The following is a 57,671-nucleotide window of genomic DNA, read 5'->3' as shown; positions in this document are numbered from 1 at the left end:
CAGCACTCGGGCCGATAAAGGTCAGGCCGGCCTCTGCGCAGGCGCGGGCGACGCCGGCATTCTCCGAGAGGAAGCCGTAGCCGGGGTGGATCGCGTCGGCACCGCTACGCCGGGCTGCGTCGAGGATTGCCGGGATGTTCAGGTAAGACTGCTGCACCGGAGCCGGGCCGATGTTCACCGCTTGATCGGCGATCTGCACGTGCAGGGCATCGGCGTCGGCATCGCTGAATACGGCGACGGTGCGATAGCCGAGGGCCTGGGCGGTGCGCTGGATGCGGCAGGCGATTTCACCGCGGTTGGCAATCAGGATTTTGTGGATGGCGGGCATGGCTGTTCCCTCGGAATTTGCGGTGTCGGTGCTGGCCTCTTCGCGAGCAAGCTCGCTCCCACATTTGGAACGCTTTCCGTCTGTGGGAGCCCGATCGCGAAGCTGTTAAGGCGCCCACTTCGGTTTACGCTTTTGCACGAAGGCCATGGTGCCCTCGATCCCTTCGGCACCGCTCACCGCTTCGCTGAACCGACGCGCAGCCTCATCCAGCAATTCATTCGAGGGCTGCCCGGCACTGGCGAGCAGCAGTTTTTTCGTCGCCGCGTTCGCTTCCGGTGCGCAGCACAGCACATGATCAAGCACTTCATCGAGGCGCTCGGCCAGTGCCTGCGGATCCTGCTCGACAAAATGCACCAGTCCCAGCCGCCGCGCCTGATGGCCATCGAAGCGCGCGGCGGTCAGTGCCAGTCGGCGGGTTTCGGTCAGGCCGATGCGTTGCACCACAAACGGGGCGATCTGTGCCGGCAGCAAGCCAAGGCTGGTTTCCGGCAGACCGAACTGCGCCTGATGATCGGCCATGGCGATATCGCTGACACACGCCAAACCGAATCCGCCGCCCAGCACTGCGCCCTGCAGCACGGTGATCAGCACTTGCGGTGCGTGCTGCGCTTCTTGCAGCAGCGCGCCGAAAGCGCGGTTCAACTCGCGATAGGCATCGGCGCCCTGGGCGCGGGCATTGGCCATGTCCTTGATGTCGCCACCGGCGCAGAAATGCCCGCCGGCACCGCTGAAGACCAGAGCGCGAACACCGCGGTCATCACGCACTGCCGCCAGCACCGCACGCAGTTCGCTGACCATCTGCAGGCTCATCGCATTGCGGCTGTCCGGGCGATTGAGGGTGATGTGCAGCACGCCGCCGTGCTGTTCCAGCAACAGCGTCTGGCAATCGGGCAGGGGGCTCATTTCTTTTTCCCCGGCAGGATGCCCATCAGTTTGCAGATGATCCCCAGCATGATTTCGTCGGCGCCGCCGCCAATCGATACCAGCCGCACGTCGCGATAGGCGCGGGCCACCGGGTTGTCCCACATGAAGCCCATGCCGCCCCAATATTGCAGGCAACTGTCGCTGACTTCACGGCCGAGACGGCCGGCCTTGAGTTTGGCCATCGACGCCAGGCGCGTGACGTCCTGACCTTTCACATATTGCTCGGTGGCCTGATAGACCAGCGCTCGCAGGCATTCGATTTCGGTCTGCAATTCGGCGAGACGGAAGTGGATCACCTGATTGTCGATCAGCGCATTGCCGAAAGTCTTGCGCTCCTTGCAGTACTCGATGGTGCTGTCGACGCAATATTCCAGGCCCTTGATCATGTTCGCCGCGCCGAACAGGCGTTCTTCCTGGAACTGCAGCATCTGCATCATGAACCCGGCGCCTTCGTGGCCGATGCGGTTGCGCTGCGGCACACGCACGTTGTCGAAAAACACCTGGGCGGTTTCCGAGCTGCGCATGCCGAGCTTGTCCAGGTGCGAGCTGAGGCTGATCCCCGGGGTGTTCATCGGCACCATGATCAGCGACTTGTTGATGTGTGGCTTGTCGTCCGAGGTATTGGCCAGCAGGCAGATGAAGTCGGCGCTGGGCGAGTTGGTGATCCACATCTTGCTGCCGTTGATCACGTAGTCATCGCCGTCCTTGCGCGCGGTGGTCTTGAGCCCGGCGACGTCGGAGCCGGCACCGACTTCCGAGACGCCGATGCAACCAACCTGCTCGCCGTTAATCGCGGGACGGAGGAACTCGTCGCGCAATTCATCGGAGCCGAAGCGCGCCAGCGCCGGGGTGCACATGTCGGTCTGCACGCCGATCGACATCGGAATGCCGCCGCAATGAATGGTGCCGAACTCCTCGGCGGCGACAACCGAATAGCTGTAGTCGAGGCCCATGCCGCCGAATTTTTCCGGTTTGGAAATCCCCAGCAGACCAAGGTCGCCGGCCTTGCGGAAAATCTCGTGGATCGGAAAGCGCCCGGCCTTTTCCCATTCCTCGACGTGCGGGTTGATTTCGTGCTCGACGAATTGGCGGACGGTGCGGCGCAGTGCTTCGTGTTCCGGGGTGAAGATCATTTTTATTGTTCTCCTGGGGATCCGTGGCAGTCAGAAGCGGCTGACGCCGAAGCTGTTGGGTTGCAGCGTGCGGATGTCGGCTTCGTGGCAGATATCCAGCAGATAACCGAGCAGGGTGCGCGTATCGCGTGGGTCGATCAGGCCGTCGTCCCACAGGTTGGCGCTGCCGTACAGCGCGGTGGACTGGCTGTCGAGTTTCTGCGCGGTGACCTGTTCGAGCATGTCGAGCATTTTCGGATCCGACACCAGGCCTTCCTTGAGCTGTTTGGCCTCGGTGACGATGCGCAGCACCTTGCCGGCCTGCGCGCCGCCCATCACCGCGGTGCGGCTGTTGGGCCAGGCAAAAATGAAGCGTGGATCAAGACCGCGCCCGCACATCGCATAGTTGCCGGCACCGTAGGAGCCACCGACGACAATCGTCAGTTTAGGCACTCGCGCATTGGCCACCGCTTGAATCAGTTTCGAGCCGTGTTTGATCACGCCTTGCTGCTCGGACTCGGTGCCGACCATGAACCCGGTGGTGTTGTGGAAGAACAGCAGCGGCGTCTGGCTCTGATCGCACAGTTGAATGAACTGCGCGGCCTTACTCGCACCGGCCGGGGTGATTGGGCCGTTGTTGCCGATCAAGCCGCAGGCGCGGCCCTGGATTTTCAACTGGCCGCAGATGGTCTGCTGATCGAACTCGCCCTTGAATTCGAGAAACTCCGATTCATCGGCAATCCGCGCAACGATTTCGCGCACATCGTAGGGCTTCTTCGGGTCGTCGGGAATAAGCCCGAGCAGCTCGTCGATCGGGTACAACGGCGCTTTGTATTGCGGCTCCGGCAGCCACGGCAGTTGCTCGTTCCACGGCAGCATGCGCAAGATCTCGCGCACCATGCGCACGCCGTCGGCATCGTTCTCGGCCAGATACTCGGCGGTGCCGGCGACCTGCGCGTGCATCTCGGCGCCGCCCAGTTGTTCATCGGTGGCGACCTCGCCCGTCGCGGCTTTGAGCAGCGGCGGCCCGGCGAGAAACAGCTTGGCCTTGCCGCGCACCACCACCACGTAATCCGACAGCCCCGGCTGATAGGCGCCGCCCGCCGTCGCCGAGCCGTGCACCACGGTAATTTGCGGCAAACCCATGGCCGACATCCGCGCCTGATTGGCAAAGCTGCGCGCACCTTCGACGAAAATTTCGGCAGCGTAGTTGAGGTTGGCGCCACCGCTTTCGGCGAGGGTGATCACCGGCAGTTTGTTTTCCAGGGCGATCTGTTGCAGGCGCAGGGATTTTTTCAGGCCGGTGGGGGAGATCGTGCCGCCCTTGATCGCGCTGTTGTTGGCCACCACCATCGCCCGTATGCCGGACACGTAACCGATGCCGGCGATCAGACCGCCACCGGCAGCGCTGCCGTCCTTGTCGTCGTGCAGCTTGTAGCCGGCCAGGCTTGCCAGTTCGAGGAATGGTGCGCCGGGGTCGAGCAGCAGATTCAGGCGTTCGCGGGGCAGCAGTTGGCCGCGCTTGTCGAATTTTGCCTTGGCTTCGGCAGCCTTGTTCAGCAGGTTCTGTTCCAGTTGCTGGACGTGCTCGATGGCCGTGAGCATCGCCGCGCGGTGGCGCGCGAAAGCTTCGCTGTGCGGATCGAGTTCGGACTGGATCTGCGGCATGGTTTACTCCTTGTCCTTGAGCACGTCGGGCAGGTACGCCCGATGGAAACCGTTGAACGACTCGCTGTGGCTTGCCTTGTGCAACGGCCATGCGCGGCTGCCGAGACTGGCCGCGCCATCGATTTTCAAGGTGCTGCCGCTGATGAACGCCGCCGCCGGACTGAGCAGGAAAACGATCGCTGCACTGACCTCCGATTCGGTGCCGATGCGCTTGAGCGGTACGTGTTCGCGCAGGGTCGGGATCACGGCTTTGAACGCGCCCTCATAAGTGTCCATGCCGCTGGACGCGATCCAGCCCGGCGCCACCGCATTGACCCGCACCCCGGCGTAACCCCATTCGAACGCGGCAGTCTTGGTGAAGTTGTCCATCCCCGAACGTGCTGCGCCGGAATGGCCCATGCCCGGCATGCCGCCCCACATGTCGGCGAGCATGTTGACGATGCTACCGCCGTGCTTGCTCATCGACTGGTTGAACACTTCCCGGGCCATCAGGAAGCCGCCGACCAGATTGGTGCGCAACACGGTTTCGAAACCTTTCTGATTGATCGAGGCCAGTGGCGACGGGTACTGGCCGCCGGCATTGTTGACCAGACCGTGGATCGGCCCGTGTTCGGCGATCAGTTCGGCAATCAGTGCCTTTACCGCGTCTTCGTCACGGATGTCGCAGGCTTGCCAGTGAGCGCTGCCACCGTCTTCGGCGATTTCGGCGGCGACCTTTTGCAGTTTTTCCGGCATGCGCCCGACCAGCAGCACAGTGGCGCCGAGCGCAGCCAGTTCATGCGCGGTGCAGCGGCCGATGCCGCTGCCGCCACCGGTGACGATGATGGTCTGGCCGCTGAACAGATCGGCTTTGAAAATCGATGCGTAAGCCATGAAGCCCAACCTCTAGTCGAGTTGTTCGGCGATGCTCTGCGGCACCGGGATCTGGATTTCCAGCAGTTGCTGGGCGAAGGCTTTGCCCTGTGGATCGATACGCAGACTTGCCACACCACCGCCACCGAGGGCGTTCTCCAGCAGAAAATTCAGGCTGTGGGTGCCGGGCAGATACCAGCGTTCGACCCGACCGTGAATCGGGTCCAGTACATGGCGCATCCAGTCGACGATCACTGCCGGAGTCAGCGCTTCGGCGATCCATGGCAGGTATTCCGGTCGACGCGGCAGGACGCCGATGTTGCTGTGGTTGCCCTTGTCACCGGAGCGCGCCACCGCCAGTTTCACCAACGGCACACTGGCGTCGGCGCGGCCCTGGGGTTTGGGTGGCTGGTCGGGGGTTGGCAGGTCATGGCTGTCAAGCGGCATCTGCGCGGGGAGGGCGCAGGGATGTTGTTCACCGGCCATGTCGATGTGCAGGGTGCAGGCCGTTTTTTCAATCAGGAACGAGAACAGGCGGATCAGCGGGTAAACCGTCGGCCGTCCGCCGACGATGCCGGTCAGTCCCGGTGCCATGCCGGTGGCGGCCTGGGCGATTTCCCGGGAGAACAGCAGCAGCGCCGGTTTCAGCGAATGGCGCACGGCGAGTTTGATCACCACCTCGCGGCTGTCGCGTCGCTGGCCGTGCGGGCCGTAAGTGGCTTCGCTGCCGAGCAGTTCGATGTCGACTTCGCTGTAGGGCGGCCAGCCGCGCTGGCTGAACATTTCGGCAGTCTTGTCGATGATTGCCTGACTGACACGCCGGGCTTTGTCCACCGCATCGATGCCGGCGATCAGGCAACTGGCGGTGCAGCGAAAACCGTCCGGGTACGTGGCACTGACCTTGTATTTATCGCTGGGTGGCAGGCCTTTGGCACCGTGGACGTGCACGGCGTTTTTACCTTGTTGCTGCAGTTTCACCTGAGTGAAATCGCAGACCACATCCGGCAACAGATAGGCCTGCGGATCACCGATTTCATAAAGCATCTGCTCGCCAACGGTCAGTGGCGTAACGAGACCGCCGGAGCCTTCGGGTTTGCTGACGATGAACTGGCCGTCGGCGCTGACTTCGACGATGGGAAAACCGATGTGTTCGTAATCCGGCACGTCGCGCCAGTCGGTGAAATTGCCCCCGGTGCATTGCGCGCCGCATTCGATGATGTGCCCGGCCAGCGCGGCCTGGGCCAGTTTGTCGTAGTCGTGCCAGGCCCAGCCGAACTCATGCACCAGCGCCGCGCTGACCACCGCGCTGTCGACCACCCGGCCGGTAATGACGATGTCGGCGCCCAGGCGCAGAGCCTCGACGATGCCCGGCGCGCCGAGGTAGGCGTTGGTGGAGGCGCACATCGGCGGCAGCGGCGCGCCGTTGAACATTTCGTGGATGCCCAGGGCGGTGAGTTGCTTGAATTGCGGTTGCAGGTCATCGCCGAGCAACACGGCGATTTTTAGGCTGACCCCGGCCTTGTCGCAGGCAGCCTGCAGGGCGGCGGCACAGGCTTTTGGATTGATCCCGCCGGCGTTGCTGATAACGTGAATCTTCTGTTCGGCCAGTTGCGGCAGCAGCGGCGCGAGCACCTCGACGAAGTCCCCGGCGAATCCGCCCTGCGGGTCTTTCATGCGCGCGCCGGCCATGATCGACAGGGTGATTTCGGCCAGATAATCGAACACCAGATAATCCAGCTGCCCGCCGGCCACAAGTTGTGCGGCGGCGGTCGAGGTGTCTCCCCAGAATGCGCTGGCGCATCCGATACGGACGGTGGTTGGCATTTTTATCTCCGACTCAGGGACCTGCGACAGAAGTGTCTGGAGGCTACCAAGCAAGCGCTTGGTTTGTAAACAGCTGAAATATCTTCTGCCCAAGCGCTTGCTTGGTTGCGGTCCCGGGCTTAAATTGCGCGCAACCCTGCGTGTTCAGGGGGCAACAGACTGATCGACTGTAGGAGAGAACGGGTGGACGAGCAAAAAGCCCTGAGGGTCATGCGCGAACTGGTTGACCAGGGCCAGTTGACCGACCCTGACAGCGCCCGCGGCAAACTGCTGCAAGTGGCGGCTCACCTGTTCCGCAACAAAGGCTACGAGCGCACCACGGTGCGTGACCTGGCGGGGGCGGTGGGGATCCAATCCGGGAGCATTTTTCATCACTTCAAAAGCAAGGATGAAATCCTTCGGGCGGTGATGGAAGAAACCATCCGTTACAACACCGCGTTGATGCGCGCCGCGTTGGCCGAAGCCAGTAACGTGCGCGAGCGGGTGCTGGCGCTGATCCGCTGCGAGTTGCAGTCGATCATGGGCGGCAGCGGCGAAGCCATGGCGGTGCTGGTCTATGAATGGCGTTCGCTGTCCGAAGAAGGTCAGGCCCGGGTGCTGGCCCTGCGCGATGTCTATGAAGACCTCTGGTTGCAGGTGCTGGGCGAAGCCAAGGAGGCCGGCTTCATCCGTGGCGATGTATTTGTAACCCGACGTTTTCTCACCGGCGCGTTGTCCTGGACCACCACCTGGTTCCGTGCCGGCGGCAGCCTGAGCCTTGATCAGTTGGCCGATGAAGCACTGATTCTGGTGCTCGAAGAGCGTTAACCCACGTTCCAACAGGTCAGGAAACTGGCTAACTGGGCGAAACCGCCTAGCTTGAATGCATTGATCGGTATTTTTTCGGGGAGTGGGGTGTTTTGAAGTCTTCGCCAATTCGGACGACCGCAGGGCTTTTGCTCGTAGCGCTGACGGTATTTTGGGTGTTGCCCGCGCAGGCAGCGCAACTGGTTCGAGTGGGCGCCGCGCACTTTCCGCCTTACACCATCCGCCCGGAAAGCGGTGCCGACACCGGTCTGCTGCCGGAATTGGTCGAAGCGCTGAATGCGTTGCAGACGGAGTATCAGTTTGTCCTGGTACCGACTTCGATTCCCCGGCGCTTCGGCGACCTGAAGGAAGGTCGCACCGACATGGCGATTTTCGAAAACCCGGAATGGGGCTGGAAGGATATTCCACACACCACGGTCGATATGGGGCTGGAAGATGCCGAGATTTTCGTCGCGCAACGCAAAGATGCTCGCCAGGAGAACTACTTCGCCGATCTGAAGGGCAAGCGCCTGGCGCTGTACAGTGGATATCACTATGAGTTCGCCAACTTCAATGCCGATCCCAAATACTTGGCTGATACGTTCAATGCCTCGCTGACCTATTCCCACGACAGCAACTTGCTGATGGTCCTGCGCGGGCGGGCCGACATAGCGCTGGTGACGCGCTCGTACCTGTTCGATTATCTGAAGCGCAACGAAAAGGTCAAAGACGAGCTGCTGGTGTCGCAGCGCATCGATCAGATCTACCACCATTACGCGATTCTGCGCCCGAACGCACCGATCACCGGCGAGGCGTTCAGCAAGTTGCTGCAGGGTTTGCGCGACAACGGCCAGATGCTGAAGATCTTCGATCCGTACAAAATAGCCGTGGTACCGGTGCCGCACCCCTGAGCAATTTTCGCCCCGGCGGCTAAATTTCCGCTCTCGGCTCACGTCCCATCGTTGAACTGTCGCCGATTATCGTGAGCCCGACCCATGTCCAATCTGAATGACCTGACTGCCCTGGCCTTGCCTTCGGGCAGTGAATTGGTAGCCGATGCTACTGAAAGCCGTCTGAGCCTGAGCCTGGACGGGCAACCGCTGGTTCGCTTGCGTCTGAATCGTGACGGCACCGGCCCGATTCAGCTCGATGAGCGTTTTGCCCTGCCGCCGGGCCTGGCGCTGTGGGCTGCCTGCTACTGGTTGTTCGCCCGTGAGCCGGAGCGTCAGCAATTGCTCTGGCAACTGGATCAGCCGCCCACCGAAGCCTTGCTCAGCGGCTTGCTGATCAGCACTGAAGTGGCCGGCGAATACCGGTGCGAGCGCACCCTGTTCTGGCAACTGCCGCAGCCATGGCTCGGAACATCGCTGAGCGGCAGTTATCCGCAACAAATGGTGATCAGCCAGGGCAAGCGCCATCCGCTGCGTCCGGTCAAGCCGCGCGGTGAAGTCTATCGACGCTTCGATGCGCGTCTAGGTGCGTGGATTTCCCTGCGTACACTGGAGATCGAGCAGGATCTGGCGCGATTCAATCGCTGGCAGAACAGTCCGCGAGTCGCCAGTTTCTGGCAGGAGGAGGGCAGTCTTGAGCAGCATCGCGAATACCTCAGCAAGCTCGACGCCGATCCGCATACGCTGACGCTGATCGGCTGTTTCGATGATCAACCGTTTGCCTATTTCGAAGCCTACTGGGCCAAGGAAGATCGGATTGCGCCGTTCTACGACGCCGACAGTTACGACCGTGGCATTCACATGCTGGTGGGGGAAGAGAATCACCGTGGCCCGCACAAGGTCGCGAGCTGGTTGTCGGCGCTGGTGCACTATCTGTTTCTGGATGATCCGCGCACGCAACGCGTGGTCGCCGAACCGCGTGCTGACAACGCGAAGATGATCGGCCATATGCAGAACCAGTGCTTCCACTGCGAGAAGGAATTCGACTTTCCGCACAAGCGTGCGGCGTTGATGATTTTGGGGCGTGAGCGGTTTTTTGATCGGTGCAAGCTGGCGTAAAAGCCAAAGATCGCAGCCTTCGGCAGCTCCTACACGAAATGTATTCCTCTGTAGGAGCTGCCGCAGGCTGCGATCTTTTTTTCTGCGATGAACCGGGCTTAACGACGCCCCATCGAGGCCGCATCCCCGCGACTGCCCGACACCTTGCGGCAATGCACCAGCGCATCACGAATCATGAAGTTGACCAGAGTCGGCGAGACGCCGAGTTCCTTGGCGATGTCCTTTTGCGGCACCCCGTGCAGGCGGTACATCTCGAAGGCGTAACGGGTGCGGCTGGGCAGTTCGGTCAGCGCGTCGGCGATGTGTTCCAGCGTCGAGAAATTGATGTGCGAGGTTTCCGGCGATGCGCCCTGAATGACCACGTTCAACCCTTCCTCTTCCGGGCCTGCGTATTTCTGCTCCAGCGCCTGTTTGCGGTAGTGATCGATGGCGAGGTTGCGCACGATCTGGAACAGGTAACTCAATTGCGCCTTGATCGACGAAGTGATCGGCGGGGCCGACTGCAAGCGGAAGAACGCATCTTGAACCACGTCTTCGGCGCGCGAACGGCAGCCGGTAATGCGCGCTGCAATCTTCACCAGAATCAGTCGATTGTCGACAAAAGCCTGAAGTAGCGGTGAATCGCACCTGCTTGTGGATACTTGTTCCGTCATGGAAATCACCTTGCTGCCAATAGGTTAGTGGGACGCCGGGGGACGAGGCCGTCCTACACATCGAGCGACAAATTATGTTGAATGATAATGATTGTCAATTGAGAAAGAGAACTAATGCTCCGTAAAGGTGCGAATCGAGAACTGCGACACACCGCCACACCCCAGCCCCGTTGGCGATCCAGCCTGTCGACTAATTATTTCAAGACGTCATCCGTTCTCATTGGTGAATGGTTCCGGGTATCGAGCCCCGGCCAGACAGCATTCCGCAGCCTTGCGCGGTCGGCACAGACCGCGCCCTGCACGCCCTCGACCGGCGTGACGCAGCAACCCGATTCCACTAGCAAGCCGAATTCAGGCAGGAAACCTCATGACCGACGCGTTCGAACTCCCCAGCACTCTGGTCCAAGCCCTCCAGCGCCGTGCGGCACAGACGCCGGATCGCCTGGCCCTGCGCTTTCTCGCCGAAACCGAGGAGCAGGGCGTGGTGCTCAGTTATCGCGAACTGGATCAACGCGCGCGCACCATTGCTGGCGCATTGCAGGCCCAGGCTGAGTTCGGTGATCGCGCGGTGCTGCTGTTTCCCAGCGGTCCGGATTACGTCGCGGCGTTCTTTGGTTGCCTGTATGCCGGGGTGATTGCGGTGCCGGCCTATCCGCCGGAGTCCGCCCGGCGCCATCATCAGGAGCGCCTGCTGTCGATCATTGCCGACGCCGAACCGCGTCTGCTGCTGACCAGTGCCGATCTGCGCGATGCCTTGCAGCAAATCGACGGCGCGCCACCGTTGCTGTGCGTCGATACTCTCGACAACGCCCTGGCCGAGCGCTGGGTCGAACCGACCTTGCCCGCAAACCACATCGCCTTCCTGCAATACACCTCCGGCTCCACTGCGCTGCCCAAGGGCGTGCAGGTCAGCCACGGCAATCTGGTGGCCAACGAGCTGCTGATCCGCCACGGTTTCGGCATCGACGTGAACCCCGACGACGTGATCGTCAGCTGGCTGCCGCTGTACCACGACATGGGCCTGATCGGCGGATTGCTGCAGCCGATTTTCAGCGGCGTGCCGTGCATTCTGATGTCGCCGGCGTACTTCCTCGGTCGCCCGTTGCGCTGGCTTGAAGCGATCAGCCAATACGGCGGCACCATCAGCGGCGGGCCGGATTTCGCCTACCGCTTGTGCAGCGAGCGGGTCAGCGAATCGGCGCTGGAGCGACTCGACCTGAGCCGCTGGCGCGTGGCCTATTCCGGCTCCGAACCGATCCGTCTCGATACCCTCGAACGCTTCGCCGAGAAATTCACCCCGTGCGGCTTCAGCGAAGACAGCTTCATGGCCTCCTATGGCCTGGCCGAGGCGACCCTGTTCGTCGCCGGCACACCGCGTGGCACCGGCATTCCTGCGCTGCGCGTCGTTGATCAGGCGCTGGCGCAAAACCGCGCCGAGCCGGGCGACGGCAGCCCGATCATGAGTTGCGGCATCAGCCAGCCGGAGCATGCGGTGCTGATCGTCGAGCCGAACAGCCTGCAAGAACTCAATGACAATGCGGTCGGCGAAGTCTGGGCCGCCGGCCCGAGCATCGCCCACGGCTACTGGCGCAACCCCGAGGCCAGCGCCAAGACCTTCGTCCAGCACGCCGGCCGCACCTGGCTGCGCACGGGTGACCTGGGCTTTATCCGCGACGGTGAACTGTTCATCACCGGGCGCCTGAAAGACATGCTCATCGTGCGCGGCCACAACCTGTATCCGCAGGACATCGAAAAGACGGTCGAGAACGAAGTGGAGGTGGTACGCAAAGGTCGCGTCGCGGCATTCGCGGTCAATCAGGACGGTGAAGAGGGCATCGGCATCGCCGCGGAAATCAGCCGCAGCGTGCAGAAAATCCTGCCACCCGAAGCGTTGATCAAAGCCATTCGCCAAGCGGTCGCCGAAGCGTACCAAGAGGCACCGAGCGTGGTGGTGCTGCTCAATCCGGGCGCGTTGCCGAAGACCTCCAGCGGCAAGCTGCAACGCTCGGCGTGCCGCAATCGTCTGGCCGATGGCAGCCTCGACAGCTACGCGGTGTTCCCCTCCGCCGAGCTGCAAAGTACCGAATCGACCCTGGCGGCTTCCGAACTGGAAGCGCTGATCGGCAAGATCTGGGCCGAGCAACTCAACCTCAAACAGGTCGGTGCCGACGACCACTTCTTCCTGCTCGGCGGCAACTCGATTGCCGCCACGCAAGTGATCGCCCGGGTGCGTGAAGAGCTGGCGCTGGAGCTGAACCTGCGTCTGTTGTTCGAAGCCCCGACCCTGTCGGCATTCGCCGCAGCCGTGGCACAGCAGCAACAGGACGGCGGCAGCGCCCAAGGCGCAATCAACACCTTGTCGCGCAGCGAAGCACTGCCGCAATCGCTGGCGCAAAACCGGCTGTGGATCACCTGGCAAATCGACCCGCACAGCAGCGCCTACAACATTCCCGGCGCCCTGCGTCTGCGCGGCGAGCTGGACGAAGAGGCGTTGCGCGCCAGCTTCCAGCAACTGATCGAGCGCCACGAATCGCTGCGCACGCGCTTTTTCGAGCGCGACGGTGTGGCGCTGCAACAAGTCGACGCCGCACCTCAATTCAATCTGCAACTGATCGACATCAGCGACCTGCCGGCGCACGAGCGTGAAGCCCGCGCGCAACAGATCCGCGAAGACGAGGCGCGCACTCAATTCGACCTGGAAAAAGGCCCGCTGCTGTGGGTGACGCTGGTGCGTCTCGACGACGAAGATCATCAGCTTCTGGTGACGCTGCACCACATCATCGCCGACGGCTGGTCGCTGAACGTGCTGATCGACGAATTCTCGCGCCTGTACGCTGCGGCATCCCAAGGCCAACGCGCCGAACTTGCGCCATTGCCGACCCAATATGCCGACTACGGCAGCTGGCAGCGTCAGTGGCTGGCGCAAGGCGAGGGCGAGCGGCAACTGGCCTACTGGAAAGCCCGACTGGGCGACGAACATCCGGTGCTGGAACTGGCCACCGATCATCCGCGTTCGGCCAAACAATTGCACAGCGCCGCGCGCCACAGTGTGCGCCTTGGTGTCAGCCTCAGCGACGCGATCAAGCAGACCGCGCAGGCGCATCAATCGACACCATTCATGCTGTTGCTTTCGGCTTTCCAAAGCCTGCTGCACCGCTACAGCGGTCAGCGCGATATCCGTATCGGCATCCCCAACGCCAACCGTCCACGCCTGGAAACCCAGGGCCTGATCGGCTTCTTCATCAACACTCAGGTGCTGCGTGCCGAGGTTGATTCGCGGCTGTCGTTTATCGAGTTGCTGGCGCAGACCCGCGAGGCTGCATTGGGTGCGCAGGCCCATCAGGATCTGCCGTTCGAACAACTGCTCGAAGCGTTCCCGCAGGCCCGCGAGCAGGGACTGTTCCAGGTCATGTTCAACCACCAGCAACGCGACTTGAGTGCGCTCAAACGCCTGCCGGGCCTTCTCGCCGAAGAGTTGCCGTGGCACAGCCGCGAGGCCAAGTTCGACCTGCAACTGCACAGCGAAGAAGATCGCAACGGACGCCTGACCTTGTCCTTCGACTACGCCGATGAACTGTTTGACGCGGCGACCATCGAGCGTCTGGCCGAACACTTCAGCAATCTGCTGCGCGCTGTCTGCGAACAACCGCAACAGGCGATCGGCGACCTGCCATTGCTGACTCCGTGCGAGCAGGAACAGCAACAAGCGTGGAGCGTCGCCCCGTGCACCCCGGCGCAGCAATGGCTGCCGGAGCTGCTCAACGAACAGGCGCGGCAGACGCCGGAACGCACCGCGCTGGTATGGGACGGAGGTAGCCTCGACTTCGCCGAATTGCACGCCCAGGCCAATCGCCTCGCGCATTATCTGCGCGACAAAGGCGTCGGTCCGGACGTGTGCGTGGCGATTGCCGCCGAGCGTTCGCCGCAACTGCTGATCGGTCTGCTGGCGATCATCAAGGCCGGTGGCGCGTATGTGCCGCTGGATCCGGATTATCCGGCCGAGCGCTTGGCTTACATGCTCAGCGACAGCGGCGTCGAATTGCTGCTGACCCAGACCGCATTGCTCGACCGCTTGCCGGCCAGCGATGGCGTCAGCGTGATCGCCATGGACGCGTTGCACCTGGAAAACTGGCCGAGCCAGGCACCGGGCCTGCACCTGCACGGCGACAACCTCGCCTACGTGATTTACACCTCTGGCTCCACCGGGCAACCGAAAGGCGTCGGCAACACCCACGCCGCCTTGGCCGAGCGCCTGCAGTGGATGCAGAACAGCTATCGCCTGAATGACAGCGACGTGCTGATGCAAAAGGCGCCGATCAGTTTCGACGTATCGGTGTGGGAATGCTTCTGGCCGCTGATCACTGGCGCGCGTCTGCTGATTGCCGGCCCCGGCGAACACCGTGATCCGCATCGCATCGCGCAACTGGTGCAGGAATACGGTGTGACCACGCTGCACTTTGTGCCGCCGCTGCTCGCGCTGTTCATCGACGAGCCGCTGAGCGCCGACTGCACCAGTCTGCGCCGGGTGTTCTCCGGCGGTGAGGCGCTGCCGGCGGAGCTGCGCAACCGCGTGCTGGCGCAACTGCCGGCGGTGCAATTGCACAACCGTTACGGCCCGACCGAAACCGCGATCAACGTCACCCACTGGCACTGCACCAGCGCCGATGGCGAGCGTTCGCCGATTGGCCGGCCGCTGGGCAACGTGATCTGCCGCATTCTCGACGCCGATCTCAATCCCGTGCCGGCCGGTGTGCCGGGTGAGCTGTGCATCAGTGGCATCGGTCTGGCCCGGGGTTACCTTGGTCGTCCGGCACTGACGGCCGAGCGCTTTGTGGTCGATCCAATGGGCGAGCAGGGTGCACGCCTGTACCGCACCGGTGACCGTGCACGCTGGACAGCCGACGGTGTGATCGAATACCTCGGACGTCTCGATCAGCAGGTCAAACTGCGTGGTTTCCGCGTCGAGCCGGAAGAAATCGAAGCGCGCCTGCTGGCGCAAAACGGCGTCGCCCAGGCCGTGGTGCTGGTGCGCGAAACCGCAGCCGGCGCGCAATTGATCGGCTACTTCAGCGCTGTCGATGCCAGCGAAGATCAGGACGTGCAGATCGCCCGCCTGAAAAACGCGCTGGCCGCCGAGCTGCCGGAATACATGGTCCCGGCGCAACTGATGCGTCTGGACGCAATGCCCATCAGCCCAAGCGGCAAGCTCGACCGTCGCGCCTTGCCCGAGCCGCAGTGGCAAGTGCGTGAGCACGTCGAACCGGCCACCGAGCTGGAACAACAGATCGCCGCGATCTGGCGCGAAGTGCTGGGTCTGCCACGGATCGGTCTGCGTGACGACTTCTTCGCCCTCGGCGGGCACTCGCTGCTGGCGACGCAAATCATCTCCCGCAGCCGTCAGGCCTGTGACGTCGAGCTGCCGTTGCGCGCCTTGTTCGAGCACAGCGAGCTCGGTGACTTCGCCGAACAGATCCGCCTGATCCAGGCCAGTGGCCAGACCAACCAACAGCCGCCGATTGCCAAAGTCGACCGCCGCCAGGCGGTGCCGCTGTCCTATTCGCAACAGCGCATGTGGTTCCTCTGGCAGATGGAACCGGACAGCCCGGCGTACAACGTCGGTGGCATGGCGCGCCTGCGCGGCGTGTTGCACGTCGAGCATTTCGAGGCGGCCTTGCAGGCGTTGATCCTGCGCCACGAAACCCTGCGCACCACGTTCCCAAGCGTCGATGGCGTGGCCCGTCAGCAGGTGCATGCCGAGACTGGCGTGCGCATGGGCTGGAAAGATTTCTCGAAACTGCCGGCTGACCAGCGTGAACAGAACGTCCAGCAATTCGCCGATGACGAAGCGCATCTGCCGTTCGATCTGGAAAGCGGCCCGCTGCTGCGCGCCTGTCTGGTGAAGACCGCCGAGCACGAACACTACTTCGTGCTGACCCTGCACCACATTGTCACCGAAGGCTGGGCGATGGACATCTTTGCCCGCGAGCTCAGCGCGCTGTACGAAGCGTTCGTCGATGACCGCGATTCGCCGCTGGAAGCATTGCCGGTGCAGTACCTCGACTACAGCGTCTGGCAACGGCAGTGGCTGGAGTCTGGTGAACGTCAGCGCCAGCTCGACTACTGGACCGCGCAACTCGGTCGCGAACATCCGTTGCTGGAACTGCCCGGCGACCGTCCGCGTCCGCCGGTGCAAAGTCATCAGGGCGAACTGTTCCGTTTCGATCTGAGCGACGATCTCGCCGCTCGCGTCCGTGCGTTCAATGCGCAAAACGGTCTGACCCTGTTCATGACCATGACTGCCGCGCTCGCCACCTTGCTCTACCGCTACAGCGGCCAGACCGACCTGCGCATCGGCGCACCGGTGGCCAACCGTATTCGTCCGGAAAGCGAAGGGCTGATCGGCGCATTCCTCAACACTCAGGTGCTGCGTTGCCAGCTCGACGGCCAGATGTCGGTCGGCGAGTTGTTCGAGCAGGTGCGCCACACGGTGATCGAAGGCCAGTCTCATCAGGACCTGCCGTTCGATCATCTGGTCGAAGCGCTGCAACCACCACGCAGCGCGGCGTACAACCCGCTGTTCCAAGTGATGTGCAACGTGCAGCGCTGGGAATTCCAGCAGAGCCGCATGCTCGCCGGGATGACCGTCGAGTACCTGGCCAACGATGCGCGGGCGACCAAGTTCGACCTCAACCTGGAAGTCACCGACCTCGACCATCGCCTCGGTTGCTGCCTGACCTACAGCACCGATCTGTTCGACGAACCGACCATTGCGCGCATGGCCCAGCATTGGCGCAACCTGCTGGAAGCGTTGATCGCCGATCCGCAACAGCGCTTGAGCCAGTTGCCGCTGCTCGACCCGTCTGAGCAACAGCAGTTGCTTGACAGCCTCGGCGTTGAACCGGGCGAACGTCGTCTCGATCAATGCCTCCATCATCTGTTCGCCGAGCAGGCGCTGGTGCGCAAAGATGCCCCGGCCCTGACCTTCGCCGGACAGACCTTGAGCTACGCCGAACTCGAAGCTCGCGCCAATCGCTTGGCTTGGGCCTTGCGCGAGCGGGGCGTCGGCCCGCAAGTGCGGGTTGGTCTGGCGCTGGAGCGTTCGCTGGAAATGGTCGTCGGCCTGCTGGCGATTCTCAAGGCCGGCGGCGCTTACGTGCCGCTGGACCCGGAATATCCGCTCGACCGTCTGCATTACATGATCGAAGACAGCCGCATCGGTCTGCTGCTCAGCGACCGGGCGATGTTCAATGCCCTCGGCGATCTGCCGTCGAACGTGGCGCGCTGGTGCCTGGAAGATGACAGCGCCGCGCTGGCCGATTACCCGGTCAGCGAGTTGCCATTTATCAGCCTGCCGCAGCATCAGGCCTATCTGATTTACACCTCGGGCTCGACCGGCAAGCCGAAGGGTGTGGTGGTGTCCCACGGTGAAATCGCCATGCATTGCCAGGCCGTGATCGAGCGTTTCGGCATGCGCCCGGACGACTGCGAACTGCACTTCTATTCGATCAACTTCGACGCCGCCACCGAACGTCTGCTGGTGCCGCTGCTCAGCGGCGCGCAGGTGGTGCTGCGGGCGCAAGGGCAGTGGGACGCGGAAGAAATCTGCGGCTTGATCCGCACCCATCGGATCAATGTGCTCGGCTTCACCCCAAGTTATGGAAGCCAGTTGGCGCAGTTCCTCGCCACGCAAAATCAGGTTCTGCCGGTGCGGATGATCATCACCGGCGGCGAAGCGCTGACTGGCGAGCACCTGCAACGGATTCGTGCTGCGTTCAAACCGAGTCTTTTCTTCAACGCCTATGGCCCGACTGAAACCGTGGTCATGCCATTGGCCAGTCTCGCCCCGGAAGTGCTGGAGGAGGGCGCCGGCAGCGTGCCGATCGGCAGCGTGATCGGTGACCGTGTGGCGTACATTCTCGACGCCGATCTGGCACTGGTGCCGCAAGGCGCGACCGGTGAGTTGTTCGTCGGCGGTGCCGGTTTGGCCCAGGGCTATCACGACCGTCCGGGCATCAGCGCCGAGCGTTTTGTCGCCGACCCGTTTGCCGCCGATGGCGGGCGTATGTACCGCACTGGCGACCTGGTGCGCCAGCGTGCCGATGGGCTGGTGGAGTATCTCGGGCGGATCGACCATCAGGTGAAAATTCGCGGTTTCCGCATCGAGTTGGGCGAGATCGAAACCCGTCTGCTCGATCACGCTTCGATCCGTGAAGCGGTGGTGCTGGCGCTGGATGCGCCGAGCGGCAAGCAACTGGTGGGCTACCTGGTCAGCGAAGTTGCCGAACAGGGCGAAGCGCAACAGGCCGAACTGCGTGAAGCACTGAAGTCGCACCTCAAGGCGCAATTGCCGGACTACATGGTGCCGACGCACCTGATCCTGCTGGCGAGCATGCCGCTGACCGCCAACGGCAAACTCGACCGCCGCGCCTTGCCGGCACCGGATCCGGAGTTGAACCGTCAGCACTATGTCGCCCCGAGCAATGAGCTGGAGCAGACCCTGGCGCAGATCTGGTGCGAGGTGCTCAACGTCGAGCAGGTCGGGCTCAACGACAACTTCTTTGAACTCGGTGGCGACTCGATCCTGTCGATTCAGGTGGTCAGTCGTGCGCGGCAGCAGGGCATTCATTTCAGTCCACGGGATCTGTTCCAGCATCAGACGGTGCAGACCCTGGCCGCTGTCGCCAGTCGTAGCGAGCAAGTCACTGCCGAGCAGGGACTGGTGCTCGGTGAGTCGGCGATGACGCCGATTCAACACTGGTTCTTCGACACTGATATTCCTGAGCGTCAACACTGGAACCAGGCGCTGCTGCTGGAGCCGAGCGTGGCACTGGAAGCGCATCGTCTGGAGCAGGCGCTGCTGGCGGTGATCGAGCAGCACGACGCCTTGCGTCTGCGCTTCACCCAGGTCAACGATCAATGGCAGGCCACCCATCAACCGGTGTCCGACGCCGAGGTGTTGTGGCAGGTGCGAGTGGCGACGATGGACCAGTGCGCAGCGTTGTTTGCCGATACCCAGCGCAGTCTCGATCTGCAGAACGGCCCGTTGCTGCGCGCCTTGCTGGTCGATGGTCCCGAAGGGCAGCAACGCCTGTTCATTGCGATCCATCACCTGGTGGTCGACGGTGTGTCGTGGCGCGTTTTGCTCGACGATCTGCAAACCGTGTATCGCCAACTCGAGGCCGAGCAGTCGGTAAAACTGCCGGCGAAAACCAGTGCCTTCAAGGACTGGGCGGCACGTTTGCAGGCCTATGCCGGCAGCGAATCGTTGCGTGAAGAACTGAACTGGTGGCAGACGCAACTGGCCGGGCCGAACGCCGAACTGCCCTGCGAAAACCCGCAGGGCGGACAGCAGAACCGTCACGCGCAAACCGTCAGCGTACGACTGGATGCCGAGCGTACCCAACAGCTGCTGCAACAGGCGCCGCGCGCCTACCGCACGCAGGTCAACGATCTGCTGCTGACCGCGCTGGCCCGTGTGCTGTGCCGCTGGAGCGGGCAGCCGTCGGCATTGATTCAACTGGAAGGCCACGGCCGCGAAACCCTGTTCGACGAGATCGACCTGACCCGCACCGTCGGCTGGTTCACCAGCGCCTACCCGTTGCGCCTGACCCCGCACAACATCGAAGAGGCCGCCGGGCAGGGTGCTTCGATCAAGGCGATCAAGGAGCAACTGCGCGCCGTACCGCACAAAGGCCTCGGCTATGGCGTGCTGCGTTATCTGGCCGATGACCTCAGCCAGCGCAGCATGGCGGCGTTGCCGAACGCACCGGTGACCTTCAACTACCTCGGCCAGTTCGACCAGAGTTTCGCCAGCGATGCGCTGTTCCGTCCGCTGGGTGAGCCGGTTGGTGCGGCCCACGATCCGCAGGCGCCGTTGCCCAACGAGTTGAGCATCGACAGTCAGGTGTACGGCGGTGAATTGTTGCTGCGCTGGACCTTCAGCGCCGAGCGTTATGACGCGCAGACCATCAACGATCTGGCCGACGCCTACCTCGGCGAGCTGCAAAGCCTGATCGCACATTGTTTGCAGGACGACGCTGGCGGCCTGACGCCGTCGGACTTCCCGCTGGCGAAACTGACCCAGGCGCAACTCGATGCACTGCCGGTGCCGGCCGCGCACATCGAAGACGTCTACCCGCTGACGCCGATGCAGGAAGGCATGCTGCTGCACACCTTGCTCGAACCGGGCACCGGTCTGTACTACATGCAGGATCGCTACCGCATCAACAGCGAGCTCGATCCCGAGCGTTTCGCCCAGGCCTGGCAAGCGGTGGTCGCCCGTCACGAAGCGTTGCGCGCATCGTTCTGCTGGAACGTCGGCGAAGACATGCTGCAAGTGATCCACACCCCGGGTCGCACACCGATCGAGTATCTGGACTGGAGCGCCATCAGCGATGCCGAGCAAGAACCGAAGCTGCAGGCGCTGCTGAAAAGCGAGCGCGAGGCCGGCTTCGATCTGCTCAATCAGGCACCGTTCCACCTGCGCCTGATCAAGGTCGGCGCGGCGCGCTACTGGTTCATGATGAGCAACCACCACATCCTCATTGATGCCTGGTGCCGTTCGCTGCTGATGAACGATTTCTTCGAGATCTACACCGCCCTCGGTGAAGGTCGCGAAGCACAGTTGCCGGTGCCGCCGCGCTACCGCGACTACATCGGCTGGCTGCAACGCCAGAGCCTGGCCGAGGCACGTCAGTGGTGGCAGCAGAACCTGCAAGGTTTCGAACGCACCACGCCGATCCCGAGCGACCGACCGTTCCTGCGCGAACACGCCGGCGAAAGCGGCGGCATGATCGTTGGTGACCGTTACACGCGACTGGATGTCGAGGACGGCGCCCGTCTGCGCGAGCTGGCCCAGGCCCATCAACTGACCATCAACACCTTCGCTCAAGCCGCTTGGGCCTTGGTGCTGCGCCGTCTGAGCGGTGATCGCGACGTGCTGTTCGGCGTCACCGTGGCCGGCCGTCCGGTGGAAATGCCGGAAATGCAGCGCACAGTCGGCCTGTTCATCAACAGCATTGCGCTGCGGGTGAAAATGCCTGAGGACGATCAGCGTGCCAGTGTGCGCCAGTGGTTGAGCGGGCTGCTCGACAGCAACATGCAACTGCGTGAGTACGAATACCTGCCGCTGGTGAACATCCAGGAGCAGAGCGAACTGCCCAAAGGCCAGCCGCTGTTCGACAGCCTGTTCGTGTTCGAGAACGCCCCGGTGGAAGTCTCGGTGCTGGACCGTGCGCAGAGCCTCAATGCGACCTCGGACTCCGGCCGCACCCACACCAACTTCCCCCTGACGGCGGTGTGCTACCCGGGCGATGACCTCGGTCTGCACCTGTCGTATGACCAGCGCTACTTCGACGAGTCGACCATCGAACGCATGCTCGGTGAGTTCAAGCGCCTGCTGCTGGCGTTGGTCGAAGGCTTCCATGGCGACATGGCTGATCTGCCGCTGCTGGGGGCCGAGGAACAGGACTTCCTGCTCCACGGTTGCAATCAGAGCGCGCACGACTATCCGCTCGAGCAGAGCTACGTGGCGCTGTTCGAAGCGCAGGTCGCGGCGCATCCGCAGCGCATCGCCGCTACGTGCCTTGATCAGCAACTGAGCTATGCCGCGCTCAATCAGAATGCCAACCGTCTCGGTCATGCACTGGTTGCGGCCGGGGTGCAGATGGATCAACCGGTGGCGTTGCTGGCCGAACGAAATCTTGATCTGCTGGGGATGATCATCGGCAGCTTCAAGGCCGGTGCCGGTTACCTGCCGCTGGATCCGGGCCTGCCGAGCCAGCGTCTGCAGCGGATCATCGAGCTGAGCCGCACGCCAGTGCTGGTATGCAGCGAAGCCTGCCGCGGACAGGCGCAAACCTTGCTCGATGAGTTCAGCTGCGCCAACCGCCCACGGCTGTTGGTCTGGGAAGAGGTGCAGGAGTTGGCGACATCGCTGGAGAACCCGGGGATCTACAGTGGCCCGGACAACCTGGCCTACGTGATCTACACCTCGGGTTCGACCGGGTTGCCGAAAGGCGTGATGGTCGAGCAGCGCGGCATGCTCAACAACCAGTTGAGCAAGGTGCCGTACCTGCAACTGACCGACACCGACGTGATCGCGCAGACCGCTTCGCAAAGCTTCGACATTTCGGTCTGGCAGTTCCTCGCCGCACCGCTGTTCGGTGCGCGGGTGGACATTGTGCCGAACACCATCGCCCACGATCCGCAGGGGGTGCTGGTGCATGTGCAGGCGCAGGGCATCACCGTGCTGGAGAGTGTGCCGTCGCTGATTCAGGGCATGCTCGCTTCCGATCGCCTGAGCCTCGACGGTCTGCGCTGGATGCTGCCGACCGGCGAAGCGATGCCGCCGGAACTGGCGCACCAATGGCTGCTGCGTTACCCGGACATCGGTCTGGTCAACGCTTACGGCCCGGCGGAATGCTCGGATGACGTGGCGTTCTTCCGGGTGGACATGGCCTCGACTCGCGGCAGTTACCTGCCGATCGGTACGCCGACCGACAACAACTTGCTGTACCTGGTCGATGGCGCGCTGGAGCTGGTGCCGTTGGGTGCAGTGGGTGAGTTGTGCGTGGCCGGCACCGGCGTCGGTCGCGGTTACGTCAGCGATCCGTTGCGCACCGCGCCGGTGTTTGTGCCGAACCCGTTCGGCGCGCCGGGCGAGCGTCTGTATCGCACCGGTGACCTCGCGCGGCGGCGCAGTGACGGGGTGCTGGAGTACGTTGGCCGGGTCGACCATCAGGTGAAGATTCGCGGTTACCGCATCGAACTGGGTGAAATCGAAGCGCGTCTGCACGAACAGCCGGAAGTCCGCGATGCGGCAGTCGGCGTGCAGGAGGGCGCCAACGGCAAGCATCTGGTGGGCTATCTGGTGGCCGCTGAAAGCGCGTTGAATCCGAGCGAACGTCTGGAGCGAATCAAGCAACGCCTGCGCAGCGAACTGCCGGAATACATGGTGCCGCTGCACTGGTTGTGGCTCGATCAACTGCCGCACAACGCCAACGGCAAACTCGACCGCAAGGCCTTGCCGGCGCTGGAGATCGGCCAGTTGCAGAGTCAGGATTACCTGGCCCCGCGCAACGAACTGGAACAGACCCTGGCGGACATCTGGGCCGAGGTGCTCAAGGTCGACAAGGTCGGCGTGCGCGACAACTTCTTCGAGCTGGGCGGGCATTCGTTGCTGGCCACGCAGATCGCCTCGCGGGTGCAGAAAACCCTGCAACGCGATGTGCCGCTGCGGGCGATGTTCGAGTGCAGCACGGTGCAGGAGCTGGCCGAGTACATCGAAGGCCTGGCGGCCGGAGACATGACCGAGGACAAGGTGGATCGCTTGAATGATCTGATGGCGGAGCTTGAAGGCTTGTAATCTTCGGCGTCTGTACCGGCCCCTTCGCTGGCTTGCCAGCTCCCACAGTGATCCATGTGTCCACATATTTTGTGTTCACCGTAGAACCTGTGGGAGCTGGCTTGCCAGCGATGGCGTCAGTGAATTCAACACAAATAAACCGGCATATTCACGTACATTTCCAAGGTTGACGATCGACCACCGGCAGCTCAGTCTGCCGGTTCTCTTTTTTGTCGCGGGGGTGGTCGATGCCTTTCTTCACGGTTGACGGACAAGCGCTGCACTACATTGATCAAGGCACCGGCCCGGCCGTGTTGCTGGCGGGCAGTTATCTGTGGGACACGGCCATGTGGGCGCCGCAGATCGCTGCATTGTCGCCGCACTATCGGGTGATTGCGCTGGACCTGTGGGGCCATGGCGAATCCGGGCGCTTGCCGCCAGGCACCACCTCGCTGGATGACATCGCGCGGCAGGTCGAGGCCTTGCTCGATCATCTGCAGATCGAACGGGTCACGCTGGTGGGCCTGTCGGTCGGCGGCATGTGGGGCGTGCGTCTGGCGTTGTCGGCACCGCAACGGATCAACGGTCTGGTGTTGCTCGACACCTACGTCGGCGTCGAGCCTGAGCCGACCCGTCAGTACTACTTCTCGCTGTTCAGGCAGATCGAGGAAAGTGGCGAGATTTCCGAACAATTGCTCGACATCGTGGTACCGATCTTCTTCCGCCCGGGCATCGGTCCGCAGTCGGCGCTGTATCAGGACTTCCGCGCCAAACTCGCGGCCTACACCGCTGATCGCTTGCGCGAAAGCATCGTGCCAATGGGGCGCATCACCTTCAGTCGGGATGACCTCTTGCCGCGTCTGCGCGAGTTGAATGCTGCGACCACCCTGGTGCTGTGCGGCGATCAGGACAAACCGCGACCGCCGTCGGAAGCACAGGAAATGGCTGAGTTGATCGGTTGCCCGTGGGTGCTGGTGCCGGAGGCGGGGCATATTTCCAATCTGGAGAACCCGCAGTTTGTTACTGAGGTGCTGTTCGCCTTCCTGGCTGAGCGCCATTGAAAAACATCGCAGCCTGCGATTCCCCTGTAGGAGCTGCCGCAGGCTGCGATCTTTTGATCTGGCTTATTTCGGCCCGAGAATCTTCGTCAGTTTCTCCGGCGAAGGCGCCCCTTGCTGCTGTTGCAGCTCACCCTTGTCATCCATGTAGAAAATCGCCGGTGTCGCCTGCAGTTCCAGGTCTTCCATCAACTGCATGTTGGCGGCCAGTTTGGTCTGCACCGCTTTTGGAATGTCTTTCAATGGCTTGAGGGTGCTGGCCTTGCCGGCCTTCTCGTGATCTTCCAGGGCCTTGGCCGGATCTTTCGCCGCCAGCAGCGCAGCGGATTTCGCCGGGCTGTCTTCGCGGATGATCCCGACCATGATGTGCCGCAGCTGCACCTTGCCGGCCTTGACCCATGGTCGCGCCTGTTCCCAGAACATGTTGCAGTACGGGCAGTTCGGATCACTGAACAGGTACACGGTGCGTGGTGCATCCTTGTTGCCGTCCTGAATCCAGTTGCTGGCTTCGAACTTGCCCCAGATTTCCTTGGCCATCGGCGCATAAACCATTTTCTGCAATGGCTCGCTGCTCAGATCCTTGCCGTCGGCGTCGTACAGATTGCCGAGCAGCACGTGTTGGCCGTCTGGCGTCAGATACAGCGCCATGCCACGGTTCTGGTACTGCGCCGCATAACCGCGCAAGCCGTCCGGGGCGTCGAACTGACCGACGATTTTCGCGCCCTTGGCTTCGATCTGCTTGATCGCGGCGGGCAATTCTTCGGCGGCCTGCACCGACGGCAGGTGCAGCAGGGCAGTGCCCAGAGTCAGCGTCAGCAGGTGGCGGAGGCGGGGCATGGCAGTTTCCTTGCAGAGGTGGCCGGTGCGGCGGTTGGATTCGGGATGTCGAAGTTTTCCAGGGCGCGGGCCAGACTGGCGTTCGACAGTTCGCCCAGATGACTGCTCAACAAGCGACCGTCAGGGCTATAGAACAGCGTAGTCGGCAGCGCCATGGAACCCACGGCCTGGCCGAGTCGGCCGCTGCGATCAAACAGCACGTTGTTCAGGCTCAGGCCCTGGGTTTCCAGGAAGGTGGCAACGCTTTGCATGCTTTCGGCCTGATTGACGAACAGAAAGGTCAGGTCCGGGCGTTGTTGCTGAGCGTTTTCCAGCACCGGCATCTCGCGCCGGCACGGCGGGCACCAGGTCGCCCACAGGTTGATCACCAATGGACCGCCCTGATAGTCGCTGAGCTGGATGGTCTCGCCGGCGGCGTTGCGCAGGGTGATTTCCGGCAGGCGCGTGCCTTGTTCGTAGATGTTCAGCGACAGGGTTGCCAACAGCCAGAACAGCACACCGCTGGCCACGCCAAAACCCAATGGCCGACGCAGGCCGGGGCGGCGCCAGCCACGATAGAGAGCGGCGAGCAGCAGCACGATCACCCCCGGCCAGGCGAGGAAACCGCCGTCGCGCAGGTCGATGATCTGCCACGGATCGTTACGATAGTGACCCCAATACAGGGCGACAAACGCCACGCGTGCCGCGAGCATGCCCAGCAAAAACAGGCTGAACAGCGCTGACTCGGGATTATCGCCACCACGCTTGGCCACCCGCCAGCCGACAAAGGTCGCCAGCGCCAGGGCACTGATCAGCAGCAGGTGGTTAAGCGCGATGGCAAAGGTGCCGAGGGTGAACGTCAGCATTAATTGGCGTCTCGGGTGGTAGTCCAGCGTTGCAGGAACGTCTCGGCATCCACCTCACCGGTGATGCGCTGGCTACGTCGTTCTTCGCCGTCGGTGCCGATCCAGACAAAACTTGGTGGCCCAGGGACTTTGTAGCGGCCGAGCAGCTCGCGGCTGGCGGCATTGTCAGCAGTGACATCGAGGCGCAGCAGGCGCACGTCGCTCAGCGCCTGCATGACCTTGTCCTTGCCGAACACCTGTTTTTCCATGACTTTGCACGACACGCACCAGTCGGCGTAGTAATCGAGCAGCACCCACTGGCCCTGAGCCTTGGCGCTATCCAGTTCGCGCTGCAGGGCTGCCGGATCCTTGATCGTGGTGAACGCGTAATGCCCGCTCGGTGTGGCGCTGGCGACGCGGCCGGCGCTGTACACCTGCAGTGGCTGATACGGGTCGTCGCTACCACCGGCGGCACCGATCAGCAACAAGCTGCCCCACAGACCGAGCAACAGCGAACTGGCGCCGAACAACTGGGCAACGCGGCCGAAACCTTCCGATTGCTTCCACGCACAAAACGCAGCGATCAGCAGCAGCGCGCCACACAGGCCCAGCCACAGCGACGAGTCCAGCACCGGGCGCAACATCAGCAGCGCGGTCGCGAGGAACAGGAAACCGAAGATGCCCTTGAGCAGGTTCATCCACGCGCCAGGCTTTGGCAGGAAGCGATTACCGACGGTCACCAGCAGCAACAGCGGCACACCGATACCGATGCCCAGCGCGAACAGAATCAGCCCTCCGTGCAGCGCATTGCCGCTCTGCGCGATGTACAACAAAGCGCCGGCCAGTGGCGCGGTCATGCACGGGCCGACCAGCAGACCGGACAACGCGCCGAGCACCCCGGCACCGATCAGGCTGCCGCCATTGCGGCTGCGCGAAGCGTGTTCGAGGCGATCACGCAAGGCCACCGGCAATTGCAATTCAAAGAAGCCGAACATCGGCAACGCCAGCACTACGAATACCGCCGCAAACGCACCCAGCAGCCACGGATTTTGCAGCCATGCCTGCAGATTGGCGCCGAGCAGCGCGGCGATCACTCCCATGGCCGCATACACCAGCGCCATGCAGATCACATAGCTACTGGCCAGGGCGAACCCACGGCGCGGGGTGGCACCACTGCCGACAATCATGCCCGCCAGAATCGGCAGCATCGGCAACGAACACGGAGTAAACGCCAGCAACAGGCCGAGGCCGAAGAACACCAGCAGGCTCCAGCCCAGCGCCCGTTGTTGCAGGCTGCTGGCCAAGGCCTGGTCCGGCGCTTCGGCACTGGATGTTGGCGTTGCTTGACCACCCAGATCGATGACCCGGGTCTGCGGCGGGTAACACAGGCCGGCATCGGCGCAGCCCTGATAACTGACCTTGATCTGACCGCTGGCCGAGGCCGGGATTTTTACCTCCAGCCCCTGGCGATACACCGGTTGTTCACCGAAGAATTCGTCACTGTGCGACTCGCCCTCGGGCAACGCCGGCTGCTGCTCTGCCGTCAAACCGTCGAATTTCAGGCGTTTCTGGTACAGGTAATAGCCGTCGGTGATTTGCCAGAACAGCTGGGTTTCCCCGGACTCAAGGCGTTCGGAGGTGAGCACGAAGGCTTTGTCGACCGGCAGAAACTCCGGTTTGGTCTCGAATGGATTGTTTCCCGCCTGGGCCAGGCCGGAGATCAGCAGTGCAAACAAAAGAAAAAAATGACGCATGGAGGAGCCTTGTCCCTGTGCAAGTGGGGGCACAATGGTGGATGGCGATTAACCGATGATTAACCGTCACGCCCTTGTCGCTGTGGCGTTGGGCGCCATAATGTCAGCTTAATCGGCCAACGGCCTAATCGGCTTTTTTCTACGGGACGGATCATGCACGTACTGGTTTGCGAAGACGATGAACTGATCGCCAGCGGTATCGTTGCCGGTCTCTCGGCGCAGGGCCTGACGGTCGAGCACGTCAACACCGCCTCGAAAGCGCGAGCGATGCTCAAAGTTGCCGAATTCGACGTGATGGTGCTCGATCTCGGCCTGCCTGACGAAGATGGCCTCAAGTTGCTGCAACAACTGCGTCAGCAGGGCCTGGAAATTCCGGTGCTGATCCTGACCGCGCGCGACTCGGTGACCGACCGGGTCGATGGCTTGCAGGCCGGGGCCGATGACTATCTGCTTAAACCGTTCGATCTGCGTGAGCTGTTCGCCCGTCTGCAAACTCTATTGCGCCGGGTCGCCGGACGCAGCGTCAACCTGATCGAACACGGCGCGCTGACCTACGACCCGAGCAGCCGTGAAACGACTCTGGCCGGGCAACCGGTGGACCTGTCGCGGCGCGAGCAATCGCTGTTGCAGGCGCTGCTGCACAACCGTGGCCGGGTGCTGTCCACCGAGCAGTTGAAGGACAGCGTCTACGGCTTCAACGACGAGTTGGAGAGCAACGCGCTGAACGTGCATATCCATCACCTGCGCAGCAAACTCGGCAAGGGCATCGTCGAAACCGTGCGCGGTCTGGGCTATCGCCTCGGGCCGGCCGATGGTGGAGAACAACAGAAGTGATGAGTCTGCGTCTGCGCCTGAGTCTGACCCTCGGCGCCGCGTTCGCCCTGATCTGGGCGCTGGCCGCGGCGTGGATGCTCAGCGACTTGCGCAATCAGATGATGTTTTCCCTCGACCAGCGGCTGGTGGCTTCGGCGCGCATGGTCGCCGGACTGCTGGAGCAACTGCCGGCGTTGCCGAGCAAGGGCGAGGGCACCCATTTCAGTGCCGAACAATTGAACATTCCCGGCGGCATGGCCTGTCAGGTCAGCTCTTTGCGCGGGGAAATCCTGGCCCGCAGCCACAGCAGCCCCGAGCAAACCCTGGAAGCGGAAAAAATGGGCTTCCATGACCAGATGATCGATGGCGCGCCGTGGCGCAGTTTTACCCTCGCGCGAGGTGATGTGCGGATCACCACTGCCGACCGGCAGATCGAGCGCGAAGCGCTGAACATGTCAATCCTGCTGGCGGCTTCGGTGCCGGTCGGCGTGGCGTTGCTCGGTTGCCTGTGCCTGTTGTGGCTGGGCATTGGCCAGGGGCTGGCGCCGCTCAATCGCCTGCGCGAAGCCTTGATGCGGCGTAACGCCGACTCGCTTGAGCCATTGCAGTTGCAGTCGTTTCCCAGTGAATTGAAACCGTTGCTCGATACGCAGAACCAGCTGTTCCAGCGCATCGGCAAGACCATCGAACGCGAGCGTCGCCTGACCGGTGACGCCGCCCATGAACTGCGCAGCCCGCTGACCGCGATCAAGACCCACCTGCAAGTGGCGCGCATGACCGAAGGCAGTGCCCGTGATCAGTCGCTGGCCCGGGCCGAGGAGGGCGCCGACCGCATGCACCGCACCCTGGAGCAACTGCTGTTGCTGGCGCGGGTCGAGGGCAGTCTTTCGTTCGACGACGGCGTGCAATGCAGCGCCGAGCAGGTGGCGAAACTGGCGATGCAGGATGCGGCCGGTGGTGAACGCCAGCGCATCAAGTTGCAATTGCCCAAGCAGCTTTCCAATGCGCCCGTGCAAATGCCGGCGGTGCTGTCGATTGCCGCGTTGCGCAATCTGCTCGACAACGCCCTGCGCCATACCCCGGCAGACGCTGAGGTGGAGCTGAGTCTGGAAACCGTCGGCCAGCGCGCCCGCTTCTTGGTGCGCGACCATGGTCCCGGAATTGCGGCGCAAGATCTGCAACACCTGACCCAACGCTTCTGGCGCAACGGCCAGAGCACCGGCTGCGGACTGGGCCTGGCGATTGTGCAAGCCATCGTCCAGCGCTGCGCTTGCACCCTGCATTTCGACAGCCGGCCGGATGGCTTGCGAGTCGAGTTGACGATGCCCTTGCAACCCGTTTGAACTCACCACCATCCCTGTAGGAGCTGCCGAAGGCTGCGATCTTTTGATCTTGATCTTGAAAAACAAAATCAAAAGATCGCAGCCTGCGGCAGCTCCTACAGGGGATTGGTGGTGTGGCACATCAAATGTAACTCCTCGGCATTGGTGATTTGGCAATTGCGGCGTTAAGGTCGGGGCTGCTCTGACTCAATGGATTGAGGGAACGTGCCATGGAAGCATCGATCTGCATCTGCCCGGCGAAACCCGCCGACGCTGGCCTCATCAGTCGCATCATCGAGCGTTCGATTCGCGTCGGATGTGTGCTCGATCACCGCAACGATCCGCAGCAGGTCAGCCACTGGATCGGCCGGCAATCTGCCGATGTCATCAGCGCGCACCTTGCCGACGCGCATTGCTACCTGAATATCGCCTTAATGCAGGACAAGCCGGTGGGTGTCGGCATGGCCACGGCCAGCGGTGAGATCGGCTTTTGCCATGTGCAGCCCGAATGGTTTCGTCGTGGCGCAGGCCGCGCACTGATGATGGACCTTGAAGGCTGGCTGCGGATTCGTGGTGTGCCGCAGGTGTGCATCGCCAGCACACGCACCGGTGCGGCTTTTTATCGACATCTGGGCTACTGCAATTCGGCGCTATCCGCCAGCGATCAGGGCTTGCACCGTGTTGCGCTGCACAAGCCATTGGTGGTGCCCGACTGACAACTCGATCAAGGGTCTAAATCCTCGCCTCGCTTAAGCGTTTCCAGAACAGGAAAACCTGCATGTGCGCCCCGCGACCGGAACGCGCACCTGTGCGGTGTGCTGTTTTGGTCACTATCCATAGCGTATTGAGGGGTCGAGAGATGTCAGTCGCCACCAGCCTTATCGAAGAGTCGTCGGCCCGGATCACCTCCGCGCCGGCGGAAACCCTGTATCAGTTCAACGAATCACCGCTGCTGGCCCGCCAGAGTCAGCAGGAATCCAATGCCCGCAGCTACCCGCGACGCATTCCGCTGGCACTCAAGCGCGCCAAGGGCCTGTACGTCGAAGATGTCGAAGGTCGGACCTTCATCGATTGCCTGGCCGGTGCCGGCACGTTGGCTTTGGGCCATAACCACCCGGTGGTGATCGAGGCGATTCAGCAAGTGCTGACGGATGAGTTGCCGCTGCACACCCTCGACCTGACCACGCCGGTCAAGGATCAGTTTGTCCAGGACCTGTTCGGTTTGCTCCCGCCAGCACTGGCGGCCGAGGCGAAAATCCAGTTCTGTGGCCCGACCGGCACCGACGCGGTGGAAGCCGCGCTGAAACTGGTGCGCACCGCCACCGGGCGCAGCACCGTGCTGTCGTTCTCCGGCGGTTATCACGGCATGAGCCAGGGTGCCTTGAGCCTGATGGGCAGCCTGGGGCCGAAAAAGCCGCTGGGCGCCTTGCTCAGCAACGGTGTGCAATTCATGCCGTTCCCTTACGACTACCGTTGCCCGTTCGGCCTCGGTGGCGCGGCCGGTGTCAAAGCCAACCTGAGTTATCTGGAAAACCTGCTCAACGATCCTGAAGCCGGCGTGCAATTGCCGGCAGCGGTGATTGTCGAAGCGGTGCAGGGCGAGGGCGGGGTGATTCCGGCCGACGTCGAGTGGCTGCGCGGCTTGCGTCGGATCACCGAAAAGGCCGGTGTGGCGCTGATCGTCGACGAGATCCAGAGCGGTTTCGCCCGCACCGGCAAGATGTTTGCCTTCGAACACGCCGATATCGTCCCGGACGTGGTGGTGTTGTCCAAAGCCATCGGCGGCAGCCTGCCACTGGCGGTGGTGGTCTATCGCGACTGGCTCGACACCTGGCAACCCGGTGCCCATGCCGGTACGTTCCGTGGCAATCAGATGGCGATGGCCGCCGGTTCCGCGGTGATGCGTTATCTGCTCGAACACAAGGTCTGCGAACACGCTGCGGCGATGGGCGAACGCCTGAGCGAACACCTGCGCATACTGCAACGCGACTTCCCGCAACTGGGCGACATTCGTGGTCGTGGCTTGATGCTCGGCGTCGAACTGGTTGACCCGAACGGCGCACCGGACGCCCTTGGTCACCCACCCGCGTTCGCCCGTCTGGCACCGCTGGTGCAGCGTGAATGCCTCAAGCGCGGACTGATTCTCGAATTGGGCGGCCGGCATGGCGCGGTGGTGCGCTTCCTGCCGCCGCTGGTGATCACCGCCGCCGAAATCGACCGCGTCGCCGAGATCTTCGGCCGGGCTCTGACCGCTGCCACCGCCGCTGTGTAAATTTTTCGCCGCGCCGAACGTTCTATCTACATACCCGGCTGCACCCCGTGTGCAGCCCACCCCTACAGTGATGGAGAACCAGCATGACGTCAGTATTCGACCGCGAGGACATCCTCTTTCAGGTCGTGGTCAACCACGAAGAGCAATACTCGATCTGGCCGGATTACAAAGCCGTGCCTGAAGGCTGGCGCACCGTGGGCAAGAGCGGCCTGAAGAAGGAATGCCTGGCCTACATCGAAGAAGTCTGGACCGACATGCGTCCGCTGAGCCTGCGCCAGAAGATGGAAGGGCAGGCGGCTGCTCAGTAATCTGCCAGGCAAAACAAACCCGCTGGACTGGTGACAGTCAGCGGGTTTTTTCATGGTCCTCAAAAGATCGCAGCCTTCGGCAGCTCCTACATGGGAATACTTTCACCCTGTAGGAGCTGCCGCAGGCTGCGATCTTTTGACCTTAGGCCGAAGGCCCGCCGCTCAAACCCTTGAGCAGCAAATCCACATTCCCCTCCAGCTCTGCCACCGGATCCGCTGCATCGGTACTCAACACCAGCAGACGACTCCCCGATTCGGCAATCGCCGCTTTCACCGCTTCCGACGGCTGACGATGATGCAGCACCAGCGCCACGTCGTTGTCCTTCAGCGTTGCCGTGAGTTTCTTCAGATCTTCGGCTGTCCACTCGGCATCTGCTCGCGCGTCCTGGCCGATCAGCTCCAGATTCAGGCTGCCGATCAGGTAACCGAAGTGATCGCTGAGGCTCATCACACTCAGGTTGTCGGCCTCGGCCAGGCGCGCTTCGCTGTCGGCGCTGAGTTTGAGCAGGCGCTGTTTCAGCGCTGCCAGATTGGCCTCGATCTTCGGTTTGGCCGAAGGCGCCAGGCGCACTAGGTCCGCCGCCATCACGTCGGCCATGCGCCCCATGTTGTTGCTCGCCAGCCACGGCTGACTGTTCAAGCCATCGACCTTCAAGCCCGGTTGCACGGCAATCCCCGGCAGGGCGCCGTCCACCGGCCGCGCCGCGTCGACTTCGACAATGCGAATGTTGCTGCGCCGCGCGATCGGGTACAGCGGATCATCCGCCCACAGCGAGCGCACGCCGATCACCGCGTCGGCATCGCTTGCCAGTTTGCCCAGCGCCGGAGCGCCGCGGCCGATGAAGTACGCGGTCTGACGGCTACCCGGCAGATTCGCCGGGGCCGCGCGCTCCAGGCTGACGTCGGTACCTTTGAGCAGCACTTCGCCGAGGCCGTAGGTGATGGGCAGCGAGGCCAGTACGCGCAGCGGTTGAGGGTTTTCAGCCGCCAGCAACGGGCTGCCGACCACGCCGCACAGGGCCATGGCCAGGGTCAGTTTTCGCAGTGAGAAAGTCATTTATCCAAGGTTCCCTTTCAGACTCGGGACAACCCCGCGCGCGATGGCGGCGAGGGCGAAGGCGATGCCGGCGACCAGGATGATCGCGGCGCCGGAGGGGATCGGCAGATCGAAGACGATCGGCGCGAGAATCCCGCACAGCGTGCTGACGGTGGCAATCAGCACCGAACACCAGAAGAAGCCCTTGAGCGACTGGCTGAGCAAACGCGCGGCCGCCGCCGGAATCACCAGCAACGCGCCGACCAGAATCGCGCCGATGACCTTCACCGCCGCGACGGTGATCAGCGTCACCAGAATCACGAACAAGTAATCCAGAGTCTTCACCGCCACGCCGCGCACCGCTGCCAGTTGCGGGTTGAAACTGGCCAGCATGATCCGGTTGTACAGCGGTAGCGCCAGGGCCATGACCAGCGAACCGACGATGGCCAGCACCAGCAGGTCGTTGCCATTGACGGTGAGCACCGAACCGAACAGCACGTTCTCCAGAATGTGCACGTTGATCTTGCCTGCGAGAATCAGCAGCAGGCTCGCGCCGAGCGCCAGCGACACCGAGAGGAACACACCGATCAGCGTATCCGGCGCCAAGCCGGTGCGGTTGCGCAGATAGTTGAGCAGGATGCCGAACAATAGGCAGTAACCGAACAGGCTGCCGTACGGCCCGGTGTAGGGTTCGCCGAGCAGAATGCCGATGGCCACGCCGGTCAGCGCCGCGTGCCCGACCGCTTCGGAGAAAAACGCAAAGCGCTTGACCACCACCAGCGTGCCGAGGCCACCGAGCACCGGGCCGATCAACAGGCCGGCGAGCAATGCGTTGACCACAAAACCGTAGGCCAGCGCCTCCGGCAGGTAACCGGACGACGCCCAGCCCTGAACCATCAAACGAAAGGCTTCGTAACTCATCAGACCGCGCTCCGTGGATGGGTGGAAAACAGACTCAGCAGCCGATCCGGGGTCAGCGCCTGTTGCGGCGTGGCGTCGAACAGCACGCGGCGGTTGAGGCCGGTGACCCGGTCGGCCAGACGCTTGACCGCTTCCAGATCGTGCTCGATCCACAACACGGTGATGCCGACGGCGCGCCAGTCGCCGAGCAGGCGTTCGAACACCTGGATCCCGGCTTCGTCGAGGGCTGACATCGGCTCATCCAGCACCAGCAATTGCGGGGCCGGGATCAAGCCTTGGGCGAGCAACACGCGCTGCCGTTCGCCACCGGACAACGCGCCCATGCGCCGCTTGCGTTTGTCCTGCATGCCGACCCGTTCCAGGGCCTCGCCGATGGCTTTGGCGTAATGCTTGCTCAAGCCGAGAAACGCCGGCCGACGCTGGCACATCGCGGCCATGAAATCGTCGACGGTCATCGGCAGGCCGCGATCGAACTCCAGCGCCTGCGGCACGTAGCCGATGGTGCCGGGTTGGCCGGGCCAGTGCAGGCTCAGTTGACCCTGATGCGGCATCTGCCCGAGCAAGGTCTTGATCAGCGAACTCTTGCCGCCGCCGTTGGGGCCGACCAGGGCGTGAACGTGGCCGGGCTGGACCTGGAAGGTGACGTTGTCGAGGATCGTGGTGCGCCCGAGGGTCAGACAAACCTCAGAAAATTCCAGGGTAGGCCCGCCTACCCTCTGTAGGAGTGAGCCTGCTCGCGATGGCGGAGTGTCATTCAGCGGTGTGGTTGACTGGCCGGGCGCTATCGCGAGCAGGCTCGCTCCTACAGGGGATTCGAGTTCGTTCCGGATAGTTTCTTTCGAGGTCATGCCCCGGACTCCTGAATCGCCCGCACCACGGTGTCGAGGTTGCCGGTCATTTCCTTTTCATACTTGTCGGCGCTGTATTCGCCATAGGAAATGTGCGACAGCGGGTACAACTTCACCCCGGACTCACGCTGGATGGTCTCGACGTAAGTCGAGGGGAAATCCATCTCCGAGAAGATCACCTTCACGTCGAGCTCGCGCAGTTGGTCGATGGTCTTTTTCAACTGACTCGGGCTCGGTTCGATGCCGTGGGCCGGTTCGACCACGGCCGTCACTTCCAGGCCAAATTCGCGCAGCAGATAGTCATAAGCCGCATGCACCGTGGCCACGCGCAATTCGGCGTTAGGTGCCTGGGTCAGTTTCGCCAGCGCATCGGCGCGCATCTGCCGCAGGCGTTTGCCGTAGGCGCGGGCGTTCTGGGTGTAGGTCTTGGCGTTGTCCGGGTCGAGCTTGCCCAGCTCGCGAGCGATGTTGTTGACCTGAGCAATCGAGGCGCTGATCGACAGGAAGGTGTGCGGGTTGACCACTTTGCCGGCACCGCGCGCCGCGGTACCGGTGGCGGCCAGCAGCGGCACGTTTTCATTGGCTTCGATGGTCTTGATGTTCGGCGTTTCACTGGCGGCTATCATGCGGTCGGCGAAGTCGTCATGGCCGACACCGTTGAGCACGATCACGTCCAGGCCGCTGATGCGCTTGATGTCTTCGGCGCGTGGCTCGTAGGCATGCGGGTTGAAACCGGCGGGAATCAGCGGCACCACCTCGGCCTTGTCGCCGACGATATTCGCCACATAGCTGTAATACGGATGCAGGGTGATGCCGATGCGCAGGCGTTTGCCCGGATCGGCGCTGGCCAGCGGGCTCAGCAGGCACGCGCACAGGCCTAACAGCAGGGTGCGCAGGAGGGGACGGCGAGTCAGTGAAATAAGCATGGGCAAGCGGTCTTCTCTCGGGTGAAGGCGAAGGTTCAGTGGCGATGCTCGCGGGTTACACCGGCATCGAACTGCGCGACGATCTGTTTCCAGCCAGCGGCGGACAGCGCGGCATCGGTCAGCTCGGCGGGCGTTTTCAGATCGGCGTCGCGGTTAAGCCAGATGTCCGGCGCGGCAGTGGCGTCGGCGCTCAGCCGCATCACGAACGAACCGGCGACGGCGGGTGCCTGGCTGTGGCCGAAATAGGCCGTGTCCGCCAGCAACTGCCAGGCATGCCCGCCACGGCTGACTGAACTGGCGTCCTGGGCGAACGGGGCGAAGCCTTCTTCAGCCAGAGTCTGTGGCGTCGGCAGGCTTTGCTGTTCCTCACGCAGCAGGCGGATTTCATCGAGGGTCACCCGCAGGTCGGCGTAGATGCCTTGCTCGGCGGCGCTGAGATCGCGCCGCGCATCGAGCTGATGGCTGGCGACCGGTTCCGGTTCATGGGACACCCCGCGCCAGGCGACCACCGAGCCGGCGACCGCGAGGATCAGCAAGCACAACAGCAGAACGTTAAGGGTTTCATGCCCGGCACCGGCCGGGCGTACAACTTGGATGGTGGGCGTGCTCATGGGGCCTCGATGTCCGCTTGGTCGATTTCCACGACGTGGCCGGGGCCGGCGTCGAACAGCACATAAAACTCGGCCGCCGGTTTCTTGAACGTCACGGTCGAGTCGGCGCCGAGCTTGCCCGGCAGCAGAATGGTTTCGTCGTAACCGATCACATCGAGGGTCACCCCCGGCGCGCCGCTGCCGTCGGAGAAGCCGCCGGTGCATTTGATCTGCTCGGCATCGACGGCTTTGCATTCGCACATCGGGTTATGGGCCAGGGCGCCGGCGCTGAAACCTGCGCACAGCATCAGCAACGCGGCGCGCAACCGCAGGCGGGAAGGGCGTTGAACGCGGTTCATGGTTTGGCTCCTTGTTGGTTCAGCCAGGCGAGGGTCGCGGGGGAGGCCTGGCTCAGGGGAATCGAGGCTTGGTGCATGCTGCCGTCCCAGCCTTCCATGGTGATCCACAGTTCGGCATCGGCCTTGGTCTTTTCCGCCACCGGCAATTGCGCGCCCATGCGATACGGCGTGCCGAAGAAAATCACCCCGGCGGCGCGCAGGCTGCGCGGTTTGCCGATGCGCAGGTAGGTGGCCTTGACCTGTTCGACGCAGGCATCGCAGAGGGCGGCATTGAAGTCCTTCATGTAGCCGGCGGGGCCGCTCAGGCGCGGTGCTTCGTTGCGCAGTTCGGCCAGGCGCAGGCTCCACGGGCCGACCTGGATCTCGCCGACCTCATGCTCACCAAGGCCGACGTCACCGCGAAACAGCGCGGCATCGGCGAAATACTTGGGCATGAAGCCCAACGGAATCAGCAGCAACAGGGCGTTCAGATGAAAGCGCCATTTGTGCCAGAAGCGGCGCAGGGCGGACGGTGGGGCAGTGCGGCTGGACTGGCTCACAGGCTGACCTCCGCCGGTTCACGGCTGACGCGGGGGTTGCGGGCCTTTTTATTCTCGCGCTTGAGCGCGTTGGCGGTGGCCAGCGCGGTGCGCTTGGTCCAGATCAACAGGCCGCTGAGGACCATCATGCTCAGCAGCAGGCCGAAGAAGAACCAGATCAGTTTGATCCACAGTCCGCCGAAATCACCGGTGTGCAGCGGACGCATCGACTCGGTGACGAACTCCAGCGAGGAACGGTCAGTCAGCAGTCGGGTGGCGGCCATCTCACCGTTGTACGGGTTAAGCGTGGCGGTCTGGAACATCAGTGGGTACCAGCCGCGCCCGCCAACACTGAGGTGGCTGTAGGCATTGCTCGGCAGGCTGACGAAGCTGACTTCCAGCCCGGGTATGTGCTGTTCGGCGATCTGTACCGCGCGATCAAGGCTGATCCGTGGGGGAGGACTGGCGTCGCTCGACATCGGTACGCTTTCCCGGGACATGGCGGGAATGATCGGCTCGCTGCTGATGGACACCTGGTTGTCGGCCAGAATGGCCTGAATCAGAAACCAGGTGCCGGTGATCGAGATCACCGCGATGAACCAGATCGACCAGATGCCGCTCAGTCGATGGAAGTCGCCCCAGAAGATCCGCGCGCCGTGACGAAAACGCAGGGTGGGCTTGAAGAAGCCTTTCCAGAAGCGCTTGTACACCACCAGCCCGGTGACCAGCGAAGCGAGCATCGGCAGGCCGAGGAACGACACCAGGTACCAGCCCCAGCTGAAACCGTTGGTGAACGGCACCAGCCACCAGCCGTGCAGGGCGCGGGTGAACGCCTTGAAGTTGAAGTCCGGCGCCGGGCCCTGAATCACCCCGGTGTACGGGTTGACGTAGACCGTCTGCGAGCGGCCGTCGGGGTAGCTGACCTCGACGTCGAGGGCGAAGTGCGATTCGTCGGGACGGCTGATGCTTTCCACCAGCGTCTGCGGTTCGGCCTGTTTGATCGCGGCCAGCACTTGATCGTAACTGAGCCGCGGTGCGTCATCCGACGGCTGACTGGCGCGCATTTGCGGATTGGCCAGCCAGACGATTTCCTGGCTGACCACCGCCAGCGTGCCGGTGACACAGACGATCAGGACAAAAAACCAGATCGGCAGCGCGAGCCAGCTATGCACCAGGAACCACAGTTTGGAACGGGATTTCTTCGACATGATTGCGCGTCTTGATTTCGATGAAGGGCACGCGGCTACGGGCTTCGCAGCGCGGGTGTCCGCAAAAGGCGCGGTCGTGGCTGTTGCCTGTGCGAACGGCCTGCATCTTTATAGGACGGATGAGCCGGACAAATCCCGAAAGGTGATATGAAAGCAAATGTTTCGCACTTCGCCGATCAAACACGATTCATGAATGTGGCACTCACTGTCAGGCAATTGATGGCCGGTTCGCGCTCCTTATGATGGAAATCACTGGATTCCCCGAGCGAGCACCCTGATGAGCCCCAGAACCCTCTACGACAAACACATCGATTCGCACACCGTGTGCCGCCTCGACGATCAGGGTCATGCGCTGCTGTATATCGATCGCCAGGTGATCAACGAATACACCAGCCCTCAGGCGTTCAGCGGTCTGCGCGCCGCCGGACGCAAGGCCTGGCGGCCGGGTACGGCGTTGGCGGTGGTCGATCACGTCAACCCGACCACCCCCAAACGAGTGGCGGCGATGCCTGACGCCGGCGGTGCGCGGCAGGTGTCGTATCTGGCGGAAAACTGCCGGGACTTCGGCATCGAACTGCTGGATATCCTCGACAAGCGTCAGGGCATTGAACATGTGATCGCCCCGGAGCAGGGCTTCATTCTGCCGGGCATGGTCATCGCCGCCGGCGACAGCCACACCACCACGTACGGTGCGCTGGGGGCGTTCGGGTTTGGCATTGGCACCTCGGAAATCGAGCACCTGCTGGCCTCGCAGACGCTGGTCTACAAACGCCTGAAAAGCCTGCGCGTGACGGTGGATGGCGAGCTGGCGCCGGGGCTGACGTCCAAGGACGTGATCATGGCGCTGATCGGCCGCATCGGTGCGTCGGGCGCCACTGGCTATGCGATCGAGTTCTGCGGATCGACCATCGATGCGCTAAGCGTCGAAGCGCGGATGACCATTTGCAACATGGCGGTAGAGGCCGGCGCGCGCGGTGCGTTCATGGCGCCGGACGAAAAGGTTTTTGCCTATCTCAAGGGCAAACCCCGGGCGCCGCAAGGTGAGTTGTGGGAGCGCGGCGTGGCAAAGTGGCGTGAACTGCGCAGCGATCCCGGCGCCGTGTTTGACCGTGAAGTACACCTGGACGCCAGCCTGCTGGAGCCGATGGTCACCTGGGGCACCAGCCCGGATCATGCGGCGCCGATCGGCGCGCAGGTGCCGGACCCGCAACGCATCGATGATCCGATCCTGCGTCAGGACATGCGCCGCGCCCTTCAATACATGGGCCTGGAGGCGGGAATGGCACTGCGCGATATCGTCATCAGTCACGCTTTTATCGGCTCCTGCACCAACGCGCGGATCGAGGATCTGCGTGACGCCGCTAGCGTGGTGCGGGGACGGCAGGTGGCCGGGCATGTGCGGGCGATGATCGTGCCCGGTTCCAGCGCAGTGCGGGCCCAGGCCGAGGCTGAGGGGCTGGCGCAGATCTTCATCGACGCCGGTTTCGAATGGCGTCAGTCCGGCTGCTCGATGTGCCTGGCGATGAACGATGACGTGCTCGCGCCCGGCGACCGTTGCGCCTCCAGCACCAACCGCAATTTCGAAGGCCGGCAGGGCGCCGGGGCGCGCACGCACCTGATGAGCCCGGCGATGGTGGCTGCCGCCGCGATCAGTGGCCACCTCACCGACATCCGCCACTTTGGAGAACGCCCATGAGTCTGCAACCCTTCACGCAGGTCAGCGGCCAGGCCGCGCCGCTGCTCGCGGCCAACGTCGATACCGACGTGATCATGCCCAAGCAATTCCTCAAGGGCATCGACCGTCAGGGCCTGGATCGTGGACTGTTTTTCGATCTGCGCTTTCTCGCCGACGGTACGCCCAACCCGGAATTCGTGCTGAACCAACCGGCCTGGCAGGGCGCGAGTTTCTTGGTGGTCGGGACGAATTTCGGCTGCGGTTCCAGCCGCGAACACGCGGTGTGGGGGTTGCAGCAAATGGGCATTCGCGCGCTGATCGGCAGCAGCTTTGCCGGAATTTTCTACGATAACTGCCAGCGCAACGGGGTGTTGCTGATTACCCTGGACGAGGCGCAGGTGCAGCGCATTGGCCGGTTGGTGAGTCAGCCTGAAACGGCCCGGATCAATGTGGATCTGGAGGCGCAGCAGATTCGTCTGGCGGACGGTGAAATTGTGGATTTTCAGATTGATGGCTTGCGCAAGACCGCACTGTTGCTGGGGCTGGATGCGATTGGCAGTACCTTGCAGCGGCGTCAGCAGATCGAGGCGTTCGAGCGCGAACACCTGGCCGCCAACCCATGGCTGACCTGACACACCTTTGACCCTGTGGGAGCTGGCTTGCCAGCGATGAGGCCAGCACATCCAGCATTTATATCGGCTGGGCTGACGCCTTCGCTGGCAAGCCAGCTCCCACAAGGTTTTGTGGTGTTTGGGTTACAGAGAAAGATCCTTGAAATGCCCCTGCAAAAACTCCACACACGCCCGCAGCTTCCCGGAGTTGGCCAGCCGTGTCGGGTACACCGCCCAGACATTGGCGCTCTGGCTGTAATCGGCCAGCACCGGCAGCAGTCGGCCCTGATCCAGCAACGGGTTCACATCCCACAACGAACGCAGCAACACGCCGCGTCCGTCGAGCGCCCATTGCAGGACGATTTCGCCGTTGTTGGACGATAACGGCCCACTGACCCGCACGCTTTCCGGCGTACCGTCGCGATCCAGATGCCAGACGCCGAAGGCGTTGTCGCGCTCCTTGATCACCAGGCAGTCATGTTGCTGTAGATCGTCCAGAGTCTGCGGTGTACCTCGGCGCTCAAGGTATTCGGGCGCAGCGCACAGCACCCGGCGGTTACTCACCAGTTGCCGGCCGATGTGCTGGCCGGGCAGGTCGTCGCCGACGCGGATTTCCAGATCGAAGCCCTCGTTGACGATGTCCACTGCACGGTCGAACAGGTCCAGGCGAATCTGCAACTGCGGGTGAAGCTCGGCCAGCCGCGAAACCGCAGGCGCCACATGGTTACGGCCGAAACCGAAACTGCTGCAAATGTGCAGGCGCCCGCGCGGGCTGTCGTGGGCGTCGGCGAGGTCGTCGCGCAACTGCTGGAAGTCATCGAGAATACGTAAGGCCCAGCGCTGCACCCGCTCGCCGTCCTCGGTCAGCGACACGCGACGACTGGTGCGGTGCAGCAGGCGAGTGCCGAGGGTCGATTCGAGAATCTGAATGCGTTTGCTGACGTAGGCCGGGGACAGGCCCAGCTCATCGGCAGCGGCGGCGAAACCGTTCTTGCGGATCACGGTCAGCAGCACGCGCAGGTCTTCGGGCAGGGGCACGGGGTCTTGGTTCTGGGACATGGCGGAACGGGCACTGGCGGCACAAGCCGCCAGCATAGCATCGGCGGGGAACGCTCGATTCAGCGCAGGAAATCCAGCGCCTCGGCGAGCAACAGTTCGGGCACTTCCTCGGCCAGATAATGCCCGGCCGGCAGCGCCTTGCCGCTGACGTCGGTTGCCACGTGCTGCCATTCCTTGAGCGGATCGAAGCAACGGCCGACCGTGCCTTCGGCGCCCCACAACACCCGCAGCGGCAGATCAAGATGATTGCCGGCAGCGAGGTCGGCACTGTCATGTTCCAGATCGATGCTGGCGCTGGCGCGGTAATCTTCGCAAATGCCCCGGGCGCTGCCGGGACGTTGCAGGCAACGCAGGTATTCGCTGAACGCAGGCTCGGTGAACGGCGCAAGTCCGGCGCTGCGGCTGCCCATCACGCTGCGCAGATAGGCCGCGGGATCGGCTTCGATCAGGGTTTCCGGCAACGGCGCCGGGCGGATCAGGAAGAACCAGTGCCAATAGGCGCGGGCAAAGGCTTCGTTGGTCTGGGTGTACATCGCCAGGGTCGGGGCGATGTCCAGCAGCATCATTCGCTGCACCGCAGTGCGGTGGTCGAGGGCCAGGCGATGGGCGACCCGCGCGCCACGGTCGTGGGCCAGAATCGAGAACTGTTCGAAGCCCAGCGCCTGCATCAACTCGAGGTTGTCCCTGGCCATTTCGCGTTTTGAGTAATTACGATGTTGTTCATCGGCCGCCGGGCGGGCGCTGTCGCCGTAGCCGCGCAGGTCGGCGGCGACCACGGTGAAGTGCTCGGCCAGTTGTTCGGCAATCTTGTGCCAGATCACGTGGGTCTGCGGGTGCCCGTGCAACAGCAACAGCCCCGGGCCGCTGCCGCCGAGGCGATAGGCGATGTCGACGCCGTTGACGTGGCGCTGGTCTTTGTCGAATCCGGCAAACATCGGGCTGATCCTTGTTCAGGTGCGGGTGGGATGCATCCTGAAAGTGTTCGACATTCGGGGCAAGGGTTGAAGCGTGGTGTGGTGGTTCATGAAGTGTGATGTGTGTCGTCAGGGCTGGCCCCTTCGCGGGCAAGCCCGCTCCCACAGTGTTTTTCTGTGTGACACCCATCGTATAAACACCAGAGATCCCTGTGGGAGCGGGCTTGCCCGCGAAGAGGCCAGCCCAAACCCTGAAGATCTCAACCCTGACTGAACATCTCCATCGCCCGCTGCTTGATCTGCTCTTCCGTCAGATCCTCCTTGCGCGTCGCCAGAAACCACACATGACCATACGGATCCTTCAGCGTCCCGCTGCGATCGCCATAAAACTGGTCCTTGACCTCCGACACCGCTTTCGCCCCGGCATCCAGGGCTCGTTGAAAGGACTTGTCGACATCGGTGACATACAGATGCAGACCAACGGCCACGGCGTTGTCCGGATCGCTCAACGGCCCTTGATCGCACGGCGTGCCGAGCATGATCGCGCTGTCGCCAATGCGCAGTTCGGCGTGGCCGACGCGCCCGTCGGGCATGTCCAGGCGCATGACCTGCGTGGCGCCGAAGGCTTTCTTGTAGAACTCGATGGCTTCGGCAGCCTTGAGGATGCCGAGGTACGGGGTAATGCTGTGATACCCCTCGGGAATGGGTTTGACGCTCATGACGTTCTCCCTGTTTTTGTTTTGCGAGGTATGGCTCCACCGGATTTGTGGAAGATTCACTATAGAACTGTCTGCGCGGCCAGGATTTTTCCCCGACGAGCAGTCAGCCGAGGAAATGCGCCCCCGGCCCCTGCTCACCGAGCACATCGCCCTGGTTGCGCAGCGGGCAGGCTTCCATCGACAGACACCCACAACCGATGCAACCGGTGAGCCGGTCGCGCAACAGGGTCAATTGGTTGATCCGCTCATCCAGCTCCCGTCGCCACTGCTCGGACAGGATTTTCCAGTCTGCCGCTGTCGGCGCGCGGTCGTCCGGGAGGGTTTTCAGCGCTTCGCCAATCTCCGCCAGCGGAATACCCAGGCGCTGCGCGACCTTGATCAACGCCACCCGACGCAACACTGCCCGTGGATAACGGCGCTGATTGCCGGCATTGCGCTGGCTGGTGATCAGGCCTTTCGATTCATAAAAGTGCAGGGCAGTGACCGCGACTCCGCTGCGCGCGGCGACTTCGCCCACGGTGAGTTGCTTGTGCAGGTTTTCCTTGGTGATCATTTTGCAAAATGACTCTTGACCTTGACTTAACTAGAGGTTTTACCCTGCAGGCCTTCGAGTCGCAAGACTCGGCTTACGATGAGTGGGGACTTCTCATGCAAACCTCAGCGAAAAATCGCAGCTTTACCCAATTGATCGAATTCGAGATCGAGCCGCGCCAGCAACCTGCATTGGTCTGTGCGCTGGCGCAGCAGAGCGAACATCTGGCGCAGCGCTACGCAGGCTTTGTCAGCGCGAGCGTCCAGGTCAGCGACGACGGTCGGCGGGTGCTGAGCTTGCTGCAGTGGCAGAGCCGCGAGGCCGGGGAGGCGGCGTTCGGTCGCTATGAAAGCGGCGAGCAGGATTTCTGGCAACTGATCCGCGCCCATCAGGCGAAAACCGTGACCTTCAATTCATTCCAGGTGTTGAGAAGCATCGCCCGCAGTCATGACGATGCGCTGCACTGCAACCTGGTCGGCTAGATCGACAACTGGATCAGGCGTTCACCGTGCAGGTTCTCCGTGAGTCGCCGCTTGTTCACCGCCAGTTCGCCGATCTTGATCAAACGCGTGCGAGTGACGTTGCGGCTCAGGCCGAGTAGCGCGGCGGTGTGCACCTGGTTGTAATGGCAGAAGCGATAGGCGGCACGCAGCAGGGCGTCTTCGACTTTTTCGTGAAGGGCGCCGGCCTGTTGTTCGAAGAGCTTTTGAAAGGCCCGCTCCAGCAACGCTTCCGGTGAATCGTCGGTGTTCGACTGCTGATCATCCGGGCGCTCGATGCGCAGGTTCGACAGGCGCAGATCGTCGCGCTCGATCACGCCGTTACGGCAGATCAACAGGGTGTGATGGATGACGTTTTCCAGTTCGCGGATGTTCCCCGGCCAACTGTAGCTGCGCAGTTTCTGTTCGGCACCGGGGCTGATGCTGACCCGTCCGTAACCGAGGCGCTGGCTGTAGGCCTCGATGAAATGCCGGGTCAGCGGCAGGATGTCGCCGGGGCGCTCGCGCAACGGGCTGAGTTCCAGATTGACCACGTTCAACCGATAGAACAGGTCTTCGCGAAAATTGCCGGCATTGATCGCCTTTTCCAGTTGCACGTTGGTCGCCGCCAGCACCCGCACATCGATGGGAATGCTCTTGCGCGAGCCGAGGCGCACCACTTCGCGCTCCTGCAACACCCGCAGCAACTTGACCTGAATCGCCATCGGCAAATCACCGATTTCGTCGAGGAACAAGGTGCCGCCATCCGCCTCTTCGAACCAGCCGGCCTTGGCGCTGAGCGCGCCGGTGAACGCGCCTTTTTCATGGCCGAACAGCTCGGCCTCCACCAGTGATTCGGAGAACGCGCCGCAGTTGACCGCGACAAATGGCCGATGCCGGCGGTGGCTCAGGTTGTGAATGTGCCGCGCCACCAGTTCCTTGCCGGTGCCGGTCTCGCCGATGATCAGCACGCTGGCTTCACTCGGCGCGACTTGCTGCAGATGCGCCAGCAGGGCCTGGGACTTGGGGTCTTCGAAGACCTGCGCGGTGGCGCGGATCGACGTCGCCAGAGCGGGTGAGGGCGGAAGGGTCAGCAGTTGCATGGGGCTCGCTCCATTAAAGGCAGGATCAGGAATAGAACGTCGGCACCGGCAGCGCCTGATTCAGCGCCCAGTCGCCCAGCTCGTGGAGTTTGTAGTCGAGCGGGTCGTGCAGGGTCTGCGTGCGCAGGTTGCGCCAGTGCCGGTCGAGGCGCAGCGAGCCGTGGGTCGAACGTGCGCCGGTGACCTCGAACAAACGGCTGCAAATCTCCAGCCCCTGACGACTGGCGGCGACCTTGGCGGTGGCAATCGCCGTGGCCAGATGTCCGCGCTCTTCTGCAGTCAGGTTCGAGCCTTTGGCCCAGGCCTCGTCGAGCAGCGCGGCAGCCCGTTCGACCAGCAGGCGGATGCCTTCCAGCGCGACCCAGAATTCACCGTAATGCGCGAGCACGTACGGATCTTCACGCACATTGCGGGCGGCGGATTTGTGCCAGAGCCGGGTTTCGCTCAGCGTGTACTGCCGCGCTTCCTCAAACGCACCTTCGGCGATGCCGAGGAACATGTGAGTGAAGGTCAGTTGCGCGATCAGCGGACGCAGGCAAGCGAACGGTGTGCTCAACGGACCGGGGTCAAGCAGCAACTCGGATTCTTCGACCCGCACCCGCTCGAACGTGGCGCTGCCGCTGTCGGTCTGGCGCTGGCCGATGTTGTTCCAGTCATCGTGCAGGGTGATGCCGCTGCGACCGCTGGGAATCGCCGCGATCAGCAATTTGCCGCCGGCACTTTCGTCGACGGCCGAAGCGATCAGCATCTGCGAATCGCTGGCGCCGGAGCAGAAGCTTTTTTTCCCGGAAAACTCGCGCCAACCGCCGAAGTCCTTGACCACGGTGCGGGTGTCGAGCGGGTTGAGCGCGTTGCCCCAGAACCAGTTCTGCCGCGCGGTCTGTTCGAACCACGGCTGCCATTGTTCGGGGCGCGAGAACAGGCGCACGGTGGCGAGCATCAGGTGATGAAAACCGAAGACGTGGGCGATGGAACTGTCGACCTTGGCGAACTCGCGCACAACTTGCAGGGTTTCGCTCCATGTCGCGCCGAGGCCGCCGTAGCGGGTGGGAATGCTCAGGGCCAGCAGGCCGCTGTCGCGCAGGGCATCGCGCTCGGCCTTCGGCGTACCGCCGCGCTCGTCACGCTCGACAGCGGTGAGGGCGAATTCGGCGGCCAGTTGGCGCGCGGTCTGCAGCGGGGAGAGCAGGGTGCTTTGTGGTTTGGCGGTCACACCAAATCTCCTATGTTCTACAAGTTCCGTGTAGGAGCTGCCGCAGGCTGCGATCTTTTGACTTTGATTTTTACAAGCAAGATCAACAGATCGCAGCCTGCGGCAGCTCCTACAGAGTTTGTGTCGGGTCAGGACTTGGTGGGCAACACATCGTTGGCAATCATTTCGCCAAACGGCCCGGTGAGGTTGGTCACGCCGCGTCCAGCCAGGCTTGCGTAGGGTTCCGGGAGCAGCGGAAACACCAGTTCGGCAAAGCGGTAAGCCTCTTCCAGATGCGGATAGCCGGAGAAGATAAAACTCTCGATACCGAGGTCGGCGTACTCCTTGATCCGCGCCGCCACTTGCTGCGGATCGCCCACCAGCGCGGTACCGGCACCGCCGCGTACCAGACCGACGCCGGCCCACAGGTTGGGAGCTATTTCCAGGTTGTCGCGACGCCCGTCATGCAACGCCGCCATGCGCCGCTGGCCTTCGGAGTCGAAGCGCGAGAAGGATTTCTGCGCGGCCTCGATGGTCTCGTCGCTGATGTGTTCGATCAGTTTGTCCGCGGCTTTCCACGCTTCTTCGGCGGTATCGCGGACGATGACGTGCAGACGAATGCCGAACTTCACCTTGCGTCCATGGCGTGCGGCGCGTTCACGCACATCGGCGAGTTTTTCGGCGACAGCGGCGGGCGGTTCGCCCCAGGTCAGGTACACGTCGACTTGCTCGGCAGCGAGGTCATGCGCGGCGTCGGACGAGCCACCGAAATACAGCGGCGGATACGGTTTCTGCACTGGCGGATAGAGGGCCTTGGCGTTCTGTACTTTCAGGTGTTTGCCTTCGAAATCCACCGATTCGCCTTGCAGCACCCGGCGCCAGATCCTGAGGAATTCGTCGGTGACTTCGTAGCGTTCACTGTGGCTGAGGAAGCTGCCGTCGCCACGGTTTTCGTCGGGGTCGCCGCCGGTCACCACGTTGATCAGCAGACGGCCGTTGGACAGTCGATCGAGCGTCGCCGCCATGCGCGCCGAAACGGTGGGCGAAATGATCCCCGGGCGGATCGCTACCAGATAACGCAGGCGTTCGGTCAGCGGCACCAGCGCCGAAGCGATCACCCACGAGTCTTCGCAGGAGCGCCCGGTGGGAATCAGCACGCCGTGGTAGCCGAGGCTGTCGGCGGCTTGCGCCACTTGCTTCAGATAATTCAGGGTGACCGGGCGCGCGCCTTGGGTGGTGCCCAGGTAATGTCCGTCGCCGTGGGTCGGCAGGAACCAGAAAACATCCATGAACAGCTCCTTATGCGATTTTCAGCAACGGTTTGATTTGCGTGCCGAGCAGCGGCGCGGCGCGTTCGGCGGCCAGGCGAATCCGCGCTTTCAGCGGTTCGCTGGTGATCTGGTAGTCGGCGAAATCGGCCTCGGTGGCGTAGACCCCGATCGGCAGGGTCACCGCCTGGAAGAAACTGAACAGCGGCCGCAACTGGTGATCGAGCACCAGCGCATGGCGCTCGCTGCCACCGGTGGCGGCGAGCAACACCGGGGTGTCGATCAGCGCGTTGAGGTCGATCAGGTCGAACAGATGCTTGAGCAGGCCCGGGTAGGAACCGCGATACACCGGCGCGGCGACGATCAGCAGATCGGCCTGTTCGATGGCTTGCAATTCGGCCTCGACCTCGGCGCTCAGTTCCTGACGCGACAGGGCAGCACCCAATGGCCGGGCGATGTCACCAAGTTCGATCAGATGACTCTCGACCGGCAAGTGCCCGGCCAGTTCGGCCAACAGCGCTTGGGTCAGCACCAGGGTGCGCGATGGACGCCAGGTGCCGCCGGAGAGGGCGACGACTTTCAGGGGACGCGACATGATCAGTTCCTTTTTATCAACAGTTGCTCAGCGAGCAGTGAGTCAGTGCCAAGGCTTGAGCAAGCGCTGTACCAATTCCTGAGAGGCCCGGTTTGCACGGGCTCGAGCATTGTGCCGTGAGCCGGTTGTGCAGATATCGGGCGGGTTTGTTGATCTGCTGTTGCCTGAGCAACAGTTGCTGGAGCAACAGTTGTTCGCCGTGTGCAGGGATTTATAGCGGCTGCTGGTTATTCCGTAAAAGAACGTTAATCGATATTTATAGATGATTCGGAGATATGTAGGCGTTAAAGCTGAAATCCTGATAGCCACTATTGAGAGCGTTGATTTTTGCCCGGACGGGCGCGGGCGTAGCCTTTGTTCATCGACTACCACCGCCCGCCAGGACGCTCCCCATGAATCGTTTACTGACTGTTTCGTTGCTGCTCGCTGTCTCCGTACTCGCCGGTTGCGCGACCCACGTTGCCCCCGAACAACGGCCGTACACCGCCGAAGAATCCCGCGAACTGGCGATGGAAGCGCTGAACCGCAGCGGCTTGTCTTTCGACGAATACCACGCGAAGAAAGCCGCACTGCTGGGCGAGTCGCCATTCGACAAGAAAGCTGAAATGAGCGCCGGGCGTGCAATACAGCTGCACGGTCGTCCAAGTTAATCGAAAACTGTACTGCTCGAATTTTCGCGTAACTGTCCGTGGGTTCGCGGGCCGCCGTGCGATAGGGTCAACACCTGAATGACCCTGACGGATTACCCCATGACCCTCTCGCTTGATCTGCTGTTGGGCTTTGCCCTGTTTGCCCTTGTCACCTCGATTACACCGGGGCCGAACAACACCATGTTGCTGGCGTCGGGCGTGAACTTCGGCTTCAACCGCACCATTCCTCACATGCTCGGCATCACCTGCGGTTTCTTCGTGTTGGTCGTGGCCGTTGGCTTTGGCCTCGGCGCGGTGTTTCAGAGCTATCCGATTCTTTATACGGTTCTGCGCTACGTCGGCGCAGCGTACCTGTTGTATCTGGCGTGGAAAATCGCTCATTCAGGACCCGTCGGTGACAGCGCCGAAGGTGAGGCCAAGCCGATCAGTTATCTCGGCGCCGCCGCGTTTCAGTGGGTCAATCCCAAAGCCTGGATCATGGCCATCGGCGCGATCAGCACCTACACGCCGATGCAGGGTTATTTCACCAATGTGGTGGTGATCGCTGCCGTGTTCGCCATCATCAACCTGCCCAGCGTCGGCGTCTGGGCAGCGTGCGGCACGCTGCTGCGTAACGTGCTGAAGAACCCGCGCTGGTTGCGCGTGTTCAACTGGGGCATGGCGGCGCTGTTGGTGATTTCGCTGTACCCGTTACTTCTCGAAAGCTTTCACTGACGCATTGCTTCAATCGCCGGCCCGATGCCTGTTAAGCTCGGCTTCAGGAGCGTTCCTACGCACTTTTAAATGAAGTTGTTCTTCTTTAACGGCATCCGATCAGGTATTGATGACGGTCTCGAACCCAGGCGCAGCTCACAAGGCTGCGCTGTGCCGTTTGCAGACACGAGCCTCCTGATCCCGGAACACGCTCTGCGAGTCTTTTATGAATAAACGTCCGTTGTATTTCGATTACGCCGCCACCACCCCGGTGGACGAGCGGGTCATCCAGGTGATGATTGATTGTCTGGGTTTTCACGGTAACTTCGGCAACCCGGCGTCCAGCTCCCATGCTTTCGGCCAGCAGGCCCGGCACACGGTCGAGCACGCCCGTCGGCAAGTCGCCGAACTGGTCGGTGCGGAGCCCGCGCAGATCGTCTGGACCTCCGGCGCCACCGAGTCCAACAACCTTGCCCTCAAGGGCGTGGCCCAGGCCCGCGGCGTTGCCGGCGGCCACATCATTACCAGTCAGATCGAACACAAAGCCATTCTCGATACCGCCCGGCAATTGCAGGATGCCGGCGTCGCGGTGACCTATCTGGTGCCGGATGCCGATGGCCTGATCACCCCGCAGGCAGTCAGCGAAGCCATGCGCGACGACACCTTTCTGGTATCGCTGATGCTGGTCAACAACGAACTCGGCACCCTCAACGATATCCCGGCCATCGGTGAAGTCGTGCGCGGCCGTGGCGCGCTGTTCCATGTCGATGCCGCGCAGGGTGCGGGCAAAGTGGCGATTGATCTGCAGCAGTGGCCAGTGGACTTGATGTCGTTTTCGGCGCACAAGCTCTACGGCCCCAAGGGGATCGGCGCGTTGTATGTCGGCCCGCGCGCGCAACAGCGTTTGCAGGCACAGATTCATGGCGGCGGTCACGAGGGCGGGCTGCGCTCCGGGACTCTGGCGACGCATCAGATCGCCGGCATGGGTGCGGCATTCGCCCTGGCCGCAGCTGAATTCGATGCCGAGAAAAAGTCCATCGTGGCGCTGCGTGAACGGCTGCTCGAACAGTTGCTGAGTCTGCCGGGCGTACGCCTCAACGGCAGCGCCAGCCAGCGCATCGCACACACGTTGAGCCTGACCTTCAGCGAAGGTGAATTTAACAGTGCGGCCTTGAGCCAGTCGATCGCCTTTTCCGCGACCTCGGCCTGCAACTCGGCGAGCAACACGCCTTCTCACGTGTTGCTGGCACTGGGGCACGACGCCCGGCTGGCCGGTCGCACCATTCGCCTGAGCCTCGGCCGTTTCACCACCGCCGAGGATATCGATCAAGCAGTAGAACTGATCAAGACTGCCTGCACCAGTGCCCCGGCATTCTGGGCCACAGGGCTTTAACCAGCCGAATTCCACGGCTACGAACAATAACGATGAAGTGATTGGCAGGAGACATGATGAGTACCCAGACTTTGACCGAAGGAACGGTTCCCCAGCGCCTGGCGCACACCCGTGAACTGATGCGCCGCGAAGGCATTCATGCGTTGCTGGTGCCATCGGCCGACCCGCATCTGTCGGAATACCTGCCGGGTTACTGGCAAGGGCGGCAATGGCTGTCGGGCTTTCATGGTTCGGTCGGCACTTTGATCGTGACTGCTGATTTCGCCGGGGTCTGGGCCGACAGTCGTTACTGGGAGCAGGCGACCAAGGAACTCAAGGGCAGCGGCATCGAACTGGTCAAGCTGCAACCGGGGCAGCCGAGCCCGCTGGACTGGCTGGCGGAGCAGACACCGGAAGGTGGTGTGGTGGCGGTCGATGGTGCGGTGATGGCCGTGGCTTCGGCGCGGACGCTGAGCAGCAAGCTTGAGGCTCGCGGCGCGCGTCTGCGTACCGACATCGACTTGTTGAATGAAGTCTGGTCTGATCGCCCAAGCCTGCCGAACGCGCCGATCTATCAGCATCTGCCACCGCAAGCGACGGTCAGCCGTGGCGAGAAACTCTCCAAACTGCGTGAGACCTTGCGCGAGCGCGGTGCCGACTGGCATTTCATCGCCACCCTCGATGACATCGCCTGGCTGTTCAACCTGCGCGGCGGCGACGTATCGTTCAACCCGGTGTTTGTTTCTTTTGCGTTGATCAATCAACAGCAAGCAACTTTGTTTGTGGCCTTGAGCAAAGTCGATGCCGAGTTGCGTGCGGTGCTGGAGCAGGACGGCGTGACCCTGCGCGATTACCGCGAAGTGGCCGACGCCCTTCGTGCCGTGCCGAGCGGGGCGAGCCTGCTGGTGGATCCGGCACGGGTAACTACGGGTTTGCTGGATAACCTCGACAGCGCGGTAAAACTGGTCGAAGGCCTGAACCCGACCACCCTTGCCAAGTCGCAGAAGAGCGAGGCCGATGCACAGCACATTCGCCAGGCCATGGAACAGGATGGTGCGGCATTGTGCGAATTCTTCGCCTGGCTGGAATCGGCCTGGGGCCGTGAACGTATCACCGAGCTGACCATCGACGAAAAACTCACTGCTGCCCGTGAACGCCGTCCGGATTACGTGTCGCTGAGCTTCAACACCATTGCCGCGTTTAACGCCAATGGCGCGATGCCGCACTATCACGCCACCGAAGAAGAGCACGCGGTGATCGAGGGCGACGGTTTGCTGCTGATCGACTCGGGCGGCCAGTACCTGGGCGGCACGACCGACATCACTCGAATGGTGCCGGTGGGTACGCCGACGGCTGAGCAGAAGCGTGACTGCACCCGTGTGCTCAAAGGCGTAATTGCCCTATCGCGGGCGCAGTTTCCCAAAGGCATTCTGTCGCCGCTGCTCGATGCTATCGCCCGTGCACCGATCTGGGCGGAAAGCGTGGATTACGGCCATGGCACCGGTCATGGGGTCGGCTATTTCCTCAACGTCCACGAAGGCCCGCAGGTGATCGCCTATCAGGCAGCACCGGCACCGCAAACGGCGATGCAACCGGGGATGATCACCTCGATCGAACCGGGCACCTATCGTCCGGGTCGCTGGGGCGTGCGCATCGAGAACCTGGCAATGAACCGCGAGGCGGGGAGCAGCGAGTTCGGTGAGTTCCTCAAGTTTGAAACCTTGACCCTGTGCCCGATCGACACGCGCTGCCTGGAGCCGTCCTTGCTGACGCAGGAAGAGAAACAGTGGTTCAACGCCTATCACGCCGAAGTGCGTGAGCGTCTGAGCCCGTTGCTGGAAGGCGCTGCGCTGGAGTGGCTGAACACGCGCACAGCGGCGATCTGAGTGGCTGAAACCCGGGCGCTGCTGGCAGCGTCCGGGTTCTGTGGTGTTTCTAAGCCTGACGCAGGGCTTCTTCGACGAAATCGAGGCGGTCCTGACCGAAGAACATCTGATTGTCGATAAACATGCTCGGCGCACCAAACACACCGCGTTTAATCGCCGTCTCGGTATTCTCTTTGAGTACAGCCTTGACCGACTCGTCGTTAGTCAGGGCCAGGACCTCATCGGGGACGAAGCCGTGTTCGCTCAATACCGCCGCAACGGTGTCCGGCTCATCGAGAGGGCGCCCCTCCACCCACAATGCCTTGAACAGACAATCGATAAACGCATGAAAGCGTTCCGGCTGGCGCAGTTGGATGCCGGTGACCGCGCGCATCAGCATCAGCGTGTTGATCGGGAAGTGCGGATTGAATTTCAGCGGAACGCCATAGCGCTTGGCGTAGCGATCGAGATCCTGAAACATGTAGCGGCCCTTCGCCGGAATCATTGCCGGTGATGCGTTGCCGGTCGCCTTGAACACGCCGCCCAGCAGCATCGGGATGTAGATCAACTGGGTGCCGGTGTCGGCACAGATCTTCGGCAACTGGGTGTAGGCCAGGTAGGTGGCAGGGCTGCCGAGGTCGAAATAGAACTCCACGGTTTTCGTCATCTTCGCTGCGCTCTCTTTATTGTTATGGAGGAGTGGGTCTTACCAGCGTTCGTTCCACGGGCGCAGATCCAGTTCGAAGGTCCAGGCGTCCCGTGGCTGGCTGTGCAGATACCAATAGTTTTCGGCGATGTGTTCGGGATTGAGAATACCGTCCTGATTCTTGGTCGCGTACTTCTCGGGGAAACTGTTGCGGATGAAGTCGGTATCGATCGCGCCATCGACCACTACATGGGCGACGTGGATGTTCATCGGGCCCAACTCGCGCGCCATGCTTTGTGCCAGTGCACGGATACCGTGTTTGGCGCCGGCAAACGCGGCAAATCCGGAAGCACCGCGCAGCCCGGCGGTGGCGCCAGTGAACAGAATGGTGCCGCGCTGGCGCGTGACCATGCGCTTGGCCACTTCGCGGGCATTGAGAAAACCCGAGAAACAGGCCATTTCCCAGATCTTGAAATACTTGCGCGCAGTTTCTTCAAGAATGCTGCAAGGCACGTTGGCGCCGATGTTGAAGACAAACGCCTCGATCGGGCCGAGGCGGGTTTCGATCTCTTCAATCAATGCAATGACGTCTTCCTCCTTGCGCGCATCGCAGGCAAAGCCGTGAGCTTCGCCACCCTCGGCCTGAATCGCCTCGACCAGCGGCTGCAATTTGTCGGCACTGCGCCGGGTGACGCAAGCGATAAAACCTTCTCTGGCAAAGCGCTTGGCAATCGCTCCACCGGTGGCATCGCCAGCACCCACCACCAACACGACCTTCTTGTTATTCATGGGTAGATCCCTTTAGTAAACGATCGTTAAGTGAACGAACGTTATGCTAGGATCCGGACAACGTCAAGGCGGTCGATCAAGAGGGTAAGCACATGCGGTATTCCGCCGGTCACAAATTGGAAACCCGAGAAAAATTGCTGAACAGCAGCGCGTTGTCAGCCAAGCGTTCAGGCTTTTCCACAGTTGGTGTTGATGGCTTGATGAAGGCTATCGGCCTGAGTGGCGCGGCGTTCTATAGTCACTTCTCGTCGAAAAACGAGCTGTTCACCGCCATCGTCGAGCGCGAACTGTGTCAGAGCCTTGAGCGACTGGGAGGGCAGGGAGCGCAGGACCGTGAACGGCTGGAGCGCTGTCTTAAACAGTACCTGAGCATGGCTCACGTGGAGCAGCCTGAATCGGGCTGTGCTTTGCCGACACTGGGTGCGGAAATCGCCCGTTCAGATGATCAGGTTCGTGAGCAGGCGGAGTTGTGGATTTGTCGGCTGCATACCAGTTGGGCACACATTCTGGAGAGCGACAGCCTGGCGTGGGCCATTCTGTCGCAATGCGTCGGCGCATTGGTGGTGGCGCGGATGCTGGTGACGCCGGACATTCAACGGACGGTATTGAAGTCCAGTCATGCGGAAATCGGGCGTCAGCTGGCTGCTCGACAAGGCGAGCAGCCAGAGTGATTCATTTGCAAATGACGATCATGCTGCGGCTGGTATAACCGGCCGGATTGAGCCCGAATGGGTAGTCGCCGGGCTCTTCCACGGCGTCCCCTGATTTGGCGATGACTTTGTAGCCCTTTGGGGCGCAAGCATTGGCGGCACTGGTGTAGCACTTGTCCCAAGAGGACGACAGCCCGGAACAGTTGATGTGCAGCCCTTTTTTACCGTGCTTCACTTGAGTCTTGGAGGTGGCTGCGCACCCCGCTACTGCCAATACAGCGATCAGTATCAAAATTCGTTTCATTACCGTCCTTATGGTAGCCACGAGTCTGGCGCTCGGGTCTGCCTGTATTCGCCTGCGCTTTAAGCGGTTTGATATCCCTGTCCGAAAAAATCCATGCCTGGCACTGAGTTAAGGGGCCTAAACATGGCCTAAATGAACGCCAATTGCCAGACCTTCGTCAAATCCTGTTTCAATCTGCTGCAACAACGGGTTTGGCGTGACTGCCCATGGTCATGGTTGCTCCGACAGAGGCCAGAATAATGCACAGGATCGCCATCCATTGTGACAGCGTGAGGTACTCCTGCAGGAACAGCAGCCCGGACAACGCGCCAAAGGCCGGTTCGATACTCATCAAAGTCCCGAAGGTGCGGGCCGGTATGCGGGTGAGAGCGACCATCTCCAGCGTATAGGGCAAAGCGGTTGAGAGGATGGCGACGCCGATGGCGACCGGGATCAGCGACGGGGTGAGTAATGCCGCGCCGGCATGCACGATGCCGATCGGAGCGACAAACAGTGCGGCAATCATCACGCCCAGGGCCGCAGTCGTTACGCCGTTGTCGGCACCGGCTTTTTGGCCGAACAGAATGTACAACGCCCAGCATACGCCGGCACCCAAGGCATAACCGGCACCGACCAGATCAATTCCCGCAGATGTCGCTCCGGTCGGGATCAACAGCAGCAGGCCAACTGCCGCCAAGGCAATCCAGAGAAAGTCGATTGCGCGGCGAGAGGCGTAGATGGCGACGGCCAGCGGGCCCGTGAACTCCAACGCAACTGCAATGCCAAGCGGCACAGTGCGCAATGACATATAGAAGAGGAAGTTCATCCCGCCCAGCGCCATGCCGTAAACGATCACCGTGCGCAGGGACTGAGCGGTCAGCCTGGCGCGCCACGGACGTAGCAGTAACAGCATGATCACGCTGGCGAAGATCAGGCGCAGGGTTGTCGTCCCTTGAGCGCCAACCACCGGGAACATGCTCTTGGCCAGAGAGGCGCCAGACTGGATGGATGCCATGGCTATTAACAAAAGGCCAACCGGGAACAGCGTTGAGGCCAGAGAGCGAGGTTGGTCTGTCATTGCGAGGCATCATCCGAAGGTGAGATCAGGGTAATGTTTACCTATTGGGCAATATACTGCGCATTCGCTGCCGTTGCGTCTATATAGAAGCGGGCTTTTTCGGTGCATTGATAGAAAACTGAAATTAACGGTTGACGGCAGATTCTGAGTCTCTATAATTCGCCCCACTTCCGGCGCAGTCGAAACGGAAAACTCCTTGAGATTCAATGAGTTATACGGTTTTCGACAGCGGCTTGCTTCAGTTCACCGAAGTCTGGAAGGAGTTGAAAGGGCGGAGATGTTTGGCTCTTTTGACGGTTCGATCTTCTCGGTCGAAAGCGGAGAAAAAGAGGTGTTGACAGCAGCGTGTAACGCTGTAGAATTCGCCTCCCGCTAACGAGAGATCGGAAGCGCAAGTGGTTGA

48 protein-coding genes (1 of these 48 running past the window's edge) are annotated in these 57,671 nt (G+C 62.3%); 18 read left to right on the top strand and 30 right to left on the bottom strand.

The genetic code is table 11. From position 1 onward, the window contains the following. From ACU680_RS25325 to ACU680_RS25300, 6 genes are all read right to left on the bottom strand, one after another. Positions 1–328 carry the 5' portion of an acetyl/propionyl/methylcrotonyl-CoA carboxylase subunit alpha gene (locus ACU680_RS25325; RefSeq protein WP_448180845.1) on the bottom strand. It extends 1,634 nt beyond the left edge of the window, so 328 of the gene's 1,962 nt are visible here — the first part of the coding sequence; the start codon lies at positions 326–328; the stop codon falls past the left edge of the window. Positions 329–433: 105 nt separating this feature from the next. Beyond that, positions 434–1,231, bottom strand: coding sequence for an enoyl-CoA hydratase/isomerase family protein (locus ACU680_RS25320; RefSeq protein ID WP_448180844.1), 798 nt, complete (start codon positions 1,229–1,231; stop codon positions 434–436). After that, positions 1,228–2,385, bottom strand: coding sequence for a citronellyl-CoA dehydrogenase (gene atuD, locus ACU680_RS25315; RefSeq protein ID WP_448180843.1), 1,158 nt, complete (start codon positions 2,383–2,385; stop codon positions 1,228–1,230). Before atuD ends, ACU680_RS25320 begins: the two co-directional genes overlap by 4 nt. Before the next feature lie 30 nt (positions 2,386–2,415). After that, entirely contained in the window at positions 2,416–4,032 is a 1,617-nt protein-coding gene (gene atuC / locus ACU680_RS25310; protein ID WP_448180842.1) for a geranyl-CoA carboxylase subunit beta, read from the bottom strand. Positions 4,033–4,035: 3 nt separating this feature from the next. Continuing rightward, positions 4,036–4,905, bottom strand: coding sequence for an SDR family oxidoreductase (locus ACU680_RS25305; protein ID WP_448180841.1), 870 nt, complete (start codon positions 4,903–4,905; stop codon positions 4,036–4,038). 12 nt (positions 4,906–4,917) lie between these two features. Further along, the gene (locus ACU680_RS25300; RefSeq protein ID WP_448180840.1) at positions 4,918–6,708 is read right to left on the bottom strand and encodes an acyclic terpene utilization AtuA family protein; all 1,791 of its coding nucleotides are present in this window, start codon (positions 6,706–6,708) and stop codon (positions 4,918–4,920) included. A gap of 183 nt (positions 6,709–6,891) precedes the next feature. On the opposite strand from ACU680_RS25300, the gene ACU680_RS25295 reads away from it, so the two are divergent. The 3 genes from ACU680_RS25295 to ACU680_RS25285 all read left to right on the top strand — a co-directional run bounded on the left by ACU680_RS25295 (position 6,892) and on the right by ACU680_RS25285 (position 9,503). Next, positions 6,892–7,515 carry a TetR/AcrR family transcriptional regulator gene (locus tag ACU680_RS25295; protein ID WP_330206465.1) on the top strand — a complete coding sequence of 208 codons (624 nt, stop codon included), beginning with the start codon at positions 6,892–6,894 and terminating at the stop codon, positions 7,513–7,515. Positions 7,516–7,607: 92 nt separating this feature from the next. Continuing rightward, positions 7,608–8,405 carry a substrate-binding periplasmic protein gene (locus ACU680_RS25290; protein WP_007969064.1) on the top strand — a complete coding sequence of 266 codons (798 nt, stop codon included), beginning with the start codon at positions 7,608–7,610 and terminating at the stop codon, positions 8,403–8,405. A gap of 84 nt (positions 8,406–8,489) precedes the next feature. Then, entirely contained in the window at positions 8,490–9,503 is a 1,014-nt protein-coding gene (locus ACU680_RS25285; RefSeq protein WP_448180839.1) for a GNAT family N-acetyltransferase, read from the top strand. Between the two features lie 98 nt (positions 9,504–9,601). Here the strand turns inward: ACU680_RS25285 and ACU680_RS25280 are convergent, their stop codons facing one another. After that, complete coding sequence (locus ACU680_RS25280; RefSeq protein ID WP_003226680.1) at positions 9,602–10,156, bottom strand: RNA polymerase factor sigma-70; 555 nt, start codon at positions 10,154–10,156, stop codon at positions 9,602–9,604. 367 nt (positions 10,157–10,523) lie between these two features. Between ACU680_RS25280 and ACU680_RS25275 the strand changes: the two genes are divergently transcribed. Together ACU680_RS25275 and ACU680_RS25270 are read left to right on the top strand one after the other, a co-directional pair. Beyond that, on the top strand, positions 10,524–23,522 hold the full coding sequence (locus tag ACU680_RS25275) for a non-ribosomal peptide synthetase (protein WP_448180838.1): 12,999 nt from the start codon (positions 10,524–10,526) through the stop codon (positions 23,520–23,522). 227 nt (positions 23,523–23,749) lie between these two features. After that, positions 23,750–24,562 (top strand): alpha/beta fold hydrolase, encoded by an 813-nt coding sequence (locus tag ACU680_RS25270; RefSeq protein ID WP_448180837.1) that lies wholly within the window; start codon positions 23,750–23,752, stop codon positions 24,560–24,562. Between the two features lie 63 nt (positions 24,563–24,625). Here ACU680_RS25270 and dsbG read toward each other — a convergent pair whose 3' ends face one another. Genes dsbG through dsbD form a run of 3 tightly spaced genes read right to left on the bottom strand, consistent with a single transcriptional unit; the run spans position 24,626 to position 27,974 of the window. After that, a complete protein-coding gene (dsbG, locus tag ACU680_RS25265) occupies positions 24,626–25,396 on the bottom strand; it encodes a thiol:disulfide interchange protein DsbG (protein WP_367085242.1) in 771 nt (256 codons plus the stop codon). Beyond that, positions 25,372–26,241: a TlpA disulfide reductase family protein gene (locus ACU680_RS25260; RefSeq protein ID WP_003226672.1), complete on the bottom strand. Its 870-nt coding sequence runs from the start codon at positions 26,239–26,241 to the stop codon at positions 25,372–25,374. The genes dsbG and ACU680_RS25260 overlap by 25 nt, the downstream gene beginning before the upstream one ends. Then, a complete protein-coding gene (dsbD, locus tag ACU680_RS25255) occupies positions 26,241–27,974 on the bottom strand; it encodes a protein-disulfide reductase DsbD (RefSeq protein ID WP_448180836.1) in 1,734 nt (577 codons plus the stop codon). Before dsbD ends, ACU680_RS25260 begins: the two co-directional genes overlap by 1 nt. 153 nt (positions 27,975–28,127) lie before the next feature. Between dsbD and ACU680_RS25250 the strand changes: the two genes are divergently transcribed. From ACU680_RS25250 to ACU680_RS25230, 5 genes are all read left to right on the top strand, one after another. Further along, positions 28,128–28,808, top strand: coding sequence for a response regulator (locus ACU680_RS25250; RefSeq protein WP_367085240.1), 681 nt, complete (start codon positions 28,128–28,130; stop codon positions 28,806–28,808). Next, on the top strand, positions 28,808–30,130 hold the full coding sequence (locus ACU680_RS25245; RefSeq protein ID WP_448180835.1) for an ATP-binding protein: 1,323 nt from the start codon (positions 28,808–28,810) through the stop codon (positions 30,128–30,130). Before ACU680_RS25250 ends, ACU680_RS25245 begins: the two co-directional genes overlap by 1 nt. Before the next feature lie 209 nt (positions 30,131–30,339). After that, complete coding sequence (locus ACU680_RS25240; protein WP_367085238.1) at positions 30,340–30,825, top strand: GNAT family N-acetyltransferase; 486 nt, start codon at positions 30,340–30,342, stop codon at positions 30,823–30,825. 143 nt (positions 30,826–30,968) lie between these two features. Next, positions 30,969–32,381: an aspartate aminotransferase family protein gene (locus tag ACU680_RS25235; protein WP_367085237.1), complete on the top strand. Its 1,413-nt coding sequence runs from the start codon at positions 30,969–30,971 to the stop codon at positions 32,379–32,381. 83 nt (positions 32,382–32,464) lie between these two features. After that, positions 32,465–32,689: an MbtH family protein gene (locus ACU680_RS25230; RefSeq protein ID WP_003226665.1), complete on the top strand. Its 225-nt coding sequence runs from the start codon at positions 32,465–32,467 to the stop codon at positions 32,687–32,689. A 142-nt stretch (positions 32,690–32,831) separates the two neighbouring features. On the opposite strand, the gene ACU680_RS25225 is transcribed toward ACU680_RS25230, so the two are convergent. Genes ACU680_RS25225 through ACU680_RS25190 form a run of 8 tightly spaced genes read right to left on the bottom strand, consistent with a single transcriptional unit; the run spans position 32,832 to position 39,095 of the window. Further along, a complete protein-coding gene (locus tag ACU680_RS25225) occupies positions 32,832–33,746 on the bottom strand; it encodes a metal ABC transporter substrate-binding protein (RefSeq protein WP_448180834.1) in 915 nt (304 codons plus the stop codon). After that, a complete protein-coding gene (locus ACU680_RS25220) occupies positions 33,747–34,646 on the bottom strand; it encodes a metal ABC transporter permease (protein WP_003226663.1) in 900 nt (299 codons plus the stop codon). Further along, positions 34,646–35,494 (bottom strand): metal ABC transporter ATP-binding protein, encoded by an 849-nt coding sequence (locus tag ACU680_RS25215; RefSeq protein WP_448180833.1) that lies wholly within the window; start codon positions 35,492–35,494, stop codon positions 34,646–34,648. The genes ACU680_RS25220 and ACU680_RS25215 overlap by 1 nt, the downstream gene beginning before the upstream one ends. Further along, on the bottom strand, positions 35,491–36,420 hold the full coding sequence (locus tag ACU680_RS25210; protein WP_007965475.1) for a metal ABC transporter substrate-binding protein: 930 nt from the start codon (positions 36,418–36,420) through the stop codon (positions 35,491–35,493). Before ACU680_RS25210 ends, ACU680_RS25215 begins: the two co-directional genes overlap by 4 nt. A 35-nt stretch (positions 36,421–36,455) precedes the next feature. Next, positions 36,456–37,031, bottom strand: a complete 576-nt coding sequence (locus ACU680_RS25205; protein ID WP_448180832.1) for a DUF6162 family protein — start codon at positions 37,029–37,031, stop codon at positions 36,456–36,458. Continuing rightward, positions 37,028–37,369, bottom strand: coding sequence for a hypothetical protein (locus ACU680_RS25200; protein ID WP_007965473.1), 342 nt, complete (start codon positions 37,367–37,369; stop codon positions 37,028–37,030). Before ACU680_RS25200 ends, ACU680_RS25205 begins: the two co-directional genes overlap by 4 nt. After that, complete coding sequence (locus tag ACU680_RS25195) at positions 37,366–37,908, bottom strand: PA2404 family protein (RefSeq protein ID WP_367085232.1); 543 nt, start codon at positions 37,906–37,908, stop codon at positions 37,366–37,368. The genes ACU680_RS25200 and ACU680_RS25195 overlap by 4 nt, the downstream gene beginning before the upstream one ends. Continuing rightward, the gene (locus tag ACU680_RS25190; protein WP_448180831.1) at positions 37,905–39,095 is read right to left on the bottom strand and encodes a PepSY-associated TM helix domain-containing protein; all 1,191 of its coding nucleotides are present in this window, start codon (positions 39,093–39,095) and stop codon (positions 37,905–37,907) included. Before ACU680_RS25190 ends, ACU680_RS25195 begins: the two co-directional genes overlap by 4 nt. A 277-nt stretch (positions 39,096–39,372) precedes the next feature. Between ACU680_RS25190 and leuC the strand changes: the two genes are divergently transcribed. Both leuC and leuD read left to right on the top strand, forming a co-directional pair. Continuing rightward, on the top strand, positions 39,373–40,791 hold the full coding sequence (gene leuC / locus ACU680_RS25185) for a 3-isopropylmalate dehydratase large subunit (protein WP_448180830.1): 1,419 nt from the start codon (positions 39,373–39,375) through the stop codon (positions 40,789–40,791). Continuing rightward, positions 40,788–41,402 (top strand): 3-isopropylmalate dehydratase small subunit, encoded by a 615-nt coding sequence (leuD, locus tag ACU680_RS25180; protein ID WP_448180829.1) that lies wholly within the window; start codon positions 40,788–40,790, stop codon positions 41,400–41,402. Before leuC ends, leuD begins: the two co-directional genes overlap by 4 nt. Positions 41,403–41,525: 123 nt before the next feature. Here leuD and ACU680_RS25175 read toward each other — a convergent pair whose 3' ends face one another. From ACU680_RS25175 to soxR, 4 genes are all read right to left on the bottom strand, one after another. Continuing rightward, a complete protein-coding gene (locus ACU680_RS25175) occupies positions 41,526–42,476 on the bottom strand; it encodes a LysR substrate-binding domain-containing protein (RefSeq protein ID WP_448180828.1) in 951 nt (316 codons plus the stop codon). 23 nt (positions 42,477–42,499) lie between these two features. After that, on the bottom strand, positions 42,500–43,375 hold the full coding sequence (locus ACU680_RS25170) for an alpha/beta fold hydrolase (protein WP_448180827.1): 876 nt from the start codon (positions 43,373–43,375) through the stop codon (positions 42,500–42,502). A 239-nt stretch (positions 43,376–43,614) separates the two neighbouring features. After that, positions 43,615–44,073 carry a VOC family protein gene (locus ACU680_RS25165; protein ID WP_367085226.1) on the bottom strand — a complete coding sequence of 153 codons (459 nt, stop codon included), beginning with the start codon at positions 44,071–44,073 and terminating at the stop codon, positions 43,615–43,617. 103 nt (positions 44,074–44,176) lie between these two features. Beyond that, positions 44,177–44,626, bottom strand: coding sequence for a redox-sensitive transcriptional activator SoxR (gene soxR, locus ACU680_RS25160; protein WP_448180826.1), 450 nt, complete (start codon positions 44,624–44,626; stop codon positions 44,177–44,179). A gap of 95 nt (positions 44,627–44,721) precedes the next feature. Between soxR and ACU680_RS25155 the strand changes: the two genes are divergently transcribed. After that, the gene (locus ACU680_RS25155) at positions 44,722–45,087 is read left to right on the top strand and encodes an antibiotic biosynthesis monooxygenase (RefSeq protein ID WP_448180825.1); all 366 of its coding nucleotides are present in this window, start codon (positions 44,722–44,724) and stop codon (positions 45,085–45,087) included. Here the strand turns inward: ACU680_RS25155 and ACU680_RS25150 are convergent. From ACU680_RS25150 to msuE, 4 genes are all read right to left on the bottom strand, one after another. Beyond that, positions 45,084–46,187, bottom strand: a complete 1,104-nt coding sequence (locus ACU680_RS25150; RefSeq protein ID WP_135296268.1) for a sigma-54 interaction domain-containing protein — start codon at positions 46,185–46,187, stop codon at positions 45,084–45,086. The two genes, ACU680_RS25155 and ACU680_RS25150, sit on opposite strands and share 4 nt — an antisense overlap. Before the next feature lie 25 nt (positions 46,188–46,212). Further along, the gene (locus ACU680_RS25145; protein ID WP_448180824.1) at positions 46,213–47,400 is read right to left on the bottom strand and encodes an acyl-CoA dehydrogenase family protein; all 1,188 of its coding nucleotides are present in this window, start codon (positions 47,398–47,400) and stop codon (positions 46,213–46,215) included. A gap of 128 nt (positions 47,401–47,528) precedes the next feature. Continuing rightward, complete coding sequence (ssuD, locus tag ACU680_RS25140; RefSeq protein WP_367085221.1) at positions 47,529–48,668, bottom strand: FMNH2-dependent alkanesulfonate monooxygenase; 1,140 nt, start codon at positions 48,666–48,668, stop codon at positions 47,529–47,531. Between the two features lie 10 nt (positions 48,669–48,678). Then, entirely contained in the window at positions 48,679–49,242 is a 564-nt protein-coding gene (gene msuE / locus ACU680_RS25135; RefSeq protein ID WP_448180823.1) for an FMN reductase, read from the bottom strand. A gap of 392 nt (positions 49,243–49,634) precedes the next feature. Between msuE and ACU680_RS25130 the strand changes: the two genes are divergently transcribed. From ACU680_RS25130 to ACU680_RS25115, 4 genes are all read left to right on the top strand, one after another. Beyond that, positions 49,635–49,892, top strand: coding sequence for a hypothetical protein (locus tag ACU680_RS25130; RefSeq protein WP_448180822.1), 258 nt, complete (start codon positions 49,635–49,637; stop codon positions 49,890–49,892). Positions 49,893–49,991: 99 nt separating this feature from the next. Further along, positions 49,992–50,606, top strand: coding sequence for a LysE family translocator (locus tag ACU680_RS25125; protein ID WP_448180821.1), 615 nt, complete (start codon positions 49,992–49,994; stop codon positions 50,604–50,606). Positions 50,607–50,811: 205 nt separating this feature from the next. After that, positions 50,812–51,978: an aminotransferase class V-fold PLP-dependent enzyme gene (locus ACU680_RS25120; protein WP_448180820.1), complete on the top strand. Its 1,167-nt coding sequence runs from the start codon at positions 50,812–50,814 to the stop codon at positions 51,976–51,978. A 56-nt stretch (positions 51,979–52,034) separates the two neighbouring features. Beyond that, entirely contained in the window at positions 52,035–53,843 is a 1,809-nt protein-coding gene (locus tag ACU680_RS25115) for an aminopeptidase P family protein (RefSeq protein ID WP_448180819.1), read from the top strand. Between the two features lie 49 nt (positions 53,844–53,892). Here ACU680_RS25115 and ACU680_RS25110 read toward each other — a convergent pair whose 3' ends face one another. Both ACU680_RS25110 and ACU680_RS25105 read right to left on the bottom strand, forming a co-directional pair. After that, a complete protein-coding gene (locus ACU680_RS25110; protein WP_367085217.1) occupies positions 53,893–54,489 on the bottom strand; it encodes a 2-hydroxychromene-2-carboxylate isomerase in 597 nt (198 codons plus the stop codon). A gap of 39 nt (positions 54,490–54,528) precedes the next feature. Beyond that, the gene (locus tag ACU680_RS25105) at positions 54,529–55,257 is read right to left on the bottom strand and encodes an SDR family oxidoreductase (protein WP_367085216.1); all 729 of its coding nucleotides are present in this window, start codon (positions 55,255–55,257) and stop codon (positions 54,529–54,531) included. A 92-nt stretch (positions 55,258–55,349) separates the two neighbouring features. Between ACU680_RS25105 and ACU680_RS25100 the strand changes: the two genes are divergently transcribed. Next, positions 55,350–55,928, top strand: a complete 579-nt coding sequence (locus tag ACU680_RS25100; RefSeq protein ID WP_400762854.1) for a TetR/AcrR family transcriptional regulator — start codon at positions 55,350–55,352, stop codon at positions 55,926–55,928. A gap of 1 nt (position 55,929) precedes the next feature. Here the strand turns inward: ACU680_RS25100 and ACU680_RS25095 are convergent, their stop codons facing one another. Together ACU680_RS25095 and rhtA are read right to left on the bottom strand one after the other, a co-directional pair. Further along, complete coding sequence (locus ACU680_RS25095) at positions 55,930–56,211, bottom strand: hypothetical protein (protein ID WP_007965435.1); 282 nt, start codon at positions 56,209–56,211, stop codon at positions 55,930–55,932. Between the two features lie 169 nt (positions 56,212–56,380). Continuing rightward, positions 56,381–57,268, bottom strand: a complete 888-nt coding sequence (gene rhtA, locus ACU680_RS25090; protein WP_448180818.1) for a threonine/homoserine exporter RhtA — start codon at positions 57,266–57,268, stop codon at positions 56,381–56,383. Positions 57,269–57,671 lie beyond the last annotated feature (403 nt).

It is taken from the genome of Pseudomonas sp. LF020, from assembly GCF_053456425.1.
The sequence above is the reverse complement of the archived record's forward strand: the minus strand, read 5'-3'. Positions and strand labels throughout refer to the sequence as shown.

What these genes read in the sequence shown, in the direction of transcription:
- ACU680_RS25250 (WP_367085240.1), top strand. Translation starts at nt 28,128, where the DNA reads ATGCACGTACTGGTTTGCGAAGACGATGAACTGATCGCCAGCGGTATC.
- ACU680_RS25105 (WP_367085216.1), bottom strand. Translation starts at nt 55,257, where the DNA reads ATGAATAACAAGAAGGTCGTGTTGGTGGTGGGTGCTGGCGATGCCACC.
- ACU680_RS25115 (WP_448180819.1), top strand. Translation starts at nt 52,035, where the DNA reads ATGAGTACCCAGACTTTGACCGAAGGAACGGTTCCCCAGCGCCTGGCG.
- ACU680_RS25155 (WP_448180825.1), top strand. Translation starts at nt 44,722, where the DNA reads ATGCAAACCTCAGCGAAAAATCGCAGCTTTACCCAATTGATCGAATTC.
- leuC (WP_448180830.1), top strand. Translation starts at nt 39,373, where the DNA reads ATGAGCCCCAGAACCCTCTACGACAAACACATCGATTCGCACACCGTG.
- ACU680_RS25190 (WP_448180831.1), bottom strand. Translation starts at nt 39,095, where the DNA reads ATGTCGAAGAAATCCCGTTCCAAACTGTGGTTCCTGGTGCATAGCTGG.
- ACU680_RS25260 (WP_003226672.1), bottom strand. Translation starts at nt 26,241, where the DNA reads ATGCTGACGTTCACCCTCGGCACCTTTGCCATCGCGCTTAACCACCTG.
- ACU680_RS25150 (WP_135296268.1), bottom strand. Translation starts at nt 46,187, where the DNA reads ATGCAACTGCTGACCCTTCCGCCCTCACCCGCTCTGGCGACGTCGATC.
- ACU680_RS25170 (WP_448180827.1), bottom strand. Translation starts at nt 43,375, where the DNA reads ATGTTTGCCGGATTCGACAAAGACCAGCGCCACGTCAACGGCGTCGAC.
- soxR (WP_448180826.1), bottom strand. Translation starts at nt 44,626, where the DNA reads ATGATCACCAAGGAAAACCTGCACAAGCAACTCACCGTGGGCGAAGTC.
- ACU680_RS25245 (WP_448180835.1), top strand. Translation starts at nt 28,808, where the DNA reads ATGAGTCTGCGTCTGCGCCTGAGTCTGACCCTCGGCGCCGCGTTCGCC.
- ACU680_RS25220 (WP_003226663.1), bottom strand. Translation starts at nt 34,646, where the DNA reads ATGAGTTACGAAGCCTTTCGTTTGATGGTTCAGGGCTGGGCGTCGTCC.
- atuC (WP_448180842.1), bottom strand. Translation starts at nt 4,032, where the DNA reads ATGCCGCAGATCCAGTCCGAACTCGATCCGCACAGCGAAGCTTTCGCG.
- ssuD (WP_367085221.1), bottom strand. Translation starts at nt 48,668, where the DNA reads ATGGATGTTTTCTGGTTCCTGCCGACCCACGGCGACGGACATTACCTG.
- ACU680_RS25210 (WP_007965475.1), bottom strand. Translation starts at nt 36,420, where the DNA reads ATGCTTATTTCACTGACTCGCCGTCCCCTCCTGCGCACCCTGCTGTTA.
- ACU680_RS25120 (WP_448180820.1), top strand. Translation starts at nt 50,812, where the DNA reads ATGAATAAACGTCCGTTGTATTTCGATTACGCCGCCACCACCCCGGTG.
- ACU680_RS25280 (WP_003226680.1), bottom strand. Translation starts at nt 10,156, where the DNA reads ATGACGGAACAAGTATCCACAAGCAGGTGCGATTCACCGCTACTTCAG.
- ACU680_RS25125 (WP_448180821.1), top strand. Translation starts at nt 49,992, where the DNA reads ATGACCCTCTCGCTTGATCTGCTGTTGGGCTTTGCCCTGTTTGCCCTT.
- ACU680_RS25305 (WP_448180841.1), bottom strand. Translation starts at nt 4,905, where the DNA reads ATGGCTTACGCATCGATTTTCAAAGCCGATCTGTTCAGCGGCCAGACC.
- ACU680_RS25100 (WP_400762854.1), top strand. Translation starts at nt 55,350, where the DNA reads ATGCGGTATTCCGCCGGTCACAAATTGGAAACCCGAGAAAAATTGCTG.
- ACU680_RS25320 (WP_448180844.1), bottom strand. Translation starts at nt 1,231, where the DNA reads ATGAGCCCCCTGCCCGATTGCCAGACGCTGTTGCTGGAACAGCACGGC.
- ACU680_RS25230 (WP_003226665.1), top strand. Translation starts at nt 32,465, where the DNA reads ATGACGTCAGTATTCGACCGCGAGGACATCCTCTTTCAGGTCGTGGTC.
- leuD (WP_448180829.1), top strand. Translation starts at nt 40,788, where the DNA reads ATGAGTCTGCAACCCTTCACGCAGGTCAGCGGCCAGGCCGCGCCGCTG.
- atuD (WP_448180843.1), bottom strand. Translation starts at nt 2,385, where the DNA reads ATGATCTTCACCCCGGAACACGAAGCACTGCGCCGCACCGTCCGCCAA.
- ACU680_RS25095 (WP_007965435.1), bottom strand. Translation starts at nt 56,211, where the DNA reads ATGAAACGAATTTTGATACTGATCGCTGTATTGGCAGTAGCGGGGTGC.
- ACU680_RS25285 (WP_448180839.1), top strand. Translation starts at nt 8,490, where the DNA reads ATGTCCAATCTGAATGACCTGACTGCCCTGGCCTTGCCTTCGGGCAGT.
- ACU680_RS25300 (WP_448180840.1), bottom strand. Translation starts at nt 6,708, where the DNA reads ATGCCAACCACCGTCCGTATCGGATGCGCCAGCGCATTCTGGGGAGAC.
- ACU680_RS25165 (WP_367085226.1), bottom strand. Translation starts at nt 44,073, where the DNA reads ATGAGCGTCAAACCCATTCCCGAGGGGTATCACAGCATTACCCCGTAC.
- ACU680_RS25275 (WP_448180838.1), top strand. Translation starts at nt 10,524, where the DNA reads ATGACCGACGCGTTCGAACTCCCCAGCACTCTGGTCCAAGCCCTCCAG.
- ACU680_RS25235 (WP_367085237.1), top strand. Translation starts at nt 30,969, where the DNA reads ATGTCAGTCGCCACCAGCCTTATCGAAGAGTCGTCGGCCCGGATCACC.
- ACU680_RS25215 (WP_448180833.1), bottom strand. Translation starts at nt 35,494, where the DNA reads ATGACCTCGAAAGAAACTATCCGGAACGAACTCGAATCCCCTGTAGGA.
- msuE (WP_448180823.1), bottom strand. Translation starts at nt 49,242, where the DNA reads ATGTCGCGTCCCCTGAAAGTCGTCGCCCTCTCCGGCGGCACCTGGCGT.
- dsbG (WP_367085242.1), bottom strand. Translation starts at nt 25,396, where the DNA reads ATGCCCCGCCTCCGCCACCTGCTGACGCTGACTCTGGGCACTGCCCTG.
- dsbD (WP_448180836.1), bottom strand. Translation starts at nt 27,974, where the DNA reads ATGCGTCATTTTTTTCTTTTGTTTGCACTGCTGATCTCCGGCCTGGCC.
- ACU680_RS25110 (WP_367085217.1), bottom strand. Translation starts at nt 54,489, where the DNA reads ATGACGAAAACCGTGGAGTTCTATTTCGACCTCGGCAGCCCTGCCACC.
- rhtA (WP_448180818.1), bottom strand. Translation starts at nt 57,268, where the DNA reads ATGACAGACCAACCTCGCTCTCTGGCCTCAACGCTGTTCCCGGTTGGC.
- ACU680_RS25205 (WP_448180832.1), bottom strand. Translation starts at nt 37,031, where the DNA reads ATGAGCACGCCCACCATCCAAGTTGTACGCCCGGCCGGTGCCGGGCAT.
- ACU680_RS25175 (WP_448180828.1), bottom strand. Translation starts at nt 42,476, where the DNA reads ATGCTGGCGGCTTGTGCCGCCAGTGCCCGTTCCGCCATGTCCCAGAAC.
- ACU680_RS25200 (WP_007965473.1), bottom strand. Translation starts at nt 37,369, where the DNA reads ATGAACCGCGTTCAACGCCCTTCCCGCCTGCGGTTGCGCGCCGCGTTG.
- ACU680_RS25270 (WP_448180837.1), top strand. Translation starts at nt 23,750, where the DNA reads ATGCCTTTCTTCACGGTTGACGGACAAGCGCTGCACTACATTGATCAA.
- ACU680_RS25240 (WP_367085238.1), top strand. Translation starts at nt 30,340, where the DNA reads ATGGAAGCATCGATCTGCATCTGCCCGGCGAAACCCGCCGACGCTGGC.
- ACU680_RS25225 (WP_448180834.1), bottom strand. Translation starts at nt 33,746, where the DNA reads ATGACTTTCTCACTGCGAAAACTGACCCTGGCCATGGCCCTGTGCGGC.
- ACU680_RS25130 (WP_448180822.1), top strand. Translation starts at nt 49,635, where the DNA reads ATGAATCGTTTACTGACTGTTTCGTTGCTGCTCGCTGTCTCCGTACTC.